Here is a 50,567-nt window from a genome sequence, read left to right as displayed (position 1 = left end):
GTTCTCAAGGAACGGACGCTTCCTTTGTACTCACCCTCTCGGGCTTTCCTCCGGGCTTCCCTTCGGTGTTTCCGACTCTATCAGACCCTTTCGGTTCTGATTTCCTCGGCCGCTTTCCAGTCAAGCGCTTTACGCGCTTTTCTTTCCGGCGGGCCCGACTTTATCAGAGACTCTGAGTCGGAATTTCCGTCCCGATCGAGGTGTCCGGTTCACGCGAGCGTGTCGGGTTCCCGTCCAGGCGGAGCCGTAAACGTACTGGAGCGGGGCGCCCCGATGCAAATCGGGGTGCCCCGCTCCCAGTTCACGTCTGGTCACGCAGGTCAGACGGTCGTCCCGGTCAGACCTCGACCACGACGGGAAGGATCATCGGCCGCCGACGGTAGTTGTCCGAGACCCACTTGCCGAGGGTGCGGCGGACCAGCTGCTGCATCTGGTGGGGTTCGACCACGCCGTCCTGCGCGGAGCGTTCCAGAACCTCCTGGATCCTCGGCATGACGTCACCGAAGGCCGAGTCCTCGATGCCGGAGCCACGGGCCTGGATGTGCGGGCCCGCGGTGATCTTCCCGGTACTGGAGTCGATCACGATGAAGACCGAGATGATGCCTTCGTCCCCGAGGATGCGCCGGTCCTTCAGCGCGGGTTCCGTGACATCGCCGACGGAGAGCCCGTCCACGTACACATATCCCGCCTGGACCTTGCCGACGATCTTCGCCTTGCCCTCGACGAGGTCGACGACGACTCCGTCCTCGGCGATGACGATCCGGTCGTGCGGGACGCCGGTGAGGGCGCCGAGTTCGGCGTTGGCGCGCAGATGGCGCCATTCGCCGTGGACCGGCATCAGGTTGCGCGGCTTGCAGATGTTGTAGAAGTACAGCAGTTCACCGGCTGAGGCATGGCCGGAGACGTGCACCTTGGCGTTGCCCTTGTGGACGACGTTGGCACCCCAACGGGTGAGGCCGTTGATCACGCGGTAGACCGCGTTCTCGTTGCCGGGGATGAGCGACGACGCCAGGATCACCGTGTCGCCCTGGACGATACGGATCTGGTGGTCGCGGTTGGCCATACGGGACAGGGCGGCCATCGGTTCGCCCTGTGAGCCGGTGCAGACCAGGACGATCTCGTGGTCGGGGAGGTCGTCGAGGGTCTTGACGTCGACCACCAGACCCGGCGGGACCTTGAGATAGCCGAGGTCCCGGGCGATACCCATGTTGCGGACCATCGAGCGGCCGACGAAGGCGACCCGGCGGCCGTATTCGTGGGCCGCGTCGAGGATCTGCTGGATGCGGTGGACATGGCTGGCGAAACTCGCCACGATGATGCGCTTGCGGGCGCCGGCGAAGACCTGCCGCAGGACGTTGGAGATGTCCCGCTCGGGCGGTACGAAGCCCGGGACCTCGGCGTTCGTGGAGTCCGAGAGCAGAAGGTCGATGCCTTCCTCGCTCAGCCGTGCGAAGGCGTGCAGGTCCGTGAGGCGGCGGTCCAGCGGGAGCTGGTCCATCTTGAAGTCGCCGGTGTGGACGACCATGCCCGCGGGGGTGCGGATGGCGACCGCGAGGGCGTCCGGGATCGAGTGGTTGACGGCGATGAACTCGCAGTCGAAGGGTCCGATCCGTTCCCGGTTCCCCTCCACCACCTCCAGGGTGTACGGACGGATGCGGTGCTCCTGGAGCTTGGCCTCGATGAGCGCGAGGGTCAGCTTGGAGCCGATCAGCGGGATGTCCGGCTTCTCGCGGAGGAGGAAGGGGACACCGCCGATGTGGTCCTCGTGGCCGTGGGTGAGAACGATGCCCTCGATGTCGTCGAGGCGGTCTCTGATCGATGTGAAGTCCGGCAGGATCAGGTCGATTCCGGGCTGCTCCTCCTCAGGGAAGAGCACTCCGCAGTCGACGATCAGCAGGCGGCCTTCGTACTCGAAGACGGTCATGTTGCGGCCGATCTCGCCGAGGCCACCGAGCGGGGTGACCCGAAGGCCGCGTGCCGGGAGCTTGGGCGGGGCGCCGAGTTCAGGGTGCGGATGACTCAAAAGACTCTCCTGACCATGCGCGCCACGTACCCGTGGCACGTGGCGCGCATGTCGTTCGTGCATAAGCAGTTGTCGGTGGTCGGACGCGGGCCGATGTGGGGTTCGGGCCCGCGGTGGTGCGTATTCAGTTGTGAAGTCTGTACCTACAGCTGTACCCCGCCGGCGGCCAGATCGATCTTGAGCTGGGCCGTCTCCTCGGGCGTCAGCTCGATCATCGGCAACCGCAGCGGACCGCCGGGCAGGCCCTGGAGGGCGAGTGCGGCCTTGGTGGTGATGACGCCCTGGGTGCGGAACATGCCGGTGAAGACGGGGAGCAGTTTCTGGTGGATCTCGGTGGCCTTCTGGACGTCGCCCGAGGAATACGCGTCGAGGAGAGCGCGCAGGTCGGGTGTGACGACATGGCCCACGACGGAGACGAAGCCGACGGCGCCGACCGAGAGCAGCGGGAGGTTGAGCATGTCGTCGCCGGAGTACCAGGCGAGGCCGGAGCGGGCGATGGCCCAGCTCGCGCGGCCGAGGTCGCCCTTGGCGTCCTTGTTGGCGACGATCCGTGGGTGCTCGGCGAGCCGGACGAGTGTCTCGGTGTTGATGGGGACGCCGCTGCGGCCGGGGATGTCGTAGAGCATGACGGGCAGCTCGGTGGCGTCGGCGACAGCCGTGAAGTGCCGGAGCAGGCCCTCCTGCGGGGGCTTGTTGTAGTACGGCGTGACGGTGAGCAGGCCGTGGGCACCGGTCTTCTCGGCCGCGCGGGCGAGTTCGATGCTGTGCCGCGTGTCGTTGGTGCCGACTCCGGCGACGATGTGGGCGCGGTCGCCGACCGCGTCCAGTACGGCTCGGACCAGCTCCGTTTTCTCCGCGTCGCTGGTGGTCGGGGACTCTCCGGTGGTGCCGTTGATGATCAGGCCGTCGTTGCCTGCGTCCACCAGATGGGCGGCGAGCCGCTGCGCGCCGTCGAGGTCGAGAGCGCCGTCCGCCGTGAACGGCGTGACCATGGCGGTGAGGACCCTCCCGAAGGGGGTCTGCGGAGTGGAGGTCGGAGCCATGGGTAATACGCTACTCGCTGCTCAGCACGGGGTCCCCCCTCGGGGGATGCGGGCGGGTCCGACAAAACGCCGGTCGATGTGACAAAGAGCTGCCGGGACGTGACGGGGAAGAGGAGCCCGGCACTGCCTGCTCGGGGGTTCAAGCAGTGCCGGGTCCGTTTGATCAGGCTAGATGAACTTCTAGAAATGCCGCAATACGGACACTTCGCCGTGCTGATCCGTACATCTGTGCCGTGAGGGTGCCCTGAGGGTTACGGCGCCACGCGTCCGTTGGCGTTGAAGGCCGCGTGGGTCAGAGGCATCAGCGCCGCCCAGTGCTGTTCCATCTTCTCGCCGACCATCTCGATCTCCCGCTGGGGGAAGGACGGCACCTTCGCCAGTTCGTGCTGGGTGCGCAGGCCGAGGAAGTGCATGAGCGACCGGGCGTTGCATGTGGCGTACATGGATGAGAAGAGGCCGACCGGGAGGACCGCGCGGGCCACCTCGCGCGCGACACCGGCGGCGAGCATCTCCTGATACGCCTCATACGCCTCGCGGTACGAGTCCTCCATGACCCGGCCGACCAGCTCCTGCTGCGCCTGCGTGCCCTCCACGAAGACGTACTTGCCGGGACGGCCCTCCTGAACCAGCTTGCGGGCCTCGTCCGGCACGTAGAAGACAGGCTCCAGCTGGCGGTAGCGGCCCGACTCCTCGTTGTACGAGTTGTGCACGACGATGCCGTTGGCGAGGAAGTTGTGCCAGGGCCCTTCCACCGAAAGGTCGTACGTCATCTCCTCGCCGTCCGCCTCGATGGCGACGACCGGGTCCGGAACGGCCTTGGCGATCTTGCCGCCGCGCTGGGCCAGTGCCTGCTCACCGGCGCTCTTCACGGCATGGCAGGGCTCACAGGCCGGGGCGAGGTTCTTCTCGTCGAGGGCCTGGGTCAGGTCGCCCGCGACCGGAACGACATGGTCCAGCGCGAGCTGATCGCGCGGGAAGCCCTGCCCGCAGAGGTGACAGGTGTCGGTTTCCTTGATCAGCCTCTGCCGCTGCATGGAGGTCCATACGCCGATGCCACGCCGCAGGCTCGGCGGGATGAGTGCCTGCGAGGGGCGGGGAGCGGTGCCGGCCGCCATGACGGCGTCCCCGACCGTGAGTTCGCCTGCCTTGCACCAACCCTCAGGGGTGAACACCGCGTGGTCGACGGTGCAGCGGAGCGTCTTCCCGGAGGCCGTGGTGATCTTGATCAGAGGCTTTACGCCGGACTCGATCACGTCGACGATCCTGGCCCGCTGGGCGAGCAGGGTCTCCTCGTCGTAACAGCGGACGTGGTTGCGACGCACTGATTCGAGCTTGCGCAGACGCGTGCTCGGGTGCTGTTCGCGGAATTCCGCGACGGCCGACTCGGCCGCCTCGCGGCTCTCGTACAGCCCGAGGTAGTGGTTGGTCCCACCGCGCCCGACCTGGGCCATCCACTTGCCTGCCCGGCTGTGCCAGGTCACGCCGCCCGCGGAGTGCGGGAGGCGGTCCTCGACGCCGAGGTGCCAGAGCTTGTGGAGTTCGGCGATGGTCCGCCGGCGCAGGTTTCCCGCTTCGCTCTCCAGGGTGATCTCCGTGTCACCCGCGATGCACCATCCCACGCGGTGGCGCATGAACTCGCGGAACACGAAGATCGGGGCGCTGATGAAGAAGGTCATCGAGTTGTGCTCGAAGGGGCTGCCGTGGCGGTCGCGCATCAGGTAGTTGATCAGGCCCTTGGAGCGCTCCGGGTCCTTCTTCAGCTCGTCCAGCGACTGCTCTCCGACGGTGGAGACACGGGCTGCGAACAGCACGTCGGAGTCCGTCGCCGCATGCTTCACCAGTTCGACGGAGACATCGCTGCGGAAGCTCGGCTTCAGATCGTCGGCCGGGGTCTGGGTCACGGTTGGGGGGTCCTTCCCATCACGTCCATCGGGCGGCGCCCACTCTACGACCCGGCGCTGACAATCGGTCGTTCGGCCGCGAGCGCCGACATAGCCCCGCTGATCGCACCGAACAGCCCCGAACATCACGGAACGCCGACGAACTTCGGCGAACTTCTGCGAATTCGGTGAAACAGGGCACCTCTCGCGAGGTTCGAGCGTCTGTATGGGTGACAGTGTCCCGTTCGACACCCGAGGAGAAGTGCTTCCCATGTTCCGTCGGCGCGAGCCCGTTCCGTTCGCCTTCATCGCCGAAGCCGACAAGTTCCGCAGCAATGTCACACCGCCGCCCCGCGAGCGCGCCACGGCGAGTCAGATAGCCGGCCGCTCCCTGATCGGCCTGACCCTGGTCGGTGGCCTGGTCGGCGCCCTGGTCTTCGGGCTGCCCGCCCTCTCACTCGATCAGTCACCGGCGAGGACGCAGCACTCCGAGGCGTCGAACAATCGCTGACTCGTCCGGACCCCCCAGGGTGGTAGGCATGGTCACGGCTCGGTAGCCTCACCGGGCACAGCCCGTGCGTGGATTGAGTGAGGACCAGTCGTGCCCCTGCCCTTTCTGACGGCCGACCGCGCTTTCGACGAGGCCGCGGACGACATCGCGCTGCCGTTCGACGACCGTGACCGCTGGCGCCGGCCCTATCGACCAGGCCCGTGGCGAGTGGGGGCCGCCGCGCTCCTGCTGCTGCTCGCCTCATATGTCCTGTTCGCCGCGGTGATCATCGCCTTCGCGGGCGGTCTGTCCGGCGCGGCGGCCTGTGGTGGTGGCGCCCTACTGATCATCGTCGCCGCGCTGCGGTTGCTGCGGATGGGGGTCTGGGTGAGCGCCCGTGGCCTGCGCCGCGTGGGGTTCCTCAGCACGAAGACTCTTCCGTGGACTCAGGTCACCGAGGTGCGTACGGTCCAGCAGCCCGTGCGGTGGCTGGGGCTGCCGCGCACCGTGCAGGGGCAGGCACTCGTTCTCGTACGCGGGAATCGGCGGGGTGAAGCGGCGGCGCCGTTGTTGACGACGCACAACGCCGACTTCCTCGCGCGCCCCGAGGCGTTCGAGCGGGCGGCGGACACCGTCGAGGTGTGGGCGGAGGAGTACCACCGCGGCTGAGCAGCGTCGAGACTGAGGAGCGCCGCGGCCGAGGAGCGTCGGCGGGTCAGGGTCCGGGTCCGGCGCTCCGCGGGTCAGACGCTGAGGGGTTTTCCGTCGTGCAGGGAGATCGCCCGCTGCATGGCCTTGCGGGCGCGGGGTGTGTCGCGGGCGTCGTGATAGGCGACCGCCAGCCGGAACCAGCAGCGCCAGTCGTCGGGGGTGTCCTCGGTCTCCGCCTTGCGCTTGCGGAACACGGCGTCCGCCGAGTCGCGGTCGATCCGGCCGCCGGGGGTGCGGACCAACTCGTCGACGGGTAGCCCGCCTTCGGCCTCCAGGACGGTGGCGAGCCGGTTGGCGTTCCGTACGAACTGGGTGTTCTTCCAGAGGAACCAGACGCCGATCACCGGGAGCACAAGGACGGCGAGGCCGAAGGTGACGGTGAGCGGGGTGCCGTTCTGGATGAGCAGCACTCCGCGGCTGCCGACCAGGACGAAGTAGCCGACGAGGACGGCCGCCGTGACGGCGTAGGTGATCTTCGCGCGCATCAGGGTCAGCCGAGGTCCAGGAAGTGTTCCAGGCCGAAGGTGAGGCCCGGGGTTTCCACGACGCGGCGCACTCCGAGCAGGATGCCCGGCATGAAGCTGCTGTGGTGCAGCGAGTCATGGCGCACGGTGAGCGTCTCGCCCTCGCCGCCGAGCAGCACCTCCTGGTGGGCCAGGAGCCCGCGCAGCCGTACGGAGTGCACGGGGATCCCGTCGACGTCCGCGCCGCGCGCGCCGTCGAGCGCGGTGACCGTGGCGTCGGGCTGCGGCTCGCTTCCGGCCCGTTCGCGGGCGGCGGCGATGAGTTGCGCGGTCCGGGTGGCGGTGCCGCTGGGCGCGTCGGCCTTGTTCGGGTGGTGCAGCTCGATGACCTCGACGGACTCGAAGTAGGGCGCCGCGAGCTGCGCGAACTTCATGGTGAGGACCGCGCCGATGGAGAAGTTCGGGGCGATCAGGACACCCGTGCCCGGTGCGGCGGCCAGGGAGGTGTTGAGCTGTGCGAGGCGGTCGTCGGTCCAGCCGGTGGTGCCGACGACGCAGTGGATGCCGTGCCGGACACAGAAGTCGAGGTTGCCCATGACCGACCCGGGTGTGGTCAGTTCGACGGCGACCTGCGCACCGCTGTCCGCGAGGCTCTCCAGCTTGTCGCCGCGGCCCAGCGCCGCGACCAGTTCCATGTCGTCGGCGGCCTCCACGGCGCGTACCGCCTCCGAGCCGATACGGCCCTTGGCGCCGATGACCGCCACGCGCAGCTTGCTCATGTGCTTGTTCCTTAAGGGGAGTTGGGCGACTCGGGGCTTCAGGAAACCGCTTCGTGCAGGCGGGCGGCCTGCTTGTCCTTGAGCGGGCCTATGACCGAGAGCGACGGGCGCTGTCCCAGGATGTCGCGGGCCACCGCGCGGACGTCGTCCGGGGTCACCTCGGCTATCCGGACCAGCATCTCGTCGACGGACATCTGTTCGCCCCAGCACAGCTCGCTCTTGCCGATGCGGTTCATCAGCGCGCCCGTGTCCTCCAGGCCGAGGACGGTGGATCCGGAGAGCTGGCCGATGGCGCGGCCGATCTCGTCGTCCGAGAGGCCGTGCTCGGCGACCTGGTCGAGTTCGTCGCGGCAGATCTTGAGCACGTCGTGCACCTGGCTGGGGCGGCAGCCCGCGTACACCCCGAAGAGGCCGCAGTCGGCGAAGCCCGAGGTGTACGAGTACACGCTATAGGCGAGGCCGCGCTTCTCGCGGACCTCCTGGAAGAGGCGCGAGGACATGCCGCCGCCGAGTGCGGTGTTCAGGACGCCGAGTGCCCAGCGGCGGTCGTCGGTGCGGCTCAGACCGGGCATGCCGAGGACGACATGCGCCTGCTCGGTCTTGCGGCCGACCAGTTCCAGGCGGCCCGCGGTACGCAGCGCGCGCCGGCCCTCGCGGGGTGCGATGGGCTGGGCGTCGGTCCGCTCCAGCGCGCCGGCCTTGTCGAAGGCGGCGCGGACCTGGCGTACGACCGTGTGGTGGTCGATGTTGCCCGCGGCGGCGACGACGAGGTGCGTCGGGTCGTAGTGCCGCTTGTAGAAGCGGCGGATGCGGTCGGCGCCGAGGGCGTTGACCGTGTCGACGGTGCCGAGGACCGGGCGGCCGAGGGGGGTGTCGCCGAGCATGGTGTGCGCGAACAGGTCGTGCACACAGTCGCCCGGGTCGTCCTCGGTCATCGCGATCTCTTCGAGGATGACTCCGCGCTCGGCGTCCACGTCGTCCTGGAGGATCAGGGAGCCGGTCAGCATGTCGCAGACGACGTCGATCGCCAGCGGCAGGTCGGTATCGAGGACGCGTGCGTAGTAGCACGTGTACTCCTTGGCCGTGAACGCGTTCATCTCGCCGCCGACCGCGTCGATCGCGGAGGAGATGTCGAGCGCCGACCGCTTCTTGGTGCCCTTGAAGAGGAGGTGTTCGAGGTAGTGCGTCGCGCCGTTCAGCGAGGGGGTCTCGTCGCGGGAGCCGACGTGGGCCCAGATGCCGAAGGTCGCGGAGCGTACGGAGGGCAGGGTCTCGGTGACGACGCGGAGGCCGCCCGGCAGGGTCGTACGGCGGACCGTGCCGATGCCGTCCTTGCCCGGGAGCAGGGTTTGGGTACGGGCGACGGCCCGCGTCTCCGAGGAGACACGGGCCGTCGCGCGAGGACTACGGGACGTCACTTGTCGGAGTCGTCCTTCTTGTCCGAGGGAGCGTCGTCGTCGCTCTCGCCCTCGACCACGGGGATCAGCGACAGCTTGCCCCGGGAGTCGATCTCGGCGATCTCGACCTGGACCTTGGCGCCCACGGCGAGCACGTCCTCGACGTTCTCCACGCGCTTGCCGCCGGCCAGCTTGCGGATCTGCGAGATGTGCAGCAGGCCGTCCTTGCCCGGGAGCAGGGACACGAACGCGCCGAAGGTGGTGGTCTTGACGACCGTACCCAGGTAGCGCTCGCCGACCTCCGGCATGGTCGGGTTGGCGATCGAGTTGATCGTGGCGCGCGCGGCCTCGGCCTGCGAACCCTGGGCGGCACCGATGTAGATGGTGCCGTCGTCCTCGATCGTGATGTCGGCGCCGGTGTCCTCCTGGATCTGGTTGATCATCTTGCCCTTGGGGCCGATGACCTCACCGATCTTGTCCACGGGGATCTTGACGGTGATGATCCGCGGGGCGTTCGGAGACATCTCGTCCGGCGTGTCGATGGCTTCCATCATCACGTCGAGGATGTGCAGACGCGCGTCGCGGGCCTGCTTCAGGGCGGCGGCCAGGACCGACGCCGGGATGCCGTCCAGCTTGGTGTCGAGCTGGAGGGCGGTCACGAACTGCTTGGTGCCGGCGACCTTGAAGTCCATGTCACCGAAGGCGTCCTCCGCACCGAGGATGTCGGTGAGGGTGACGTAGTGCGTCTGGCCGTCGATCTCCTGCGAGATCAGACCCATGGCGATACCGGCGACGGGGGCCTTGAGGGGCACGCCCGCGTTCAGCAGGGACATGGTGGAGGCGCAGACCGAGCCCATCGACGTCGAGCCGTTGGAGCTGAGGGCCTCGGAGACCTGGCGGATCGCGTAGGGGAACTCCTCGCGCGTGGGGAGCACCGGTACGAGCGCGCGCTCGGCGAGGGCGCCGTGACCGATCTCGCGGCGCTTCGGGGAGCCGACGCGGCCGGTCTCACCGGTGGAGTACGGCGGGAAGTTGTAGTTGTGCATGTAGCGCTTGCGGGTCACCGGCGACAGGGTGTCGAGCTGCTGCTCCATGCGGAGCATGTTCAGCGTGGTGACGCCCAGGATCTGGGTCTCGCCGCGCTCGAACAGCGCCGAGCCGTGCACGCGCGGGATGGCCTCGACCTCGGCGGCGAGGGTGCGGATGTCGGTGACACCGCGGCCGTCGATGCGCTTCTTCTCCTTGATGACGCGCTCACGGACCAGGGACTTGGTCAGCGAGCGGTACGCGGCGGAGATCTCCTTCTCGCGGCCCTCGAACTGCGGGAGCAGCTTCTCGGCGGCCAGACCCTTGACGCGGTCCAGCTCCGACTCGCGCTCCTGCTTGCCCGCGATGGTCAGCGCCTGGGCCAGCTCGTCCCGGACGGCGGCCGTGAGGGCCTCCAGGACGTCGGCCTGGTGGTCCAGGAAGATCGGGAACTCACCGGTCGGCTTGGCGGCCTTCGCGGCGAGGTCCGACTGGGCCTTGCACAGGACCTTGATGAAGGGCTTGGCGGCGTCCAGACCGGCGGCGACGATCTCCTCGGTCGGCGCCTCGGCGCCGCCCTCGACGAGCTTGATCGTGTGGTCGGTGGCCTCGGCCTCGACCATCATGATCGCGACGTCGCCGTCCTCCAGGGTGCGGCCCGCGACAACCATGTCGAAGACGGCGTCCTCAAGCTCGGTGTGCGTCGGAAACGCGACCCACTGGCCGCGGATCAGCGCGACGCGGACGCCGCCGATCGGGCCGGAGAAGGGCAGACCGGCCAGCTGCGTGGACGCGGACGCGGCGTTGATCGCGACGACGTCGTACAGGTGGTCGGGGTTGAGCGCCATGATCGTGGCGACGACCTGGATCTCGTTGCGCAGGCCCTTCTTGAAGGACGGGCGCAGCGGGCGGTCGATGAGGCGGCAGGTGAGGATCGCGTCCTCGCTGGGCCGGCCCTCGCGCCGGAAGAAGGAACCGGGGATCTTCCCGGCGGCGTACATACGCTCCTCGACGTCCACCGTGAGGGGGAAGAAGTCGAGCTGGTCCTTGGGGTTCTTGGAGGCGGTGGTGGCCGACAGCACCATGGTGTCGTCGTCCAGATACGCCACGGCGGAACCGGCGGCCTGCTTGGCCAGGCGGCCCGTCTCGAAGCGGATGGTGCGGGTGCCGAAGGTGCCGTTGTCGATGACGGCCTCGGCGTAGTGGGTCTCGTTCTCCACTAGTGATATCTCCTCGTCTTCGTCCCTTGCCCGTGTGGCGGGGACGGTGGCGGAGAAGCGCGCCTTGTGTGCGGGCCGGTCTTCGATCGAAGCACCCGGGGTCGTGTTTCTTCCCGGGGGCCACTACCGAGGACCGGCGGCGGCCGGGGGCGCTTCTCCTCGTTCGGTATTGCGTTGTGCGACCAGACTACAAAGCCGCGGTGACACTCCGCACGCAGAGCGGGTGCGGTGGCGTCGTACGGGTCGTCCGGGCCGTACACAACGGCGAAGGGAGCGGCCCCCTGCGTGGGGGACCGCTCCCTTCACGGCGTGCTACTTGGCGCCCGCCGCACCACGGCGGATGCCGAGGCGGTCGACCAGCGCACGGAAGCGCGTGATGTCCTTCTTCGCCAGGTACTGAAGGAGGCGACGGCGCTGACCGACCAGGATGAGCAGACCACGACGCGAGTGGTGGTCGTGCTTGTGGGTCTTGAGGTGCTCGGTCAGGTCCGAGATCCGGCGCGACAGCATGGCGACCTGGACCTCGGGGGAGCCGGTGTCACCTTCCTTGGTGGCGAACTCGGTCATGATCTGCTTCTTCGTAGCGGCGTCGAGCGACACGCGTACTCCTCGTTGTTCGTCTTCGTGAGGCCACCAAGTGCCCCTGGTCCACATCTCAGGGGAGCTTCCATGACTCGGGAGGCTGGGATCCGTCGGCTGCGGCCTCCGGGATCCTGTGGATTCCGAGGGTGCGCACACAAACGGCCGTTACACAGGGTACCAGGGCGGGTGGGCGCCTCTCGCCGGGCTCCGGTAACTCCCCGTGGCGGGTCCGGGGCGCCCAGTAGGGTGCCTGCTGGAAATACCGCACTACCGGAAACGGTACGGGAGAGGGGTCGCGGGAGCATGGCCGAGTCGCAGGGGCAGGACGAGGACGTCAGGGCGCGCAAGGAGCGCGAGAAGGACGAGCTGTACGGGCTGGACATCTCCGGTGTCGAGTGGCTCAGCGCGCCGGGCACCGAGGAGCACGAGGAGCGCGTCGAGATCGCGTATCTGCCGGAGGGCGCCGTGGCCATGCGGTCGTCGGTCGATCCGGAGACCGTGCTGCGGTACACCGAGGCGGAGTGGCGGGCCTTCGTACTCGGCGCGCGGGACGGCGAGTTCGACCTGGGGCCGGCTCCGCAGAACGGGGGGCCCGCGCAGTAGGGCGCGGGTTCGGGTGGCGAGCGGCGTCGTATCGGCCTTCTGAAGTCTTCCTGTTGGCGCCCGGCTGTGCGCCTGTCGCCCTCAACTGTCGCCTTTGTCCACCGTGTTGGTGCGTGTACGCATGTCTTCTGGGCAGGCTGTGACGTAACGGGCGGCGTACAGGGCCCGACGGGCCTGCCCCCGGGGTGCCCGGGGTGATTAGGCTGGGTCCGGGCGCATCGGTGGAACCTGACGACGGGTTGCCGGTGTCCCCCAGGGGGAGAGCCCGGCGGATCTGTCGGATCCGGCGGTCTCTGACGGCGGAGAGCGGTCGCCCCATGACGGCTTGAGGGTGCTCGACCACCAGGAGGAATTGTGAACAGCGACCGGGACGGGAACCGCGGGGGGTGGGCCACACCCGACGATGACCGGCCCGACGCCGAGTCCGCGGCCGAGATGACGGGCGAGTTCACCCTGGATCACGCGTCGCCCGCCTGGTACACGCAGAACGCTTCGGGCAGTGCCGGGGAGACGCCTTCCGAGCCGCCCACTCCCCCGGTGGCTTCCGCTCCTCCGGTGACGCCCCTTCCGCCGGTGCCCCTTCCGCCAGTGCCGGTGCCGCCCGCGCCGGTTCCGCCGGTCGCGCCTGCGCCTTCCGTTCCTTCGGCTCCCTCGATTCCCTCGGCGCCTTCCGTTACCTCGGTGGCGAGTCCTTCCGCCGATGCGGGGAGCGCTACGGCGGTGCCGAATCTGCCGATGGGGCTCGGGTTCAATCCGGTGCCCGACACCCGTCCCGCGCCGGACGTGGCTCCCTCGGTACCGGACTCCGTCGACGACAACGACGGTGACTCCGCCTCCGGTGACCTGGAGAGCGGTAGCACGATGCGGTTCTCGGCCGTGGCGCTGAAGCGGGAGATCGCCGAGCGGGCCACCGTGGACGAGCCTGCCGGGGAGCCTGAGGAATCCGGGGTGTCCGGGGGCGATGGTGCCGAGGAAGCCGTTTCCGAGCCCGCCGTCGAGCCCGAGCCTGAGCCCGAGGTCGAGGTCGAGGTCGACGCGTCCGGCACGTCGAGCGAATCCGACGCCTCCGACCACCAACTCGACCAGGACGACGAGGTCGAGGCCCCCGCCGAGGACGACGAAGCCGCTGACTTCGTCGCCGCCGACGACGACATTCACAACAACACCGACCACACCGACGACACGGATGAGCCCGAGGTACGGGACAGCGTGCCGCAGGACGCCGTCCCGGACGACGAGCCCGACGCGGACACCGCTGAGGGCGAGGTCGCCGACGCCGTGGTGGACGACGTCCAGGACCAGGTACCGGCGCCCGAGCCGGTCCGGGACGCGCCGCCCGCGTGGACGCCGCCGCCCGTCGCGCAAGGTGGGCTGCCTCCGTTGCCGCCCGCCTTCCAGCCCGCCGCGCCCGCGCCCGCAGGGCAGTGGCCCACGGACGCGCCTCCGGCCGACACTCCGCCCGCCGACACCCCGGTGCCGCACGCGCGGCCCGTGGACGCTGTACGCGCCGAGGCCCCTCAGCCGCCCGTACAGCCGCCGGCGCCGCCGTCCTACACGCCGCAGCCGCCCGAGCCGCAGACCCCGGAGCCGCAGGCGCCCGCTCCTCTGTATCAGCAGCCGGTCGCCCAACCGCAGCCTCCGCAGGCGCCGTTCCAGCCGCAGGCCCCGCAGCCGGCGCCGTCGGCCTGGCGTGCGCCGGCCGCGCCGGTCCCGCAGCAGACGCCCACTCCACAGCCCCCGCAGCAGACCCCGGCCCCGGATCCGACCCCTGCCCCGGCGCCCCCGGGGCCCGGTGGATACGGATTCCCCACCCCGGGTACGCCGCCGGTCGACCCGAACGCGCCCGTCCCGCCCGCCGGTTACGGGTTCCCGCAGCCCAGTGCCGCCAACTCGCCTGTCCAGCAGGGCGGTTACGGGTTCCCTCAGGCACCCCAGCCCCAGCCGCAGCACGGCGGGTACGGGTTCCCGCAGACACCCCAGCCCCAGCCCGGTACGCCGAACCTTCCGGCCCCGGTCGCCCGTAACCTCCCGGCACCCCACGAGCCGCCGCAGCAGCAGGCCCCCGTACAGCCACAGCCACACGCCCAACCGCAGCAGCCGGTCCCCCCGCAGGGCCAGTCCCCGGCCCCGTACCCCCCGCAGGCGCAGCAGCAGCCCGGCGGTTACGGGTTCCCGCAGCAGGGTGTGCCGCCGCAGGTGCCCGGTCAGCCGAACCCCGGCCAGGAGCACGGTCAGCCGCCGGCCCAGGCCGCTCAGCCGTCGCAGCCCCAGCCGCCCCAGCAACCCCCGGTCGACCCCCGTGCCGGTGCCGCCTGGCCGCAGGCCGTGCAGCACGATCAGCGGGAGCGGACGCATCCAGGGGCGCCGCTGGGGTACACGGCCGCCGTCGAGTTGTCGTCGGACCGGCTGCTCAACACCAAGAGGCAGAAGCCCAAGAGCGGGCGGCCCGCCGCCGGTGGGTCGCGGTTCAAGATCGGCGGCAAGAAGGAGGAGGCCGAGCGGCAGCGCAAGCTCGACCTGATCCGTACACCGGTCCTGTCCTGCTACCGCATCGCCGTGATCAGCCTCAAGGGCGGTGTCGGCAAGACGACCACGACCACCGCGCTCGGTGCCACGCTCGCGAGTGAGCGGCAGGACAAGATCCTCGCGATCGACGCCAACCCGGACGCCGGCACGCTCGGCCGCCGGGTGCGGCGGGAGACCGGTGCGACGATCCGCGACCTGGTCCAGGCGATCCCGTACCTCAACTCGTACATGGACATCCGGCGGTTCACCTCGCAGGCGCCCTCCGGTCTGGAGATCATCGCCAACGACGTCGACCCGGCCGTGTCCACGACCTTCAACGACGAGGACTACCGGCGCGCGATCGACGTGCTCGGGAAGCAGTACCCGATCATCCTCACGGACTCGGGCACCGGTCTCCTCTACAGCGCGATGCGTGGTGTGCTCGACCTCGCCGACCAGCTCATCATCATCTCGACCCCGTCCGTGGACGGTGCGAGCAGCGCCAGTACGACACTGGACTGGCTCTCCGCGCACGGGTACGCGGAGTTGGTGTCGCGGTCCATCACCGTGATCTCGGGGGTCCGGGAGACCGGCAAGATGATCAAGGTCGATGACATCGTCAGCCACTTCGAGACGCGGTGCCGCGGTGTGGTGGTCGTGCCCTTCGACGAGCATCTGTCCGCGGGCGCCGAGGTCGACCTCGACATGATGCGGCCCAAGGTCCGCGAGGCGTACTTCAATCTGTCCGCGATGGTCGCCGAGGACTTCGTACGGGCGCAGCAGGTCCAGGGGTTGTGGACGTCGGACGGCAATCCGCCGCCGCAGTTGGCGCCGCCGATGCCGGGGCACCAGCAGCAGGGTCCCGCCCAGCCGGGCCAGGTCCCGCCAGGGCAGTACCAGCACCCGCAGCCTCAGCATCCCCAGCAACCGCAGCCCCAGCAGCAACCCCAGCCCGGTCAGGCGCCGCCCGGCCAACTGCCGCCCGGTCAGCTCCCGCCCGGTCAGGCTCCGCCGGGGTACGGCTACCCTGGCTCGCCCCCGGCCTGGCAGCAGCCGCAGCAGCCCACGCCGCAGGCGATTCCCCAGCAACCGGCTCCGGGGCAGCAACCGCCGTACCCCGCAGGCCAGTTCCAGCCGGGACAGCCGTACCAGCCCGCGCCCGGCCGGCCGGCCCCCGGGCAGCCCTTCAACCCGAACCAGCCGGCCCCGGGCCACCCCGCGCCCGGTCAACCCGTACCGCCCGGCGGGCTGCACGCGCCCGTACCGCAGCAACCGCAGCAGCCACACGGACAGGGGCACCCCCAGCAGCAGCCCCACCAGCCGCCGCCCCCGCAGCAGTAGCCGAGCTCCGCCACCGACGCTGTACGCCGCACACAAGTCCGACACCAGGGCCCGTACCGACCACCGGTACGGGCCCTCGTCGTGCCGCGTCGCACCGCATACCGAGACCTGGGGCGCGGTGCGCCGCCATCCCGTGGCCTGGGGGGCTTCAGTGGTCTCTACCAATGTGCGTGAAATGCCGGTCAACTCGTTATTTCCGCAGGCCACATGGGGTTCACCCGCCGTTGACGCGTGCAGACCGGCGCTGATAGACACACACATCACCAGCTGGCGTCTCATGATCCATCAGACATCCCTGCGCGAGCGATGACGCGAGGTCACCGACCCATGGACACACAAGATCAGCACGGCAGATCCCCCGTACGCCTCCGGGCACGTGGTGCTCGGCGAGGCCCCCGCGACAGCGTTCCCGACAGCGCCCGCGTCCCCGGTCGCGCCCGCCGCCGCGGTCTGCGGCTGCTCGCGGCCGGCGGCGCGGCGGCGTTCACCCTGACGGCGGGCCTCGCGACGCCCCTCAACCCGGCGCCCGAGCAGGCCCAGGCCGCGGGCGACGGCAAGAACACGCTCACGGTGGCGGTCTCGCAGAGCGTCGACTCGCTGAGCCCGTTCCTCGCCACGCGTCTGGTCAGTACGAGCATCAGCCGGCTGATGTACGACTACCTGACCAACTACGACCCCAAGGACAACCACGCCGTCCCGGGTCTGGCGACCAAGTGGGAGCCGTCGCCGGACAAGCTGACCTGGACGTACACGATCCGTGAGAACTCCAAGTGGTCGGACGGCAAGCAGGCCACGGCCGAGGACGCCGCGTGGACGTTCAACAAGATGATGACCGACGAGGGCGCCGCCACCGCGAACGGCAGCTTCGTCGGCAACTTCAAGACGGTCACCGCGCCCAGCCCCACCGAGTTGGTCATCGAGCTGAAGAAGCCGCAGGCCACGATGGCCGCGCTCGATGTGCCGATCGTGCCGAAGCACGTGTGGGAGAAGGTCGACGACTTCTCGAAGTTCAACAACGACAAGACCTTCCCGATCGTCGGCAACGGCCCCTTCGTCGTCACGGACTACAAGGCCGACAGCTATGTGAAGCTCGAACCGAACAAGACGTTCTGGCGGGGCGCCCCCAAGTTCGACGAGCTGCTCTTCAAGTACTACAAGGACGGTGACGCGGCCGTCGCGGCGCTCCAGAAGGGCGAGGTGTCCTTCGTCCAGGGGCTGACGCCCGCTCAGGCGACGGCGCTGAAGAGCCAGTCGGACATCAAGGTGAACGACGCGCCGGGCCGTCGTTTCTACGCCCTCGCGACCAATCCCGGCGCGCAGTCGAAGGACGGCCAGAAGTTCGGCGACGGACACCCGTCCCTGAAGGACCAGAAGGTACGGCAGGCGCTGTTCCTGGCGGTCGACCGCGAGACCATCATCGACAAGGTCTTCCAGGGGCACGCGGTGCTGGGCGAGGGCTACATCCCGCCCCGCTTCCCGACGTACTACTGGAAGCCGTCCGACGAGCAGAAGCTGGCCCACGATCCGCAGAAGGCGGCGCAGCTCCTCGACCAGGCCGGGTACAAGAAGAACGGTGACGGCAAGCGCCTCGGCAAGGACGGCAAGCCGATCACGTACCGCATCCTGTGCCACGCGACCGACCCGAACGACAAGGCGATCGGCAAGTACCTCCAGGAGTGGTACGGCGAACTCGGCATCGGTCTGACCGTGGACTGCCGTGACAACGTCACCGACCCCTGGCTCGCCGGCGAGTACGACCTCGCGTTCGACGGCTGGTCGGTCAACCCGGACCCGGACTTCGTCCTGTCGATCCACACCTGTGGCGCGCTCCCGGCGACGCCGAAGGACACCGGCGCCACGGACAACTTCATCTGCGACCAGCAGTACGACGACCTCTACGCCCAGCAGCTCGCCGAGTACGACGAGGGCAAGCGGGCCGATCTCGTCAAGCAGATGGAATCGCGGCTGTACGACCTCGGGTACATGAACGTCATGGCGTACCCGAACGCCGTCGAGGCGTACCGCACCGACCAGATCAAGTCGATCACGACGATGCCCGAGGCCGCGGGGAACATCTACGGGCAGGACGGCTACTGGAGCTGGTGGTCGGCGACTCCGGCCGCTTCCGGTGAGTCCTCCGGCGACTCCGGCTCCACGGGCGTCATCATCGGGATCGTCGCGGCTGTCGTCGTCCTCGCGGGTGTCGCCGGGTTCTTCGCGATGCGACGTCGATCCACCGCGGAAGACCGTGAATAACCACAGGACCGTGAACCACGTGAACAGTCGGGACAGGCGGACCGGACGCCATGGCAACTGACAGCACCTCGGCGCTCGTGCGGAGCGTGGAGCCCGACGGCCCGGCCCAGGCCGGGCCGTCGGCCCGCGGTCCGCGGGCGCGCACCACTACCGCGTATCTGCGCTATGTGGCGGGCAAGCTGGTCGGCGCGGCCGTCTCGCTGCTCGCCGTGCTCGTGACCAGCTTCTTCCTGTTCCGGCTCATCCCGGGCGACCCGGTCAAGTACATGACGGGCGGGCGCCAGGTGTCGGCCGAGCAACTCGCCGCCTACCGGCGGGAGTTCGGGCTCGATCTGCCGATGTGGCAGCAGTTCACGGAGTACTGCGGCAAGGCGCTCACCGGCGATCTGGGGACCTCGTACCAGTTCCGCGCCCCGGTCATCGACAAGATCACCGAGGCGCTGCCGAACACCGTGCTGCTGACGGGTACCGCTTTCGTCCTCTACACCGCGCTCGGGATCTTCCTCGGTACGCGCTCCGCCTGGCGCAGCGGCAAGCTCGGGGACCGGCTGAACACCGGCTTCGCGCTGACCCTGTACTCGGTGCCGTCGTTCTGGCTCGGGCTGCTGCTGATCATCGTGTTCTCGGTGGGCATGGGGCCGATCCCCGGTCTGTTCCCGACGGGCGGGATGGAGTCGGGCGGCGAGACGGGCTTCGCGTACGTCCTCGATGTCGCGCACCATCTGGTCCTTCCGGTGATCACGCTGGTGGCGGTCGAGTACGGGCAGACGCTCCTGGTGACCCGTTCCGCGCTGCTCGACGAGATGGGCAGCGACTATCTGACGACGGCGCGCGCGAAGGGGCTGCGGGACGATCTGGTCCGGCGGCGGCACGCGGTGCCGAACGCGATGCTGCCGACCGTGACGCTGATCTTCGTCAATCTGGGCCGGGTGGTCGCGGGCACCATCCTGGTGGAGACCGTGTTCTCCTGGCCGGGCCTCGGCGGGCTGTTCTACCAGGCGCTGAGCGTGCCCGATCTGCCGCTCGTGCAGGGCCTGTTCTTCGTGTTCGCCGCCGCGGTGATCGTGATGAACACCCTCGCCGATCTGATCTATCCGCTGCTCGACCCCCGGGTGGGCCGATGACGACCGAGATCACCCCGCCCACCGCGGCGGACACCGCCGCACCGGCCGGAAGCCCGAAGGGACCGCGCGCACCACGGGCTTTGGCCTGGCAGCGCAGACGGCACTCCGTCGCCCGCTTCTGGCAGCAGTACCGCACCCACCGGTCCGGTCTGATCGGCCTGGCCGCGCTGGTCGCCTTCGCGCTGATCGCGCTGACCGCGCCGCTCACCGTCGGCTCCGACGTGCAGAGCGTCACCAACGCGCCGGGCGGGCCGATGGAGCGTCCGAGCGGTGAATTCTGGCTGGGCACCGACCAGTTCGGCCGCGATCTGTTCGGTCTGGTGCTGTGGGGCTCCCGGATCTCCCTGATGGTGGGCCTGCTCGCGGCGGTGCTCTCGGTCGCGATCGGCGCTCTCATCGGCATCACGGCCGGGCACTTCCGCGGCTGGTACGCGACCGTGATCATGCGGGTCACCGACTGGTTCCTGGTGATGCCGACGCTGGTCTTCGCCATCGCGCTGGCCACCGTGATGTCGCGTTCCCTCGGCACGATCATCCTGGCCATCGGCGTGACCACCTGGCCCACCACGGCCCGGCTGGTGCGCGCCCAGACACTGGCGGTGGAGTCCCGGCCGTACATCGAGCGCGCCAAGGCGCTCGGCGGCGGCCACGGTCACATCATGAGCCGGCACGTCCTGCCGAACGTCATGCCGCTGGTCCTCGCGCAGACCACGCTCGGTATCTCCAGCGCGATCCTGGCCGAGGCGACCCTCGCCTTCCTCGGCCTCGGCGATCCGACCGTCACCTCCTGGGGCGGGCTGCTCCAGGACGCGCGCGAGGCGGGCGCGGTCAGCTCGGGGCACTGGTGGTATCTGGTGCCGCCGGGTCTGGGGATCGCGGCGGTGGCCCTCTCCTTCACGCTGTGCGGACGCGCGGTGGAGTCCGTTCTCAACCCCAAGCTGGGGGTGGCCTCATGAGTCCTGCGCTGCTTGACGTACGGGACCTCGAAGTGACGTACGCGGGCGGGGCCGCCGCCGTCCGCGGGGTGAGTCTGACGCTGGACGCGGGTCAGAAGCTCGGCATCGCGGGCGAGTCCGGCTGCGGCAAGTCGACGCTGGCGCTGGCGCTGCTGCGGCTGCTGCCCGCCGGGACCCGGGTCTCCGGGCAGATCCTGCTGGACGGCGAGGACGTACTCGCCATGAAGTGGGGCCAGGTGCGGGCGGTGCGCTGGGCGGGTGCCTCGATCGTCTTCCAGGGCGCGATGCACTCCCTCAACGCCGTGCACCGGGTCGGTGACCAGATCGCCGAACCGATCCTGCTGCACAAGAAGGCGACGCCCGGCGCGGCGCGGAAGCGGGCCGGGGCGCTCCTGGAGCAGGTGGGGCTGCCCGCCGCCCGGCTGGACGCGTATCCGCACGAGTTGTCCGGCGGACAGCGGCAGCGGGTGATGATCGCGATGGCGCTGGCCTGCGATCCCCGGCTTGTCATCGCCGACGAGCCGACGACGGCGCTCGACGTGATGATCCAGGCGCAGATCCTGCGCCTCATCGAACAGCTCGTCGCCGAGCAGGACCTCGGCCTGGTGATGATCAGCCACGACCTGGCGGTCCTCTCCGACACCTGCGACCGGCTCGCCGTGATGTACGCGGGCCGGGTCGTCGAGGAGGGACCGGCCCGGGAGGTCTACGAGGACGCGCGGCATCCGTACGGCACGGCGCTGTCGGCCGCGTTCCCGCGCATCGGCGATCCGGCGTCGCGGTTCGCGCCGCGCGGGCTGCCCGGTGATCCGCCGGATCCCTCGGCGCTGCCCGCGGGGTGCGCGTTCCATCCCCGGTGCGGGGTCGCGCTGGAGTCGTGCGCGACGGACGACCCGGCGTTGCGGGACGCGGGGGTCGCGGGGCGGCGTGCCGCGTGTGTGCGTGTGGGGGCGACGGTGCCGGAGCAGGCGGCGGAATCCGCCGGTGACTCCGCGGGTGAATCCGCCGGGGAATCCGCCGGTGAGCGCGGTACCGGGCCGGCCACGGAAGAGGCGAGGAGCACGTCATGACCACCACCCCCGCAGCGCCGTCGGCGGGCACCGAACCGGTGCCGGACCCGGCCGCCGAGCCGCTGCTGAGCGCCGGTGAGCTACGGGTCACCTTCCCCGGCCGGCACGGGGCCGCCACGGCGCGGGCCGTCGACGGGGTCGACCTCGACATCGCGCCCGGTGAGATCGTCGCGCTGGTCGGCGAGTCGGGCTGCGGCAAGACGACGCTGGCCCGTGCGCTGCTCGGTCTGGTGCCGCCCACGTCCGGGCGGGTGACCTTCGGTGGACAGCCCCTCGACTACGGGGCCCGCGCCCTGAAGGCGTACCGCAAGCGGGTGCAACTGGTGCTCCAGGACCCGAGCGGGTCGCTCAATCCCCGGCACACCGTGTACGACGCGGTGGCCGAGGGGCTGCGGATCCACGGGTACGGCGGGGACGAGCGGGCCGCCGTCGCCGAGGCGCTGTCGCGGGCCGGGCTGCGGCCTCCGGAGCGGTTCTTCCTGCGCTATCCGCACGAGCTGTCCGGCGGGCAGCGGCAGCGGGTCGTCATCGCGGGCGCGCTCGTCCTGGAGCCCGAACTCATCGTCGCGGACGAGCCGGTGGCCTCCCTCGACGCTTCCGTACGCGGGGAGATCCTGGCCCTGCTGCTGCGACTGCGGGACGAACTCGGCCTGTCCGCACTGGTGGTGACGCACGACCTTGGCCTCGCGTGGAACATCGCGGACCGCGTTGCGGTGATGTACCTGGGCCGGATCGTGGAGACAGGTGCGGTGGAGGAGGTCCTGACGGCGCCTCGACACCCGTACACCCAGGCGCTGTTGTCCGTCCTGCCGGAGGCCGAGGGCCCCCCGATAATCCTCACCGGCGAGCCCCCGGACCCGTCCCGCATCCCCTCCGGATGCCGCTTCCACGCCCGCTGCCACATCCTGACATCCGGCGAGGCGGACCGGGCAGAGGTGGCAAACGCATGCCGCACGGAGGATCTGCCGATCCTGAGCGGGGGAGGCGGGGCACAGGTGGCCTGTCATTGGGCGGGGTCGCTGAGGGGGGAGTAGGGGGTACGGGGGTCGGGGGGTCGGGGGACCGAACATGCCCGTCAGGAACGTGTACGGCACCGCCCCGCGCTAAGGCCAATTCCCGCCGCAGCCCGCCAGGGCACCGCCCCGCACAAGCGGCTCTCCACCCGCCACAACCCGCAGGACACCACCCCGCGCAAGCCACAATTCCCGCCACAACCCACCAGGACACCGCCGCGCACAAGCGACTCTGCCCACCGCAACCCTGAGGACACCACCTCGCACAAGCGGCCCTCTCCACCGGCCACAGCCCGCAGGACACCGCCCCCGCGCGAGCGACTGTTCCCGCCGCAACTCACCAGGGCACCGCCCCGCACAAGCGCCAATTCCCGCCACAGCCCGCCAGGCCACCGCCCCGCACAAGCGGCCCTGTCCATCCGCCGCAGCCCGCCAGGGCACCGCCCCCGCGCGAGCGACTGTTCCCGCCGCAACCCACCAGGCCACCACCGCGCACAAGCGGCAATTCCCGCCGCAGCCCGCCAGGGCATCGCCCCGCGCGAGCGGTTCCTTCTTTCTTCCTGCCGCAACGGCGATCCGCCACGGCGGTGGGAGTCCGGCGGTGTCCGCGACGGCCCGCGGTGGACGGGTCAGGCTCTACGCCAGTAGTTCGCGGCACCGTTTCACGTCGTCCCCCATGGCCACAAGCAGCGCCTCGATCGACTCGAACTTCGCCTGCCCCCGTACGAAGGCCAGGAAATCGACGGCGACGTGCAACCCGTACAGGTCAAGCCCGACGCGGTCGATCGCGTATGCCTCGACGGTCCGTTCCGTGCCGTCGAACTGCGGGTTCGTGCCGACGGAGATCGCGGCGGGCATCGCCTCGTCGCCGACGTTCAGCCACCCGGCGTAGACACCGTCGGCGGGGATGGCGGTGTGCGGGAGGGTCTCCAGGTTGGCGGTGGGGAAGCCCAGTTCACGGCCGCGTTGGGCACCCCGTACGACGACGCCCTCGACGCGGTGCGGGCGACCCAGGATCTCGGCGGCGCCCTCGACGTCACCCTCGGCGACCAGCCGTCGGGTCAGCGTGGAGGAGAACGGTTCCCCGCCGCCGGCCTCACCGCGGACGACCAGGTCGATGACGTCGACCTCGAAGTCGTAGTCGGCGCCCAGCTCGGCCAGGAGCGTCACATTGCCGGCGGCCCGGTGTCCGAAGCGGAAGTTGGGGCCCTCGACGACGGCCTTGGCGTGCAACTTGTCGACCAGTACCTTCACCACGAAGTCGGCGGGCGACAGCTGCGAGAACTCGGTGGTGAACGGCAGGATCAGCAGCGCGTCGACACCCAGCTCGGCCATCAGTTCGGCACGCCGGTGGTGCGGGGCGAGCAGCGGAGGGTGGCTGCCGGGGCGGAGGACCTCGCTGGGGTGCGGGTCGAAGGTGACGACGACGGACGGAACGCCCAGCTCACGCGCGCGCCGTACCGCACGGCCGATGATCAGCTGGTGCCCGCGGTGGACCCCGTCGTAGGACCCGATGGTGACGACGCTGCGCCCCCAGTCCTCGGGGATGTCCGCCAAGCCACGCCAGCGCTGCACTGTGACCGCTCCTCGTAGAACCTGTGCCGTTTGATGTGTCCGGGTGATGTGTCCGGATCATGGTGTACGGCGGGTCATGGGGCCCGCCGAATCCGCAGGTCTAAGAGTGCCATGCCCGGTGCCCGCGACCGGCATCGGCATGGTGCTGTGACGAGGCGCACGCTCCCGGCGCACGCTCCCGGCGCGAGGTCAGACGGGCAGAGGTCAGACGGGCAGCGGTCAGGCGGGTACACGTACGTCCGCCAGGTCCTCGATGGTGCGGCGGGCGCTGGGACCGACGAGGGCCGCCCACTCCTGGGGCGCTTCGGCGAGCCAGCGTGCGGTCAGCGCGGCGAATCCGGGGACCGCGCGGGCGCGCTCGACCAGGGTCCGGTCGAAGGCGACGGCGCCCTCAGGCGTACGGACGAGCACGATGCCGACGCGGTGCACCAACTCCCGGGTCCGGGCCTCACCGCGCGCCGCCGCGTCGTCGGCGAGGGTGCGCAGCACGGCGGTCAGGACCTCCGGTTCCCGTTCGGGTCCGAGCAGGGTCTCCAGGAGTTCGCCGCGCAGCGTGCGCGACGGATGGGTGCCCAGGGCCGCGAGTACGGGCGCGAGCGCGGCCCGCACCGCCGGGGAGCCGCTGTGCAGAGCCTCCGCCACCAGCGGGAACACCATGGTCCGCGCGGAGGGGCCGTGCTCAAGGCGCAGCTCCACGAACCCGGCCACCGGCCCGGCCAGCTCCGGCCGCCGTGCCAGCAGGCCCCGTACGAGAGCGACGACCCGGCGGGCCGGGCCGTCCGCGGTGACCTCGGCGAGCGTCCGTAGCGCGTCGGCCACGATCCGCGGGGGCGCGTCCCGCAACCGTTCCGCGAAGGCGGCGAGTACCGGTTCCGGATGCGTACCGAGCGCGGGCGCGAGGGCCGTGGCGGACAGGTGCGCGTCCCCGGCCGCGAACCGGTGCAGGGCGCGCGGCAGATGGCGGGCACGGGTCCGCGGGTCGCGGACCAGGAGGGCGAGGGCGGCGCCGTGCAGGGTGCGGCCCGACCGCCGGGCGAGCAGGGTGAGCGCGGTGTACCGGAGCAGATCGCGGTCGGCGTCCCCGGTGGCGTAGGGGACGACCTTGAGGCCGTACGCGGCGGCGGCGACGTGCCGGTCCGTGCGGGTGTCGTGGGCCCACCGGTCGACGGCACGGCACAGCGCGGACGGCTCCTCCTCGGCGAACGCGGTGAGGAGTTCGTCGGCGCGCGGATGCGCACAGGCGACGAGGGCTTCGGCGAGGTCGTCCATGGCGCGGTGCCGGTGGGTGTGGAGCAGTGCCTGGGCGGCGGTCGCCACGGTGGCGTCGGGCGCGGCCCGCAGGGGCCGTTCGTCGGCGAACCAGCGGGTGAGCCCCGGCTGGACGGCGGCCGGGTCGGCGACGAGGAGGGCGGCGGCGGCATCGAGGTAACGCTGCGGGGCGCCGGGAGTCCGGGCGCCGCTGTCCTGCGGCGCGTCCGCCACGACGAGCCTGCGCAGCAGGTCCAGCCGCTCCCCGTCCGGCATCCGCAGCGCACACCAGAAGGCCGGGCCGAACACGTCCCGCGCGCGGGGCAGGCGCCCGGCGGCGATCCGGTCGGCGAGGTCCCGCAGCACTTCGAGGTACGGGGTCGCGTCCCGGACCTGGAGGAGGACACCGGAGAGGAGGCGGGTGGCCCACCAGAGGGAGTCGGGGGCGGCCACTTGTACGGGCGCCGCTGTCACGACCGACTCCGCCTCGGGAGCGGTGGCTTGCGCCGGCACGCGGACCGATTCCGACGCTTCCGGGCCGGCCGGGGACCGCGCCGGAGGCCACGGCTGCGGAGGTGCCTCGGCGAGCGCCGCTGTCAACTCGCCGAACCGTACGGCGAGTTGCGCCTCCCCCCGCTCCCTGCCGAGCAGCAACAGCGCCTGGACGACGGGCCCGATCCGGTGCCGTGGCACGGGCGGCGCCGAGACCTCGCTCCCCCGCCGCACCAGTGCCTCAAGGGCCCCGTCCAGATCGAGGTGCGCCCCCTGGATCCAGTCGGCCAGTTCCTCGTACGCGAACCGGAAGCCGCTGCCCGCCGGGACGAGCAGCCCTTCCGTGAGGACCGCCGACGCCCAGCCGGTGCGCCAGGGGAACACCGTCTCGAAGGTCATCCGGTCCAACTCGCCCTGTCCGGGCCCGAGACAGCTCCGTGCCGCCTCGTGGACCTGCCCGGAGACCTTGGCCGCGAGCCGGCCGACGGCGGTGCCGCGCAGGCCGAGCGGGGCGGCGAGGCGTACCGCGATCCGCAGGCACATCAGATCGAGGTACGCGGCGAACACCTGGTCGCGGTCGGGCCGCCCGGCGGCGGTGCCGGGCGGTACGGCGGCCCGTACCTCGGCGAGGAGGGCGAGGGTGAGCGGGTGTCGGGCGTCGTCCGGCGGCAGCGTTCCGTCCGGGATGCCGAGCCGCGCACGGACCTCGCGGGCCTCCGTGTCGGAGAGGTCGCCGAGCGGGACCCGGGTGGCGAGGTTGGCGGGGAGGTGGGCCCCGGCCTGTTCCCAGTACTCGGCGCGGCAGGCCAGGACGAGCCGGGCGCCGTGCTCGCGCAGCCACGCGACGCTGCGGGCGGTCCAGTCGGCCAGGCGCCGCGCGAGCGCGGACGGCATCTCCTCGGGCCCGTCCAGGACCAGCACCAGGGGCCGCCCGCGATCCCGGGCGACCGACGCGATCCGCTCGGGAGAGACGTCCCCGAGGTCGGCAGGCCGCACCCCATCGGCCACCCCGCTCCCGTCGACCTCGAACGCCTCAGGCCCGGACCCCCCGCCCCGCCGCGCACCGGCCGACGCCCGGTGCGCACCGGCCCCACGGACCCCCCACTCCCGCCCGCCCTTCGTGGCTGCGGGCCGCTCGCTTCCCGCACCACCCCCGGCAGGGTCCGGTCGCACACCCGGTGCCGTCCCGGCGATCCGGGCCGCCCGGGTCAGCGCGCGGCGCGCCGCGTCCGCGATCGAGTCGTCGTCGGCGTGCAGGTCGGCGCCCCGGAGCCACAGGGTGGGGGCGGGTTCCGTACCGCCGGACCGGCGCGCGGTGAAGGCGACGAGTTCGGTCGTACGGCCGGAGCCGGGAGCGCCGACCAGCGCCAGCACCAAGGGAGCACCCGCACCGCTCCGCTGGAACTCCGCCAACTCCCGGGTGACATCAGGTCGTTCGACCGTACGGGTCAGGGGCGGGCGGGGTCCGTCCGAGCCGGTCGACATCGTCGTCAGATGCAGGACGCCCGCGAGATTCAGATCCGGCCCGTACGCGGGTACGGTCGCGGCGTTCACGGCGAGCAGGTCCCTCAGCGCGCCGGACCCGGCCGACTCCTCGCCCGGGACCTCCTCCGTCTCCACGTTCCGCAGCGGTACCGCGAACCCCGCCGCGCTGCGCCCCGCCTCAAGTGCCGTGCCGATGACGGCGATCACCGCCCCGGTCCCGGCGTCGATGACCGGTCCCCCGGCCGCGATCCCGCCGAGCCGCAGCGCGTCGCTCCCGGCCGTACCGACCGCCAACTCCACGGCGGAGCCGATGAGATGGAAGCGGTCGGTCGCGGTGTACGTCACCGGGGTCGCCCCCAGCACCCGTGCCTCACGCCAGCCGCCGGCCGCGATACGCACATACGTACCGGTGGGAATCCGGTCCCGTACGGTCACCGGAAGCGGCACGAGTGCGAGCCCCTCGGTGCGGACGAGGGCGAGTCCTGCGGCGGGCAGCGGAACGAGGGCGTCGGACGTGACCACACAGGTACGGCCGTCGGCGGTGTGGAGCACTATGCGCGGCAGGCCGTCGACGGTCTCATGGGCGGTGACCACCGTGCCGTGGTCGTCGGCCGCGAAGCCCACCCCCCGGGGACGCCCGGCCAGATCACAGATCCGGACCAGACTCCGGTCCGGCGCCCCCCGCTCTTCGGAGGGCAGGTCCCGTACCGTCATGTCGACCTCCCGCAGCGCCCCGTTCTTCCGACGGTAGGCGTGCGGTGATCACCGGGACAGGGCGCGGAACGAACGCGCCCCCTTCCGCTCCCTCGGTTCACTCCGAGCGCCCGCTCGAAGGGGTGAACGGAACGGGCCTGTCGGATACATCCTGGAGGAGGGGGACGGTGGAGCGGCGCGCGGACGACAAGTCCACCCGCCGCTCCACAGAAAAGGCCCGCCGACGCGACGGGTACCGCGAAGCCGTCAGAAGGCGTCAGAAGCCGTCAGACGAAGACGGCCACGCTCTTCGCCTTGCCCTTGGACTCCTCCGCGAGCATCAGGAACCGCCCGTCCGCGTCGAAGACCGCGACCGGCCCCGCGCCCGCGTAGGTGTCCGGCATGTCGAGCCGGACGCCGTTGAGGAGCAGCCGGGCCCTGCGGGCGTCGACGTCCCAGCGGGGGAAGGCCGCCGCCGCCGCTTCGGCGAGCGGCATCACGATCAGGTCCTGCTGCAACACGTCGAGGGTGCGTGCCGCGTCCAGCCGGTACGGGCCCACCCGGGTGCGCCGCAGCGCCGTGAGGTGCCCGCCGACGCCGAGATCGGCGCCGAGGTCACGGGCGAGGGCGCGGATGTACGTACCCGAGGAGCAGACCACCGAGACGACCAGGTCGAGCACGGGGGTGCCGTCGTCGGCGACGGCGTCCCGGACGTCGTACACGGCGAACGAGGAGACCGTGACCGGGCGGGCCGGGATCTCGAAGTCCTCGCCGTCACGGGCCCGCTTGTACGAGCGCTTGCCGTCGATCTTGATGGCGCTGACCTTGGACGGCACCTGCATGATGTCGCCGGACAGCTTGGCGACCCCGGCGTCGATGGCGTCCCGGGTCACGTGCGAGGCGTCCGTGGACGAGATGAGGTCGCCCTCGGCGTCGTCGGTGACGGTGTCCTGGCCGAGCCGGATCGTGCCGAGGTACTCCTTCTCGGTGAGCGCGAGATGGCCTAGGAGCTTGGTCGCCTTCTCCACGCCGAGGACGAGCACCCCGGTGGCCATCGGGTCGAGCGTGCCGGCGTGGCCGACGCGGCGGGTCCGCGCGATCCCGCGCATCTTGGCGACCACGTCGTGCGAAGTGAAGCCCGACGGCTTGTCGACGATGACAAGGCCGTCGGGCGTGGTGTTCTTGCTGGTCATCCCGCCGCGTCGCCGTCCTTGTCACGGTCCGCGCCGGGCTCGCCGTCCTCGTCTTCGGGCTTGCGGTAGGGATCGGCGTCGCCCGCGTACCGAGCGCCGGCCGATGCCTCGCGTACCTTCTCGTCGGAGGCGCGCGCCTTGTCGAGGAGGTCCTCGATGGTCTTGGCGGTGTCGGGCAGGGCGTCGGCGACGAAGGCCAGCGTCGGGGTGAACTTCACACCCGCGGCGCGGCCCACCTCGGAGCGCAGGACGCCCTTGGCGCTCTCCAGGCCCGCCGCGGCAGCGGCCCGCTCCTCGTCGTCCCCGTACACCGTGTAGAAGACGGTCGCCTCCCGCAGATCACCCGTGACCCGGGTGTCCGTGATGGTCACATGCGAACCGAGCCGCGGGTCCTTGATCCCGCGCTGGAGCTTCTGGGCCACCACCTCCCGGATGAGGTCCGCCAGCCTCTTCGCCCGCGCGTTGTCGGCCACTGGTCCGTCTCCTTCTTGAGCCTTGCTTGTTGTTGCTGATGTGTTCAGTCTTCGTCGTTGTGGAGCCTGCGTCGTACGGAGAGCAGTTCCACCTCGGGGCGTCCCGCGACCAGGCGTTCGCACCGGTCGAGTACGTCGGTGAGATGCCCGGTGTCCCCGGAGACCACCGCGACGCCCAGCTCGGCCCTGCGGTGCAGGTTCTGGTTGCCGGTCTCCGCCACACTCACCGCGTATTTCCGCTGGAGTTCCGCGACGATCGGGCGGACGAGAGAGCGCTTCTCCTTCAGCGAGCGAACATCGCCGAGGAGCAGATCGAAGGACAGTGTCCCCACATACATGTATGCCCGGATGTCCCGCCGGTTCGGGTTCAAGGGCCCCGCCAACCGCTTGGCAGGGACATCAGAACCGTACACGCAAGGACCGGGGCCGATCGACGGGAATTATCTTCCCGCCGACCGGCCCCGGACCGGGATGCGTCAGCTACGGAGAGCTACCGCAGCCAGAGCCGCCGCGCGCTCAGACGCGCGGCTTCTCGCGCATCTCGTACGTCGCGATGACGTCGTCGATCTTGATGTCGTTGAAGTTTCCGAGGTTGATACCGCCCTCGAAGCCTTCGCGGATCTCGGTGACGTCGTCCTTGAAGCGGCGCAGGCCCTCGATGTTGAGGCTCTCCGCGATGACCTTGCCGTCGCGCAGGAGTCGGGCCTTGGTGTTGCGCTTGACCTCGCCGGAGCGGATGAGAACACCCGCGATGTTGCCCAGCTTGGACGAGCGGAAGACCTCGCGGATCTCCGCCGTGCCCAGCTCGACCTCTTCGAACTCCGGCTTGAGCATGCCCTTGAGGGCCGCCTCGATCTCCTCGATCGCCTGGTAGATGACCGAGTAGTAGCGGACGTCCACGCCTTCGCGTTCGGCCATCTGCTGGGCGCGCCCCGCGGCGCGCACATTGAAGCCGATCACGATGGCGTCCGAGCCCATCGCCAGGTCGATGTCCGACTCCGTGACCGCACCGACGCCGCGGTGCAGGACCCGGATGTCGACCTCTTCGCCGACGTCGAGCTGGAGCAGCGAGGACTCCAGGGCCTCGACCGAACCGGACGCGTCGCCCTTGATGATGAGGTTGAGCTGCTGGATCTCGCCGGCCTTGAGCACCTTGTCCAGGTCCTCCAGGGAGACGCGGCGCACCCGCTTGGCGAACGCGGCGTTGCGCTCGCGGGCGGCCCGCTTCTCGGCGATCTGGCGTGCCGTGCGGTCCTCGTCGACGACGATGAAGTTGTCGCCGGCGCCCGGGACGTTGGTCAGACCCAGGACCTGGACCGGTGTGGACGGTCCGGCCTCGTGGAGCGTGTTGCCCTGGTCGTCGTGCATGGCGCGCACGCGGCCGTAGGCGTCGCCGACGACCATCGTGTCGCCGACGCGCAGGGTGCCGCGCTGGACGAGGACGGTCGCGGTGGCACCGCGGCCCCGGTCGAGGCGGGCCTCGATCGCGATGCCCTGTGCGTCCTGCTCCGGGTTGGCCCGCAGGTCGAGCGAGGCGTCCGCGGTGAGGACGACGGCCTCCAGGAGGCTGTCGATGTTAAGGCCCTGCTTGGCGGAGATGTCGACGAACATGGTGTCGCCGCCGTACTCCTCGGCGACCAGGCCGAACTCGGTGAGCTGACCGCGCACCTTGGTCGGGTCCGCGCCCTCGACGTCGATCTTGTTGACCGCGACCACGATCGGCACGTCGGCCGCCTTGGCGTGGTTCAGCGCCTCGATCGTCTGGGGCATCACACCGTCGTTGGCCGCCACCACGAGGATCGCGATGTCGGTCGACTTGGCACCGCGGGCACGCATGGCGGTGAACGCCTCGTGACCCGGGGTGTCGATGAAGGTGATCTTGCGGTCGTCGCCGTTGACCTCGGTCCTGACCTGGTAGGCACCGATGTGCTGGGTGATGCCGCCGGCCTCGCCCGCGATGACGTTCGTCTTGCGGATGGCGTCGAGGAGGCGGGTCTTGCCGTGGTCGACGTGACCCATGACGGTGACCACCGGGGGACGCGAGACCAGGTGCTCCTCGCCGCCCTCGTCCTCGCCGAACTCCAGGTCGAAGGACTCCAGAAGCTCGCGGTCCTCCTCCTCGGGGCTGACGATCTGGACCGTGTAGTTCATCTCCGTCGCCAGCATTTCCAGCGTGTCGTCGGAGACGGACTGGGTCGCGGTGACCATTTCGCCGAGGTTCATCATGACCGCGACGAGCGACGCCGGGTTGGCGTTGATCTTCTCCGCGAAGTCGGTGAGCGAGGCACCGCGCGACAGGCGAATGGCTTCGCCGTTGCCGCGAGGCAGCATCACGCCGCCGACCGACGGGGCCTGCATGGCCTCGTACTCCTGGCGCCTCTGCCGCTTCGACTTGCGGCCACGACGCGCGGGACCGCCGGGGCGACCGAAGGCGCCCTGCGTGCCACCGCGGCCACCGGGACCGCCGGGACGGCCACCGAAGCCGGGACGGCCACCGCCGCCACCGCCGAAGCCGCCGCCACCGCCGCCGGGACGACCGGCGAAGCCGCCGCCGCCACCGGGACGACCGGCACCGGCACCGCCGCCGCCACCCGGGCGTCCGGCGAAGCCGCCGCCGCCTCCGGGACGACCGCCGCCACCGCCGCCGCCACCGGGGCGGCCCGCGCCGCCCGGTCCGCGACCGCCGCCACCGGGGCCACCGCCGGGGCGGGGACCGGCAGCGGGACGCTGCGGCATCATGCCGGGGTTCGGACGGTTGCCACCGGGGCCGCCGGGGCCGCCGCCGGGGCGGGGCGCCTGCGGACGGGGCATGCCGCCCGGGGTGGGACGCGCGCCGCCGGGACCGGACTGCGGGCGGGGACCGCCCTGGCCCGCGCCCTGGGGACGCTGGCCGCCGGGACCGCCGGGACCGCCGCCGCCGGGACGCGGGGCGCCGCCGCCGGGACGGGGCGTCTGGGGGCGCGCCATGCCGGTGGAGCCGCCGGACGTGAAGGGGTTGTTGCCCGGACGCGGGCCCGCGGGGCGGGCGCCGGGACGCGGGGCCTGGCCGCCGGAGCGCGGGGCGCCCTGACGGTCGCCACGACCCTGGCCGCCACCCTGACCACCCTGGCCGGGCGCCGGACGGGCACCGCCCGGCTTGGGGCCGCCGGGACGGGCGGGTCCCGCGGCGCGCGGGGCCGCCGGGGCGGCGGGCGCGGCCGGTGCGGACGGGGGTGCGGTGAACTCCGGGACGACCGGGGCGGCCGGAGCGGGCTTGGGAGCCGGCTTCGGGCCGGGCCGGGGCCCTGCGGAGGGTGCCGCGGGAGTGCTGGGTGCCGCGGCGGCCGGCGCGGGGCGCTCGGTCACGGCGGGCTTGGGCGCCGGCGGCCTGGGGGCAGCCGGACGTGCCGCCTGCGCCGGGGACGGCGCGGCGGGCCTGGGGGCGGCCTGCTTGGGGGCCGAGGGACGCGCGCCGGACTTGCCGGAGCCGTTGCCCTGCTGGAAAGCGTCGGTCAGCTTGCGTACTACGGGCGCCTCGATCGTCGACGACGCCGAACGGACAAATTCACCGAGTTCTTGGAGCTTGGCCATGACGGCCTTGCTCTCCACCCCGAACTCCTTGGCGAGCTCGTATACCCGGACCTTAGCCACTTCGCTCCTTTTAGGTCCGGGTTACGCCGGACCGTCGCTACTTCATGGGCGTACTCATCGCGTACTCATCGAGTGCTCATCGCAATCTCGACCTACTTCCGACTCGCGAGGTACCAGAACCGCACGGGGGTTCCGTACGGCACGTCTTTCGGTGTTGCCTTGGTGTTGCCTGCGTCAGCAACTGTCCTGGACGGCCTGGCGCAGCGCTTCCGTGTCGAGCTGTCCCCGGGCGCGGAAAGCCCTGGTGAAAGCCCGACGGCGCACCGCCTGGTCGAGACAGACCGGGACGGGGTGAACGTATGCACCCCGGCCGGGCAGCGTACCGCGAAGATCAGGGACGCACGCGTCCTCGATCCGTACGATCCGCAGCAGATCGCTCTTGGCCGCTCGCTCCCGGCAACCCACACAGGTTCGCTCAGGGCACACCCGGGTGTGCGTCCGGCCAGACACGCTTTAGTCTACCTCCCCGTACGGACCTCACCCCTTTGGGGCAAGGTTCGAACACTTGCCGGTCCCATACTGTCGTGATCTCGACGGATCGCGGCCGGGACATGTGCCCCGGCGCGGGATCCGCGGGTCGTCAGCCCTGGTCTTCCGGCTGCTCGGTGTCCGGGCGGATGTCGATGCGCCAGCCGGTGAGGCGGGCGGCGAGGCGGGCGTTCTGGCCCTCCTTGCCGATGGCGAGCGACAGCTGGTAGTCGGGCACCGTCACGCGCGCGGAGCGGGCCGCGAGGTCCACGACGTCGACGCGGGAGACCCGGGCCGGCGAGAGCGCGTTGGCGACCATCTCGGCGGGGTCGTCCGACCAGTCGACGATGTCGATCTTCTCGCCGTTCAGCTCGGCCATCACATTGCGGACCCGGCCGCCCATGGGGCCGATACAGGCGCCCTTGGCGTTGAGCCCGGACCGCGTCGACCGTACGGCGATCTTGGTGCGGTGGCCCGCCTCGCGCGCGATGGCGGCGATCTCGACGGAACCGTCGGCGATCTCCGGGACCTCCAGGGCGAAGAGCTTCTTCACCAGGTTCGGATGGGTGCGCGACAGGGTCACGGACGGGCCGCGTACGCCCTTCGCCACCCGGACGACGTACGACCGCAGCCGCATGCCGTGCTGGTAGTCCTCGCCGGGCACCTGTTCCTGCACGGGCAGGATCGCTTCGAGCTTGCCGATGTCCACCAGGACGTTCTTCGGGTCGCGGCCCTGCTGGACGACGCCCGTGACGATGTCGCCCTCACGGCCCGCGTACTCGCCGAGGGTCGCGTCGTCCTCGGCGTCGCGCAGCCGCTGGAGGATGACCTGCTTGGCGGTCGTCGCGGCGATCCGTCCGAACCCGGAGGGGGTGTCGTCGAACTCGCGGGCCTCCTGGCCCTCCTCCAGCTCGGCGGGGTCCTCCTTCGCCCAGACGGTCACATGACCGGTCTCGCGGTCGAGTCGCACGCGCGCGTGCCGGCGGCTTCCCTCGGTGCGGTGGTACGCGATGAGGAGGGCCGACTCGATCGCCTCGACCAGCAGGTCGAAGGAGATCTCCTTCTCCCGCACCAGGCCCCGCAGGGCACTCATGTCGATGTCCACGGCTACGCCTCCTCTGCCTCTTCGTTCTCGTCGTTCTGGTCGTTCGTGTCGTTCTGGTCGTGCTTGCGGCTGAACTCGATCTCCACGCGCGCCTTGGCGACCGCGTCGAAGTCGAGCCGGCGCGATGTGGGTCTGCGGCCCTTGACACCGGGCACTTCGAGGTCGAGCCCGTCGTCGTCGACCGTGAGCACGCGCGCGACGAGTTCACCGCCGTCGTGGAGCTGGAACTTGACCAGGCGGCCCACCGCGCGCACATAGTGCCGGTGTTCGGTGAGCGGGCGGTCGGCGCCTGGGGACGTCACTTCGAGGACGTACTCACCGGAGCCCATGGCGTCGCTCGCGTCGAGCCGGTCGGAGATCTCACGGCTCAGTTCGGCACAGGTGTCCAGCAGCACGCCCTCGTCGGAGTCCACCACGATGCGCAGCACACGTCGCTTGCCGGCCGGGGTCACTGTGATCTCTTCGAGATCCAGGGCCTGGGAGCTGACGAGCGGTTCCAGTAGTTCCCGCAGCCTCTCGCTCTGGGTGGTGCTCATCCGGGTGACTCCTCGGCCGCGTGTGCTGTTGTGGGAAGGTCCTGTGTCAGGTCAAAGGGTATCCGGTCGCGGAGGGTGTTGCCGTCCACCGACCGGGACCTCCCGGGTACCGTGATCAACGCCGAATCACTCTTCCGCACGCCCTTGCGCACTCCCTCTGTTTTGCCTTCGCTTTCCCTCCGCTTTCCCTTCCGTCACCCCTTCGCGAGTCCCAGAGGACGTCTGCCGTGTCGTTCACCATGCCGTCGCGCTCCCGGTCCGGGCCGCGCCGTAGGAGTCTGCTCGCGGGGGTCGCGGGCGCCGGGGCCGTGCTGCTCACGGGCTGCTCGGAGGACGAGTCGCCGGACGGCGGACCGGGCCGCCCCTCGGCCCTGGCACGGGCCCGCGCGCGTGCGGCCCGGGACAGCGTCGCGCTGGCCGAGCGGTACGACGCGGTGCTCGCGGCGCATCCCGGACTCGCGGACCGGCTGGCTCCGCTACGGGCCGAGGTCGCGCGGCACGCGGAGGCGTTCGGGCACGAGGAGCCGAAGAAGCAACGGGATCCCCGAGGGTCCGCGTCACCGGTGTCCTTGACGGCCGCGACCGCGTCCCCTTCCCCTTCGCCGTCCGCTGCTTCCGTGCCGGCCGATCCGCGCAAAGCGCTGTCGTGGCTGGCGACCGCGGAGCGCGAGACGGCCGACCGGCGGGTGACGCAGTCGCTGGAACTGCCGGGTGAGGACGCGCGACTGCTGGCGTCGGTGGCGGCGGCGGGCGCCGCGCACGCGTATCTGCTGACGGAGGACGACAAGTGACGGACGTGACGCGGACCGCGACGAAGACCCCGGGGACGAGTACGGACGGCGACAAGGCGAAGAAGGCGGAGCTGAAGGCCGTCCAGGCGGCGCTCGCGGCGGAGCACGCGGCGGTCTACGGCTACGGCGTCGTCGGTGGCCGGATCCGCGAGGGCCGGTCGGACGACGCCCGCTCGGCCTACGACGCCCATCGCGCCCGGCGCGACGAACTCTCCCGCGCGGTACGGGACTTGGGCGGCCGGCCGGAGCCGTCGGCGGCGGCGTACGCGCTGCCGTTCCCGGTACCGGACGCGGCGGCGGCGGCCCGGCTCGCCGCGGATCTGGAGGAGCGGATCGCCGGGGTGTACGCGGATCTGGTGCGGGCGTCCGGGGGTGAGCGGCGGCGGGCGGCGGCGGACGCCCTGCGGGACGCGGCGGTGCGGGCGGTGCGCTGGCGGGGCGGCAGCGTAGCCTTCCCTGGTCTCGCCGAGCGGGCCGGCACCCCGGACCCTGAGGCGACGACGACCCCACAGACGTAGCACGGCCGTACCGCTGTGCCGCCCGGAAGGACCGCACGCACTCATGGCTTTCGAACCGCCGGAGCGCCTCACAAGGGCACTCGGCGAGGCGCGGTACACACTCAACGACGGCTCCGCCGACGCGGACGGCACACGTGCGTGGCTGGATTCGCTCGGCAAGAGCGTCGAAGAGGCCGTCGAGCGGGGCGGGCTGACCGTCGAGCGGGTGCATGTGCCCGGGGGCCGCAGCAGTGTCGTGGTGCTGGTGCGGCGCGCGGACGGCACCCCGGCCGTACTGAAACTGGCGCCGGCCCGGTGCCGCCCGGAGAGCGAGCGCGCGGCCCTCGCGCACTGGAACGGCGCCGGTGCGGTGCGGTTGCTGCCGGACGACGACGGCTCCCCCGGTGTGCTCCTGCTGGAACGGCTGCACCCCGATGTCTCGGTGCGGTCGCTGCCGGAGGCGAAGTCGATGCTGGAGGCGGCCGGGACGCTGCGGCGGCTGTGGGTGGAGCCGCCCGACGAGCGCGTCCATGCCTTCGAGAGCGTGGCGGACCGTACCGGGCGGCAGGCCGAGGCGATGCGGGGGTCCGCCGACGCGGAGGTTCGGGGGCTGGTCGATGCGGCGCTCGTGGCGCGGGACGAACTGTTGGCCGCCCCGTCTGAGCTGAGGTTGCTGCACGGGACGTTTCGGCAGAGCAAGGTGTTGGCCGGGGAGCGGTTTCCCTGGCTGGCCGTGGGGCCTGATCCGGTGGTGGGTGAGTGCGCCTTCGATCTGGCGCGGTTGGTGCGGGACCGGGTCGAGGATGTGATCGCTTCGCCGTCGGGGGCCTCGATCACTCGGCGGCGGGTGAAGCGGCTCGCGGAGTCGTTGGATCTTGATCAGGAGCGGGTGCGGGGGTGGGCGCTGTTTCGGGCCGTGGAGTCCGGTGTACGGGCACTTCGCGTGGGGCGTTCGCGGGATGCGGAGCTTTTGTTGGAGTTCTCGGGGTGGCTGTGACCTCCCGCACCCCCGTGCCGGGCTGACCTTGCCTTTCGGGGCGCCCGGCACGTGGGGTGGGAAGGTTAGACGGTCAGCCTGGTGATGGCCTCTTCTGCCGTCAGTTCTTCTCGGGTTCCCGTCCTGCGGTCCTTCAGTTCCAGGATCTGTTCCGCTGAGCGGCGGCCCGCGATCAGGATGGTGGGGACTCCGATCAGTTCCGCGTCCGTGAACTTGACGCCCGGGGAGACTCCGGCGCGGTCGTCGACAAGGACCCGTACGCCCGCGGCGGCGAGGCGTTCGGCGATGTCCAGGGCGAGTTCCGTCTGGAGGGCCTTGCCGGCGGCGACCACGTGGACGTCGGCGGGTGCGATCTCCCGGGGCCAGCACAGTCCCTGGTCGTCCGCGGTCTGCTCGGCGAGGGCCGCGACGGCGCGCGAGACTCCGATGCCGTAGGAACCCATGGTCACGCGGACCGGCTTGCCCTGCTGGCCGAGGACGTCGAGCTGGAAGGTGTCCGCGTATTTGCGGCCGAGCTGGAAGATATGGCCGATCTCGATGGCGCGGTCCAGCTTGAGACCGGTGCCGCAGGCGGGGCAGGGGTCGCCCTGCTCGACCACGACGACGTCCAGGTAGTCGTCGACCTCGAAGTCCCGGCCGCACACCACGTCGCGCGCGTGGGTGTCCTTCTTGTTGGCGCCGGTGATCCAGGAGGTGCCGGGGGCGATGCGCGGGTCGGCGATGTAGCGGACCTTCTCCAGACCCTGGGGGCCGACGTAGCCGCGTACCAGGTCGTCGCGGCCCTCGAAGTCCTCGGCGGTGACCAGTTCGACGACGGCGGGGGCCAGGTGCTCGCCGAGCTTGCCGAGGTCGACCTCGCGGTCACCGGGGACACCGACGGCGACGATCTCGCCGTCGACCTTGACGAGGAGGTTCTTGAGGGTGGCCGACGCGGGGACGCCCAGGTGCTCGGCGAGGGACTCGATGGTCGGTGTGTCGGGGGTGTCCAGCTCCTCGACGGGCCCGTGCGCGGCGCCGTCGACCGGCTTGAGCGGGAAGGTGACGGCCTCCGTGTTGGCGGCGTAGTCGCAGGCGGGACAGTCCACGAAGGTGTCCTCACCGGCGGCGGCGGGCGCGAGGAACTCCTCGGACGCCGAACCGCCCATCGCGCCGGAGACGGCGGAGACGATGCGGTAGTCGAGGCCGAGGCGCGCGAAGATCTTCTGGTACGCCTCGCGGTGCAGCCCGTACGCCTCGGCGAGGCCCTCGTCGGTGGTGTCGAAGGAGTACGAGTCCTTCATCTGGAACTCGCGTCCGCGCAGCACTCCGGACCGGGGGCGGGCCTCGTCGCGGTACTTGGTCTGGATCTGGTAGAGCATGACGGGCAGGTCCTTGTAGGACGCGACCTGGTCCTTGACGACGAGGGTGAAGATCTCCTCGTGCGTCGGGCCGAGCAGATACTCGCCGCCCTTGCGGTCCTTGAGGCGGAAGAGCAGGTCGCCGTACTCCTCCCAGCGCGCGGACGCCTCGTACGGCTCCTTGGGCAGCAGGGCGGGGAGCAGGACCTCCTGGGCGCCGATGGCGTCCATCTCCTCGCGGACGACGCGCGAGATGTTGTCGAGGACCTTCTTGCCGAGCGGCAGCCAGGTCCAGATACCGGCCGCGTTGCGGCGTACGTAACCGGCGCGGACCAGCAGCTTGTGGCTGAGCGTCTCGGCGTCCGCCGGGTCGTCGCGCAGCGTCTTGATCATCAAGCGGGACATGCGCTGGACCTGGGCCATGGTGAACTCCTGCTGCGAAAGGGTGATGGGCAGGAGGTTAGCCGGGGCCGCCGGGCCCGAGGAAATCGGTTGTTACCCGTACGGCTCCTGGCGGCGCAGCAGGGGAAGCGGTGCGCCCATGACGGCGTACGGTTTCGGGGCGCTCGGGAACAGGACCTGGCGGGCCAGGTCGCGGTAGCCCAGGGAGCGGTACAGGGCGCGGGCCGGGCTCTCGGTGTCGATGGCCGAGAGGATCGAGCGGGGCTGGGCGGCGGCGTCGGTGAGGGTGGTGATCAGGCCGCGTCCGATGCCCCGGTTCTGGTAGCCGGGGTGGACATGGAGTTCCGTGATCACGAAGGAGTCGTCGAGCCATCCGTCGTACCCCTGCGTCCGCAGATAGGGCTGGACGACGGTGGACCACCAGTGGGCGCGGTCGTTGGGCATGCCGTAGACGAACCCGACGAGCCGGCCGTCCGCGCGGGTGGCGCCGAGCGCGCGGGCACCGGGGTAGGTGATGTGCCGCAGCACGATCTGGCGCCGCACGCTGATCTCGTCGTCGCTGAGTCCGAAGGCGTGTGCCTGCACGGTCAGTGCCTCGTCGACGCGTGCCGCGAGGTCCAGCGGCCCGAGGAAGACGTCGTCGTCGGGGGTGCGGGAGCCGGACCCGGGAAAGCGCAGCATGCCGGGGAGACTACCTCGGTGGCGGTACGGCGGGGCGGGCCGCACGGGCGTGCCCCGTGGTACGGGCGGGTCAGAACAGGACGCTCATGAAGGCCCCGACCTCCTGGAACCCCACGCGCCGGTACGCGGAGCGTGCCGCCGTGTTGAAGTCGTTGACGTAGAGGCTGGCGACGGGTGCGACATCGGCGAGCGCGTAGCGCAGGACGGCCACCATGCCGGGTGCCGCGAGGCCCTGGCCCCGGTACTCGGGGGCGACCCACACGCCCTGGATCTGGCACGCCTGCGAGGTCGCGGCGCCGATCTCCGCCTTGAAGACGACCTTGCCGTCCTGGTCGACGCGGGCGAACGAACGCCCGGCGCCCACGAGTTCCGCGACCCGGGCCTGGTAGAGCAGACCGCCGTCACCGGCGAGCGGGGAGACACCGACCTCCTCGGTGAACATGGCCACGCACGCGGGCATGATCGTCTCCATCTCGTCCTTGCGGATGCGGCGGACGTACGGATCCGGGGCGATGTCGTCGGGGAGCCGGTCGGTGACCATCAGGGGCTGGTGGGCGCGTACTTCGCGCGCGGGGCCCCAGCTCGGTTCGAGGAGCCGCCAGAGCAGGGCGGTGGGTTCGGCGGGGCCGACGATCGAGGAGCAGCGGCGGCCCGCCCGGCGGGCCCGGTCGGCGAAGCCGCGCACCGCGCGCGGGGTGGCGCACAGGGGGACGAGGTTGGCGCCCGCGTAGCAGAGGGACTCCAGCATGCCGTCCTCGTACCAGCCCCACATCTCGCCGCCGAGGCGCCAGGGGTCGAGCCCGGCGAGCTGGACGCGCGACATGACAAAGGCGTTGGCCACCGGCTCGCGGTCGAGCACGGCGAGCGCTGCGTCGAGGTCACTCGGTTCGAGGACCCTGGTGGTGGTCTGAGTCAACACGTTCGCGGGGGCCTCACCATACGGTCTGCTGGTCTCCGCACTGTACCTGGCGAGGTTGTGGGACGCCGCCCGGTGACCTGAGCCACCGGGCGGCGCACCGCCGGCGAGGGGAGCGCGGGTGAGGGGTCAGTCGCGGGTCCTCGGGTAGCCGTGTCCGACCTGGATCTCGTCGATCTGGAGTTGGCGGTAGTAGCGGGGCACGGTGGGCGCGGACCAGGTGGTGGCGACGTCGAGCCGGAGGTATCGGGCGCGGACACCGCTGTTCCCGAGGTCGATGAAGCGGATACCCCGCGCGCTCTCCAGGACTCCGGCCTTCACCTGCCGCCAGGTGGTGCCGTCATTGCTCACGGAGACGGTGTAGTCCTTGATGCGGGCGGAGTCCTCCAGGCGCCCGAAGGTCTCCCTGTTGTACGTGGGCGACCACTCGCGCTGGTTGATGCCGAGGTAGGCGGCCTGCTGCACGCGCCCGAGGTCGAGGGTGAGCGAGGCGGGAAGCGCTCCCTCGTTGTCCCAGTAGGTGGTGAAGTCGCCGTCGGTGAGGGCGGGTTCGCTCGCGTTGACGGAGCCGGTGGGGTGGACGCCTTCGCGGTGCGGCCGGGTCTCGACCTTCAGGACGGTGTCGTACGGGTCCCAGTCGGTCACCGACCGGACGGTGAGCGTGCCGTCGCGCTGGTCGAAGGGGAACCGCTTCCCGGTGCGCAGATCGGTGACGCGTTGGACGCGGTAGCCGTTGTCCCGGAGGCGTATCCGGTCACCGGTGGTGGGCTTGGTGGTCACGTGCAGGTACTGGGTGGTGGGGCGGGTCCGGCTGACGGTGACATAGCCGTAGGCGCCGTCGCTCCAGGCACCGGGCTGCATGCCTCCGTACATGTATCCGCCGCCGTCGACTCCGTGCAGGGATTCCCAGATGGGTGGCAGATAGTCCCGCATGAAGTCGGTGAACGCCTGCTGTTTCGGGGGGAATTTGCCGTCGCCCATGGCCGTCAGGTCCATCAGGGACCGGATCGAGGTGCCGGCGTTGGCGACATAGCGGCCGACGTTGAGTCCGGTGCTGACCGGCCGGTCCTGGCCGTCGTACCACCAGGAGCCGGTGTCGGGGACCTTGTAGCAGGACTCGGTGAGCCGGGGCATCGGGGTCCAGATCGCGGCGGGCTGGTCGTAGGGCGGGGTCATGCCCGTCTTCTGCTCGTGGGACACCATGTCCATGATCGGGGTGTCCTCGTTGTTGTTGCTCAGCGTCATGTCGGGGCGCAGTTCACGGATCTGTTCGTAGAGCCGGTGCTGTTCCCAGTACGCGTTGTCGTTGTCGATCCAGAAGCCCGCCAGCTTCGGGTAGTTGCGCATGACCTCGAAGAAGTTCTCGTACGAGAATTCGCCGAAGCCGTCGCGGGTGGTGAGGTCGACGTCCTTGCCCTTGTAGGCGGAGTAGGCGGCCGAGTCGAGGGTCTCGATGCCCTGTTCGGCGTGCCATTGGGGGTCGTCGGTCATGTACAGGATGGTCTTGAGGCCCTTGGCCTCGGCCGCGTCCACGAGTTCGCCGAGGAGGTCCCGCTCGGTGGAGCAGGAGCCGGGGATGGTGGAGGGCCAGGGGCGTGCGTAGCCGAGGCGGGAGTGGAAGGTCGCCAGAACGAGGTAGCTCGCCTTGAGTTTCCTCGCCTCGTCGACCCAGTAGTCCGGGGTCCAGCCGCTGTCGGTGACGGCCTTCTCCCAGGACTCGCAGGTGTAGTGCTTGGGCGCCGTGAACATGCCCCAGTGCAGGAACAGTCCGGCGGTGGCGCCACGGAGCATCGACTGGCGGGGCGGGACGGCGGGCGCGGGACCGGGGCCGGGGTCGTGCGCCTGCGCCGCGGGTGTGACGGCCAGGAGGAGCCCGGCGATGAGGGCGAGGACGGCGGCCCACAAGGGGCCCTTGCGGAAGGTACGGGTGGCACGGGACGTACGAGCGGTTCCGGTGGGGGTGGTTCCGGTGCGGGAGGTGCGGGTCACGCGGTCACCTCGGTTCCGTTGACGTGGACGGCGTCGATGCCGGCCTGGACGGACCCTCCCTGGTCATCCGATGAATGGCTGCGCTGGACGTCATATCCGAAGACGGTGAACCGCCATCAACGGGTAGGGAGCGCTTTCCTCAGCCGACATGCCCGAACAAGGTGCTGCGAGACATCGGATCTGTCAAGAAGGTGCGCGGAAAGGGAACCGGAACATGACGGTGCCCCGCCGCGCGATGCGGACGGGGCACACAAGCCACTGAGGGTACGAAGGAGGTGCGGCGGGCTCAGCCGCTGACGGAGACCTCGGGCTCGCCGGACGCGACGCCGTCCTGCTCCATCTGCTCGGCGATCTTCATCGCCTCTTCGATGAGCGTCTCCACAATCTTCGACTCGGGCACCGTCTTGATGACCTCGCCCTTCACGAAGATCTGCCCCTTGCCATTGCCCGACGCCACACCGAGGTCGGCCTCACGTGCCTCACCGGGACCGTTGACGACACAGCCCATCACGGCGACGCGGAGCGGGACCTCCATGCCGGTCAGGCCCGCCGTGACCTCTTCGGCCAGCTTGTAGACGTCGACCTGGGCACGCCCGCACGACGGGCAGGACACGATCTCCAGGCCGCGCTGGCGGAGGTTGAGGGACTCCAGGATCTGGTTGCCGACCTTGACCTCTTCGACGGGCGGCGCGGACAGCGAGACACGGATCGTGTCGCCGATGCCCTCACTGAGCAGCGCACCGAAGGCGACCGCGGACTTGATGGTGCCCTGGAAGGCGGGTCCGGCCTCCGTCACGCCGAGGTGCAGCGGGTAGTCGCACTGCGCGGCCAACTGCCGGTAGGCGTTGACCATGACCACCGGGTCGTTGTGCTTCACCGAGATCTTGATGTCCCGGAAACCGTGCTCCTCGAACAGCGACGCCTCCCACAGCGCCGACTCCACCAGCGCCTCCGGGGTGGCCTTCCCGTACTTCTGGAGCAGCCGCCGGTCCAGCGAACCCGCGTTCACCCCGATACGGATCGGCGTACCCGCGTCGTTCGCCGCCCTCGCGATCTCCCGGACCTTGTCGTCGAACTGCTTGATGTTCCCCGGGTTCACCCGCACCGCCGCGCACCCCGCGTCGATCGCCGCGAACACGTACTTCGGCTGGAAATGAATGTCCGCGATCACCGGAATCTGCGACTTCCGCGCAATCGTCGCCAACGCGTCCGCATCGTCCTGCGTCGGACACGCCACCCGCACGATCTGACAACCCGACGCCGTCAACTCAGCGATCTGCTGCAACGTCGCCCCGATGTCCGACGTACGCGTCGTCGTCATCGACTGCACCGACACGGGGGCGTCCCCGCCCACCGCCACGGAGCCGACCTGGATCTGCCGGCTGTGCCGGCGCTCGGCGAGCTTCGTCGGTACGGACGGCATGCCGAGAGAAATCGCAGTCATCTGCTGTGCAACCCCAAGGTATGGATCAAGGTCCCGTCGTCGGCGGGCTCCAACCCCCGAGATTACGGCACCGGCGCGATACGGCGGACATCACATCCCCGAGTCCCCCGCATGGATGGACGGCCGGACAGACATTCTGTCCGGCCGTCGTGAATGATCCGTGATCAGGAGATTCTGACCGGGTTAACGACGTCGGCGATCAGTACCAGGATGGTGAAGCAGATGAAGATCCCGGCGACCACATAGGCGACGGGCATCAGCTTCGCGACATCGAACGGGCCCGGGTCGGGCCGCTTGAACACACGGGCCGTGTGCCGCCGCAGCGACTCCCAGAGGGCGCCCGCGATGTGCCCGCCGTCGAGCGGGAGCAGCGGCAGCATGTTGAACAGGAACAGCGAGAGGTTGAAGCCCGCGACGAGGAACAGCATCATCGCGATCTGGTTCTCCGGCGGGATGTCCAGGGTGAACACCTCACCGCCGACGCGGGCGGCGCCCACCACGCCCATCGGGGAGTCCGCCTCGCGGGGACCGTCGCCGAAGGCCGCGTCCCACAGGGCGGGGATCTTCGACGGCAGCGCTATCAGGGACTCGACGCCGTTCTGCATCATGTCGCCCATGCGGTTCACGGAGTCGCCGAAGGACTGCTGGACGATGCCGGAGGCGGGTGTGAAGCCGAGGAATCCGGCGTCCACGTACTTGCCCTCGACATAGCCGCCCTGGCCGTCGGTCTTGCTGACCTGGTTCTTGATGAGCGTCGCGTGCAGGTCCAGGCGCTTGCCGTCGCGCTCGACCGTGACGGTGGCCGGGCCGATGGTGTCGCGGATCCGGGACTGGAGCGCGGACCAGTTGTCGACCGGCTGCCCGTCGAACGCGACGATCTTGTCGCCGCCCTTGAGTCCGGCCTGCTTGGCTGGGGCGACCTCGTCGCTCTTCTTACAGCTCGCGCGGTTCTCGCTCTGCTGGATGACGCAGTCGGAGACCTTGCTCACCGTGGTGGTCTGGGTCTGCACGCCGAACGTCATCATCACGCCGAGGAAGATCGCGACGGCCAGGATCAGGTTCATGAACGGCCCGGCGAACATGACGATGACCCTCTTCCACGGCTTGCGCGTGTAGAAGAGACGCTTCTCGTCGCCCGGTTCCAGTTCCTCGAACGCCGCCGACCTGGCGTCCTCGACCATGCCGCGCCACGGCGAGGTGGAGCGGGCCTCGATCCGGCCGTCGGCGCCCGGCGGGAACATCCCGATCATGCGGATGTATCCGCCGAGCGGGATGGCCTTCACGCCGTACTCCGTGTCGCCCTTCTTGCGCGACCAGATCGTCGGGCCGAAGCCGACCATGTACTGCGGAACGCGGATGCCGAAGAGCTTCGCCGTCGACAGATGCCCCAGCTCGTGCCAGGCGATCGAGATCAGCAGCCCGACCGCGAAGACGACTATGCCGAGGATCATCATCAGGGTCGTCATGCACGAGCCTCCGCCGTGTTGTCCGTCGCGTGCGCCGTCAGTTCACGGGCCCGGGCGCGCGCCCAGGTCTCCGCTTCGAGGACGTCCGCGACGGTGAGCGAGGTTCCCGTACGCGGCGTGCCGTGTTCGGCGACGACCTCGGTGACGGTCTCCATGATGCCGTTGAACGGCAGCGCGCCGTTCAGGAACGCGTCGACGCACTCCTCGTTGGCGGCATTGAACACCGCCGGGGCTGTTCCCGCGAGCTGCCCCACGTGCCGGGCGAGCCCGACGGACGGGAACGCGTCGGTGTCGAGGGGGAAGAACTCCCAGCTCGACGCCTTTGTCCAGTCGAAGGCGGGGGCCGCGTCGGGTACCCGCTCGGGCCAGCCGATGCCGATGGCGATGGGCCCGCTCATGTCGGGCGGGGTGGCCTGGGCGAGCGTGGAGCCGTCGGTGAACTCGACCATCGAGTGGACGTACGACTGAGGGTGCACGACCACCTCGATCCGGTCGAACGGGATGTCGTAGAGAAGGTGTGCCTCGATGACTTCCAGGCCCTTGTTGACGAGGGTCGCCGAGTTGATGGTGATGACCGGTCCCATCGCCCAGGTCGGATGGGCGAGCGCCGCCTCGGGCGTGACGTCCGCCAGCTCAGCCTTGGTCCGGCCGCGGAAGGGCCCGCCGGACGCGGTGACGATCAGCTTCCGTACATCGGCGCGGGTGCCGCTCGCGAGGGCCTGGAAGAGCGCCGCGTGCTCGGAGTCGACGGGGATGATCTGCCCCGGCTTGGCCAGTGCCTTGACGAGCGGACCGCCGACGATCAGCGACTCCTTGTTGGCGAGCGCGAGAGTACGGCCCGCCTCCAGGGCGGCGAGGGTGGGGGCGAGGCCGATGGATCCGGTGATGCCGTTGAGGACGGTGTGCGCGTCCGACGCGGCGAGCTGGGTGGCCGCGTCGGGTCCCGCGAGGATCTCGGGCAGCGGCTCCCCGGCCCCGTACAGCGCGCGCAGGGCCTCGCGCAGGGCCACTGCGGCGTCCTCGCGGGCGACGCCGACCGTGCGGACCCGCAGCCGGTGCGCCTGCTCGGCGAGGAGCCCGACGCGTCCGCCGGCGGCGGAGAGACCGGTGACCCGGAAGCGGTCGGGGTTGCGGAGCACCAGGTCGATGGCCTGGGTGCCGATCGACCCGGTGGAGCCGAGGATGACGATGTCCCGGCGTCCGTCCACGGGGTCGAAGACGAGATGCGGGTCGGCGAGTGGGGCAGGACTGTCGGTCATCCCCCCATTGTGTCCGCACCGGGCCCCCGCCCCGACAGGGCGCCCCCAACACGTTCGGGTCAGGGGGGCGCCGCCGAGCCGGGACGGGGGCCGGATCTCGTCAGTGGACGGGACGGTGGACGTTCTCCTTCTCGGTCGGGCCAGGAGTGGCGTCGGCGATCCAGGGGCCGTCTCCGCTGGGGTCGACCACGCCCTCTTCGAGCCAGGTGTAGGCACCGTTCATGACGCCCTTGACCACCCTGCGGTCCAGGTCGTCGGTGTTGGTCCACAGCCGGGCGAAGAGTTCGTCGGCGCGGACCCGGGCCTGCCGGCAGAAGGCGTCGGCGAGCTGGTACGCCTCGCGGCCGTGGTCGTCGGAGGTGCGGAGCCGTTCGGCGCGTACACAGGCGGCGCTCATCGCGAAGAGTTCGGCGCCGATGTCGACGATCCGGCCGAGGAAGCCCTGTTTGGTCTCCATACGGCCCTGCCAGCGGGACATGGCGTAGAAGGTGGAGCGGGCGAGCTTACGGGCGGAGCGCTCCACGTACCGCAGATGTGTGGACAGGTCGGTGTGTCCCGCGGGGTGGAACTCGGCGTAGGAGCGCGGGAGTTGGCCGGGTCCGGCGACCAGTTTGGGCAGCCAGCGGGCATAGAAGCCGCCGGCTTTGGCGCCTGCCCTGGCCTTGTCCTGGAGGGACTTGTCCGGGTCGATGAGGTCTCCGGCGACCGACAGGTGCGCGTCGACGGCCTCGCGGGCGATCAGCAGATGCATGATCTCCGTCGAGCCCTCGAAGATGCGGTTGATCCGCAGATCGCGCAGGAGTTGTTCGGCGGGGACCGCCCGCTCGCCGCGCGCCGCGAGCGACTCGGCGGTCTCGAAGCCGCGTCCGCCCCGGATCTGGACGAGTTCGTCGGCCATCAGACAGCCCATCTCGGAGCCGTAGAGCTTGGCGAGCGCGGCTTCGATGCGGATGTCGTTGCGGTTCTCGTCGGCCATCTGCGAGGACAGGTCGACCACCGCTTCCAGGGCGAAGGTCGTGGCCGCGATGAAGGAGATCTTGGCGCCGACGGCCTCGTGGTACGCGACCGGCTTGCCCCACTGCTCCCGGGCGCCCGCCCATTCGCGGGCGATCTTCAGACACCACTTCCCGGCGCCGACACACATCGCGGGCAGCGAGAGCCGGCCGGTGTTGAGGGTGGTCAACGCGATCTTCAGGCCGGCGCCCTCGGGGCCGATGCGGTGGGCGGCAGGAACCCTGACCTGGTGGAAGCGAGTGACACCGTTCTCCAGGCCGCGCAGGCCCATGAAGGCGTTGCGGTTCTCGACCGTGATGCCCTCGGAGTCCGCTTCCACGACGAAGGCGGTGATGCCGCCCTTGTGGCCTTCGGACTTCGGCACCCGTGCCATGACGACGAGGAGATCGGCCACGACGCCGTTGGTGGTCCACAGCTTCACCCCGTCGAGGACGTAGTCGTCGCCGTCGGGTACGGCGGTGGTGGCGAGGCGTGCCGGGTCGGAGCCGACGTCGGGCTCGGTGAGCAGGAACGCGGAGATGTCGGTGCGGGCGCAGCGCGGCAGGAAGGTGTCCCGCTGTTCCTGGGTGCCGAAGAGCTTCAGCGGCTGCGGTACGCCGATGGACTGGTGGGCCGAGAGCAGCGCGCCGATGGCGGGGCTGACCGAGCCGACGAGGGCGAGTGCCTTGTTGTAGTAGACCTGGGTGAGGCCGAGGCCGCCGTACTCGCGGTCGATCTTCATGCCGAGGGCGCCGAGTTCCATGAGGCCCTTGAGGGTCTCGTCGGGGATCTGTGCCTCGCGTTCGATCCGCGCGGCGTCGATCTTCGTCTCGCAGAAGTCCTTGAGTGTCGTGAGGAACTTCTCGCCGCGGCGGACGTCCTCGTCGGCGGGGAGCGGGTGGGGGTGGATCAGATCGAGGCGGAACCGGCCGAGGAACAGCTCCTTCGCGAAGCTGGGCCTGCGCCAGTCCTGTTCTCGCGCGGCCTCGGCCACCTGACGGGCTTCGCGCTCGGTGACGGTAGGTCGGGATGTGGGGGTATTGGTCTGAGCGGTCATGAGGGGCTCACCTCGCCGCGAGTCGGTCGGACACGGAATCCGTGAGGATCAGGGATCATCACGGATGATCAGGGCTTTCGGCCGATGCGCTACCGACCGGTTCTACTCCTCCGTATTTACCCCAATCCCCCGCACCGGGCCAGCCCTGGCGCGGCGTTCGGCCCACAGCCGTCCCCCTAAGATCACTCCTCATGGACATCAGGGGTGGGGATCTCTCGCAGCAGGACCCGGACGGCGGCGCGACCGTGGAGTTCGTCTACCGGCCGACGGTCGCGGACATCGAGGAGGCGTTGCGTGCGCGCGCCCGCCGGACATCGGCGGGCCGGGCCCAGGTGCTGCTGGCACCGCTGGTGGCGGGGGTGGCCGTGGTCGTCTACACGATCCTCAGCGATGCCTCGCCGCTCGTGTTGATCATCTCGCTGGTGCTCGGTGTGGGCGCGGCGACCTGGGGCACCGTACGGGGGCTGCGCACCATGGCCCGCCGGATGTTCAGCGTCGTGGAGCCGTACGGGCAGCACCGCATGGTGGCCGACGAACGCGGCACGGTCACCACGGCCGAGCGGGGGTCGTTCGCCTTCGACTGGACGGTGTTCCGGGAGTACCTGGAAACGCCCGGGGTCTTCGCCCTGGTGGGCGGCGACCGCGCGGCGGGAGTCGCGGTGCTGCCGAAGCGCGGCGCCCAGGACCCGGCGGACGTGGACCGGCTCAGGGAGATCCTGGACCGGAATCTGAAGCGTCGCTGAGCGCGGGTCCTCCGCCGCGTCCGCCGCGTCCGGTGGACCCGGTGGACCCGGTGGACCCGAGGAACCACCACAGTCCCAGCACCAGCAGTCCACCCAGGCACCAACTGCCCACCACGTCCAGCGGCCAGTGGTAGCCCCGGCGCACCAGGCCGAGGCCCACTCCGAGGTTCAGGACGCAGCAGGCGATCGTCAGTTCACGGCGGGCGTAGGCGCCGCCGAGCCAGGGCAGCAGGAGCAGGGTCGCCGCGCCGTAGGCCACGGTCGCCGTCGCGGTGTGACCCGACGGATAGAACCCCGTTCCCGGGCCCATCACCGGCGGGCCAGAGCGCGCGATCAGCTCCTTCAGCGGCACCACGAGCAGCGGCACGGCCGCCATCGGCACCAGCGCGGCCACGGACGGCCGCCACCAGCGCGGTACGCCCGCACCCCGCGCCCGCCACGCCACATATGCGGCGACCAGCACGAGGACCGGTACGGCGACGGCGACGCTGCCGAGATCGGCGAGGAGTTCGGCGACACCTTCGGGGAGCCGGCCCGCGAGGGCCGCGCGGCTCCAGCGCTCGTCCGCGCGGGCCAGCGGGCCGCCGACCGCCACCTGCCAGGTGACGACCGTG

Annotated in this window: 38 protein-coding genes and 3 pseudogenes (1 of these 41 cut by a window edge); 13 read left to right on the top strand and 28 right to left on the bottom strand. The window is 70.6% G+C overall.

All coding sequences use genetic code 11. The features are described from left to right. Positions 1 to 337: 337 nt before the first annotated feature. From ACFVT5_RS30050 to ACFVT5_RS30030, 5 genes and pseudogenes are all read right to left on the bottom strand, one after another. Positions 338 to 2,023, bottom strand: coding sequence for a ribonuclease J (locus ACFVT5_RS30050; protein WP_389894434.1), 1,686 nt, complete (start codon positions 2,021 to 2,023; stop codon positions 338 to 340). Positions 2,024 to 2,166: 143 nt separating this feature from the next. Then, positions 2,167 to 3,066 carry a 4-hydroxy-tetrahydrodipicolinate synthase gene (gene dapA, locus ACFVT5_RS30045; RefSeq protein ID WP_389894432.1) on the bottom strand — a complete coding sequence of 300 codons (900 nt, stop codon included), beginning with the start codon at positions 3,064 to 3,066 and terminating at the stop codon, positions 2,167 to 2,169. A gap of 251 nt (positions 3,067 to 3,317) precedes the next feature. Next, positions 3,318 to 3,767, bottom strand: a pseudogene (gene thyX / locus ACFVT5_RS30040) (FAD-dependent thymidylate synthase); the annotation flags it as partial. Positions 3,768 to 3,770: 3 nt separating this feature from the next. Next, positions 3,771 to 4,517 (bottom strand): annotated as a pseudogene (locus ACFVT5_RS30035) (HNH endonuclease); the annotation flags it as partial. A gap of 159 nt (positions 4,518 to 4,676) precedes the next feature. Further along, a pseudogene (locus tag ACFVT5_RS30030) lies at positions 4,677 to 4,967 on the bottom strand (FAD-dependent thymidylate synthase); the annotation flags it as partial. A gap of 250 nt (positions 4,968 to 5,217) precedes the next feature. Here ACFVT5_RS30030 and ACFVT5_RS30025 point away from each other — a divergent pair. Both ACFVT5_RS30025 and ACFVT5_RS30020 read left to right on the top strand, forming a co-directional pair. Beyond that, on the top strand, positions 5,218 to 5,457 hold the full coding sequence (locus ACFVT5_RS30025) for a hypothetical protein (RefSeq protein ID WP_389894430.1): 240 nt from the start codon (positions 5,218 to 5,220) through the stop codon (positions 5,455 to 5,457). 90 nt (positions 5,458 to 5,547) lie between these two features. Further along, a complete protein-coding gene (locus tag ACFVT5_RS30020) occupies positions 5,548 to 6,105 on the top strand; it encodes a hypothetical protein (RefSeq protein WP_389894428.1) in 558 nt (185 codons plus the stop codon). Between the two features lie 74 nt (positions 6,106 to 6,179). Here ACFVT5_RS30020 and ACFVT5_RS30015 read toward each other — a convergent pair whose 3' ends face one another. From ACFVT5_RS30015 to rpsO, 5 genes are all read right to left on the bottom strand, one after another. Beyond that, a complete protein-coding gene (locus ACFVT5_RS30015; RefSeq protein WP_389894426.1) occupies positions 6,180 to 6,632 on the bottom strand; it encodes a tetratricopeptide repeat protein in 453 nt (150 codons plus the stop codon). A 5-nt stretch (positions 6,633 to 6,637) separates the two neighbouring features. Next, positions 6,638 to 7,390, bottom strand: a complete 753-nt coding sequence (dapB, locus tag ACFVT5_RS30010; protein ID WP_389894424.1) for a 4-hydroxy-tetrahydrodipicolinate reductase — start codon at positions 7,388 to 7,390, stop codon at positions 6,638 to 6,640. A gap of 38 nt (positions 7,391 to 7,428) precedes the next feature. After that, positions 7,429 to 8,808, bottom strand: a complete 1,380-nt coding sequence (locus tag ACFVT5_RS30005; RefSeq protein ID WP_389894422.1) for a M16 family metallopeptidase — start codon at positions 8,806 to 8,808, stop codon at positions 7,429 to 7,431. Next, positions 8,805 to 11,033 (bottom strand): polyribonucleotide nucleotidyltransferase, encoded by a 2,229-nt coding sequence (locus tag ACFVT5_RS30000; RefSeq protein ID WP_389894420.1) that lies wholly within the window; start codon positions 11,031 to 11,033, stop codon positions 8,805 to 8,807. Before ACFVT5_RS30000 ends, ACFVT5_RS30005 begins: the two co-directional genes overlap by 4 nt. A 312-nt stretch (positions 11,034 to 11,345) precedes the next feature. Next, positions 11,346 to 11,633, bottom strand: coding sequence for a 30S ribosomal protein S15 (rpsO, locus tag ACFVT5_RS29995; protein WP_389894418.1), 288 nt, complete (start codon positions 11,631 to 11,633; stop codon positions 11,346 to 11,348). Between the two features lie 285 nt (positions 11,634 to 11,918). On the opposite strand from rpsO, the gene ACFVT5_RS29990 reads away from it, so the two are divergent. The 7 genes from ACFVT5_RS29990 to ACFVT5_RS29960 all read left to right on the top strand — a co-directional run bounded on the left by ACFVT5_RS29990 (position 11,919) and on the right by ACFVT5_RS29960 (position 22,504). Further along, positions 11,919 to 12,218: a DUF397 domain-containing protein gene (locus tag ACFVT5_RS29990; protein ID WP_389894416.1), complete on the top strand. Its 300-nt coding sequence runs from the start codon at positions 11,919 to 11,921 to the stop codon at positions 12,216 to 12,218. 354 nt (positions 12,219 to 12,572) lie between these two features. Next, entirely contained in the window at positions 12,573 to 16,064 is a 3,492-nt protein-coding gene (locus ACFVT5_RS29985; protein ID WP_389894414.1) for an SCO5717 family growth-regulating ATPase, read from the top strand. Positions 16,065 to 16,391: 327 nt separating this feature from the next. Beyond that, positions 16,392 to 18,320, top strand: a complete 1,929-nt coding sequence (locus ACFVT5_RS29980; protein WP_389894412.1) for an ABC transporter substrate-binding protein — start codon at positions 16,392 to 16,394, stop codon at positions 18,318 to 18,320. A gap of 50 nt (positions 18,321 to 18,370) precedes the next feature. Next, positions 18,371 to 19,444, top strand: a complete 1,074-nt coding sequence (locus tag ACFVT5_RS29975; protein WP_389894411.1) for an ABC transporter permease — start codon at positions 18,371 to 18,373, stop codon at positions 19,442 to 19,444. Beyond that, positions 19,441 to 20,400 (top strand): ABC transporter permease, encoded by a 960-nt coding sequence (locus ACFVT5_RS29970; protein WP_389894409.1) that lies wholly within the window; start codon positions 19,441 to 19,443, stop codon positions 20,398 to 20,400. Before ACFVT5_RS29975 ends, ACFVT5_RS29970 begins: the two co-directional genes overlap by 4 nt. After that, positions 20,397 to 21,470: an ABC transporter ATP-binding protein gene (locus tag ACFVT5_RS29965; RefSeq protein ID WP_389894407.1), complete on the top strand. Its 1,074-nt coding sequence runs from the start codon at positions 20,397 to 20,399 to the stop codon at positions 21,468 to 21,470. Before ACFVT5_RS29970 ends, ACFVT5_RS29965 begins: the two co-directional genes overlap by 4 nt. Continuing rightward, on the top strand, positions 21,467 to 22,504 hold the full coding sequence (locus ACFVT5_RS29960) for an oligopeptide/dipeptide ABC transporter ATP-binding protein (RefSeq protein WP_389894405.1): 1,038 nt from the start codon (positions 21,467 to 21,469) through the stop codon (positions 22,502 to 22,504). Before ACFVT5_RS29965 ends, ACFVT5_RS29960 begins: the two co-directional genes overlap by 4 nt. 615 nt (positions 22,505 to 23,119) lie before the next feature. On the opposite strand, the gene ACFVT5_RS29955 is transcribed toward ACFVT5_RS29960, so the two are convergent. From ACFVT5_RS29955 to rimP, 9 genes are all read right to left on the bottom strand, one after another. Then, positions 23,120 to 24,058, bottom strand: coding sequence for a bifunctional riboflavin kinase/FAD synthetase (locus tag ACFVT5_RS29955; RefSeq protein ID WP_389894403.1), 939 nt, complete (start codon positions 24,056 to 24,058; stop codon positions 23,120 to 23,122). A 219-nt stretch (positions 24,059 to 24,277) separates the two neighbouring features. After that, positions 24,278 to 27,997 (bottom strand): serine protease, encoded by a 3,720-nt coding sequence (locus ACFVT5_RS29950; RefSeq protein WP_389894401.1) that lies wholly within the window; start codon positions 27,995 to 27,997, stop codon positions 24,278 to 24,280. A 266-nt stretch (positions 27,998 to 28,263) separates the two neighbouring features. Then, a complete protein-coding gene (gene truB / locus ACFVT5_RS29945; RefSeq protein ID WP_389894399.1) occupies positions 28,264 to 29,169 on the bottom strand; it encodes a tRNA pseudouridine(55) synthase TruB in 906 nt (301 codons plus the stop codon). Next, the gene (gene rbfA, locus ACFVT5_RS29940) at positions 29,166 to 29,642 is read right to left on the bottom strand and encodes a 30S ribosome-binding factor RbfA (protein ID WP_389894395.1); all 477 of its coding nucleotides are present in this window, start codon (positions 29,640 to 29,642) and stop codon (positions 29,166 to 29,168) included. Before rbfA ends, truB begins: the two co-directional genes overlap by 4 nt. Positions 29,643 to 29,686: 44 nt before the next feature. Beyond that, complete coding sequence (locus ACFVT5_RS29935) at positions 29,687 to 29,980, bottom strand: DUF503 domain-containing protein (RefSeq protein WP_389894393.1); 294 nt, start codon at positions 29,978 to 29,980, stop codon at positions 29,687 to 29,689. A gap of 178 nt (positions 29,981 to 30,158) precedes the next feature. After that, positions 30,159 to 33,272 (bottom strand): translation initiation factor IF-2, encoded by a 3,114-nt coding sequence (infB, locus tag ACFVT5_RS29930; protein ID WP_389894391.1) that lies wholly within the window; start codon positions 33,270 to 33,272, stop codon positions 30,159 to 30,161. A 174-nt stretch (positions 33,273 to 33,446) separates the two neighbouring features. Beyond that, positions 33,447 to 33,722 (bottom strand): YlxR family protein, encoded by a 276-nt coding sequence (locus tag ACFVT5_RS29925; RefSeq protein ID WP_389894389.1) that lies wholly within the window; start codon positions 33,720 to 33,722, stop codon positions 33,447 to 33,449. A gap of 130 nt (positions 33,723 to 33,852) precedes the next feature. Beyond that, positions 33,853 to 34,845 (bottom strand): transcription termination factor NusA, encoded by a 993-nt coding sequence (nusA, locus tag ACFVT5_RS29920; RefSeq protein ID WP_389894387.1) that lies wholly within the window; start codon positions 34,843 to 34,845, stop codon positions 33,853 to 33,855. Positions 34,846 to 34,847: 2 nt separating this feature from the next. Then, entirely contained in the window at positions 34,848 to 35,381 is a 534-nt protein-coding gene (gene rimP / locus ACFVT5_RS29915; RefSeq protein WP_389894385.1) for a ribosome maturation factor RimP, read from the bottom strand. A gap of 227 nt (positions 35,382 to 35,608) precedes the next feature. On the opposite strand from rimP, the gene ACFVT5_RS29910 reads away from it, so the two are divergent. The 3 genes from ACFVT5_RS29910 to ACFVT5_RS29900 are packed head-to-tail and all read left to right on the top strand — an operon-like array spanning position 35,609 to position 37,666. Beyond that, on the top strand, positions 35,609 to 36,172 hold the full coding sequence (locus tag ACFVT5_RS29910; protein ID WP_389894383.1) for a hypothetical protein: 564 nt from the start codon (positions 35,609 to 35,611) through the stop codon (positions 36,170 to 36,172). Positions 36,173 to 36,177: 5 nt separating this feature from the next. After that, a complete protein-coding gene (locus tag ACFVT5_RS29905; RefSeq protein ID WP_389894466.1) occupies positions 36,178 to 36,690 on the top strand; it encodes a ferritin-like domain-containing protein in 513 nt (170 codons plus the stop codon). Between the two features lie 43 nt (positions 36,691 to 36,733). After that, the gene (locus tag ACFVT5_RS29900; protein ID WP_389894381.1) at positions 36,734 to 37,666 is read left to right on the top strand and encodes an aminoglycoside phosphotransferase family protein; all 933 of its coding nucleotides are present in this window, start codon (positions 36,734 to 36,736) and stop codon (positions 37,664 to 37,666) included. 65 nt (positions 37,667 to 37,731) lie between these two features. Here ACFVT5_RS29900 and ACFVT5_RS29895 read toward each other — a convergent pair whose 3' ends face one another. The 8 genes from ACFVT5_RS29895 to ACFVT5_RS29860 form a co-directional block, all read right to left on the bottom strand. Further along, entirely contained in the window at positions 37,732 to 39,426 is a 1,695-nt protein-coding gene (locus ACFVT5_RS29895) for a proline--tRNA ligase (protein ID WP_389894379.1), read from the bottom strand. A gap of 72 nt (positions 39,427 to 39,498) precedes the next feature. Further along, positions 39,499 to 40,086, bottom strand: coding sequence for a GNAT family N-acetyltransferase (locus ACFVT5_RS29890; RefSeq protein ID WP_389894377.1), 588 nt, complete (start codon positions 40,084 to 40,086; stop codon positions 39,499 to 39,501). Positions 40,087 to 40,156: 70 nt separating this feature from the next. Further along, positions 40,157 to 41,005 (bottom strand): GNAT family N-acetyltransferase, encoded by an 849-nt coding sequence (locus ACFVT5_RS29885; RefSeq protein WP_389894375.1) that lies wholly within the window; start codon positions 41,003 to 41,005, stop codon positions 40,157 to 40,159. A gap of 126 nt (positions 41,006 to 41,131) precedes the next feature. Continuing rightward, positions 41,132 to 42,991, bottom strand: coding sequence for an alpha-L-fucosidase (locus tag ACFVT5_RS29880; RefSeq protein WP_389894373.1), 1,860 nt, complete (start codon positions 42,989 to 42,991; stop codon positions 41,132 to 41,134). Between the two features lie 286 nt (positions 42,992 to 43,277). Then, positions 43,278 to 44,435, bottom strand: a complete 1,158-nt coding sequence (ispG, locus tag ACFVT5_RS29875) for a flavodoxin-dependent (E)-4-hydroxy-3-methylbut-2-enyl-diphosphate synthase (protein WP_389894371.1) — start codon at positions 44,433 to 44,435, stop codon at positions 43,278 to 43,280. A 164-nt stretch (positions 44,436 to 44,599) separates the two neighbouring features. Then, a complete protein-coding gene (locus tag ACFVT5_RS29870; RefSeq protein ID WP_389894369.1) occupies positions 44,600 to 45,901 on the bottom strand; it encodes a M50 family metallopeptidase in 1,302 nt (433 codons plus the stop codon). Then, positions 45,898 to 47,160 carry a 1-deoxy-D-xylulose-5-phosphate reductoisomerase gene (dxr, locus tag ACFVT5_RS29865; RefSeq protein WP_389894367.1) on the bottom strand — a complete coding sequence of 421 codons (1,263 nt, stop codon included), beginning with the start codon at positions 47,158 to 47,160 and terminating at the stop codon, positions 45,898 to 45,900. The genes ACFVT5_RS29870 and dxr overlap by 4 nt, the downstream gene beginning before the upstream one ends. 100 nt (positions 47,161 to 47,260) lie before the next feature. Further along, entirely contained in the window at positions 47,261 to 49,210 is a 1,950-nt protein-coding gene (locus tag ACFVT5_RS29860) for an acyl-CoA dehydrogenase family protein (protein WP_389894365.1), read from the bottom strand. Between the two features lie 191 nt (positions 49,211 to 49,401). Here ACFVT5_RS29860 and ACFVT5_RS29855 point away from each other — a divergent pair, with 191 nt between their 5' ends. Further along, complete coding sequence (locus ACFVT5_RS29855; RefSeq protein WP_389894363.1) at positions 49,402 to 49,953, top strand: YcxB family protein; 552 nt, start codon at positions 49,402 to 49,404, stop codon at positions 49,951 to 49,953. Here the strand turns inward: ACFVT5_RS29855 and ACFVT5_RS29850 are convergent. After that, positions 49,916 to 50,567, bottom strand: the 3' portion of a protein-coding gene (locus tag ACFVT5_RS29850; RefSeq protein WP_389894361.1) for a phosphatase PAP2 family protein. It continues 104 nt past the right edge of the window; 652 of the gene's 756 nt are visible here — the last part of the coding sequence; its start codon lies beyond the right edge, outside the window; its stop codon occupies positions 49,916 to 49,918. The genes ACFVT5_RS29855 and ACFVT5_RS29850 overlap by 38 nt on opposite strands.

The organism is Streptomyces sp. NPDC058001 (assembly GCF_042886315.1).
Taxonomy (GTDB): domain Bacteria; phylum Actinomycetota; class Actinomycetes; order Streptomycetales; family Streptomycetaceae; genus Streptomyces.
Note: the sequence above shows the minus strand (reverse complement) of the source record. Positions and strands in the feature narration are given on the sequence as shown.

What these genes read in the sequence shown, in the direction of transcription:
- dapA (WP_389894432.1), bottom strand. Translation starts at nt 3,066, where the DNA reads ATGGCTCCGACCTCCACTCCGCAGACCCCCTTCGGGAGGGTCCTCACC.
- ACFVT5_RS30025 (WP_389894430.1), top strand. Translation starts at nt 5,218, where the DNA reads ATGTTCCGTCGGCGCGAGCCCGTTCCGTTCGCCTTCATCGCCGAAGCC.
- ACFVT5_RS30015 (WP_389894426.1), bottom strand. Translation starts at nt 6,632, where the DNA reads ATGCGCGCGAAGATCACCTACGCCGTCACGGCGGCCGTCCTCGTCGGC.
- dapB (WP_389894424.1), bottom strand. Translation starts at nt 7,390, where the DNA reads ATGAGCAAGCTGCGCGTGGCGGTCATCGGCGCCAAGGGCCGTATCGGC.
- ACFVT5_RS29990 (WP_389894416.1), top strand. Translation starts at nt 11,919, where the DNA reads ATGGCCGAGTCGCAGGGGCAGGACGAGGACGTCAGGGCGCGCAAGGAG.
- ACFVT5_RS29980 (WP_389894412.1), top strand. Translation starts at nt 16,392, where the DNA reads ATGGACACACAAGATCAGCACGGCAGATCCCCCGTACGCCTCCGGGCA.
- ACFVT5_RS29975 (WP_389894411.1), top strand. Translation starts at nt 18,371, where the DNA reads ATGGCAACTGACAGCACCTCGGCGCTCGTGCGGAGCGTGGAGCCCGAC.
- ACFVT5_RS29970 (WP_389894409.1), top strand. Translation starts at nt 19,441, where the DNA reads ATGACGACCGAGATCACCCCGCCCACCGCGGCGGACACCGCCGCACCG.
- ACFVT5_RS29965 (WP_389894407.1), top strand. Translation starts at nt 20,397, where the DNA reads ATGAGTCCTGCGCTGCTTGACGTACGGGACCTCGAAGTGACGTACGCG.
- ACFVT5_RS29960 (WP_389894405.1), top strand. Translation starts at nt 21,467, where the DNA reads ATGACCACCACCCCCGCAGCGCCGTCGGCGGGCACCGAACCGGTGCCG.
- ACFVT5_RS29950 (WP_389894401.1), bottom strand. Translation starts at nt 27,997, where the DNA reads ATGACGGTACGGGACCTGCCCTCCGAAGAGCGGGGGGCGCCGGACCGG.
- truB (WP_389894399.1), bottom strand. Translation starts at nt 29,169, where the DNA reads ATGACCAGCAAGAACACCACGCCCGACGGCCTTGTCATCGTCGACAAG.
- ACFVT5_RS29935 (WP_389894393.1), bottom strand. Translation starts at nt 29,980, where the DNA reads ATGTATGTGGGGACACTGTCCTTCGATCTGCTCCTCGGCGATGTTCGC.
- rimP (WP_389894385.1), bottom strand. Translation starts at nt 35,381, where the DNA reads ATGAGCACCACCCAGAGCGAGAGGCTGCGGGAACTACTGGAACCGCTC.
- ACFVT5_RS29900 (WP_389894381.1), top strand. Translation starts at nt 36,734, where the DNA reads ATGGCTTTCGAACCGCCGGAGCGCCTCACAAGGGCACTCGGCGAGGCG.
- ACFVT5_RS29895 (WP_389894379.1), bottom strand. Translation starts at nt 39,426, where the DNA reads ATGGCCCAGGTCCAGCGCATGTCCCGCTTGATGATCAAGACGCTGCGC.
- ACFVT5_RS29890 (WP_389894377.1), bottom strand. Translation starts at nt 40,086, where the DNA reads ATGCTGCGCTTTCCCGGGTCCGGCTCCCGCACCCCCGACGACGACGTC.
- ispG (WP_389894371.1), bottom strand. Translation starts at nt 44,435, where the DNA reads ATGACTGCGATTTCTCTCGGCATGCCGTCCGTACCGACGAAGCTCGCC.
- ACFVT5_RS29870 (WP_389894369.1), bottom strand. Translation starts at nt 45,901, where the DNA reads ATGACGACCCTGATGATGATCCTCGGCATAGTCGTCTTCGCGGTCGGG.
- dxr (WP_389894367.1), bottom strand. Translation starts at nt 47,160, where the DNA reads ATGACCGACAGTCCTGCCCCACTCGCCGACCCGCATCTCGTCTTCGAC.
- ACFVT5_RS29860 (WP_389894365.1), bottom strand. Translation starts at nt 49,210, where the DNA reads ATGACCGCTCAGACCAATACCCCCACATCCCGACCTACCGTCACCGAG.
- ACFVT5_RS29855 (WP_389894363.1), top strand. Translation starts at nt 49,402, where the DNA reads ATGGACATCAGGGGTGGGGATCTCTCGCAGCAGGACCCGGACGGCGGC.